Genomic DNA, 54,106 nt, shown 5'->3' with positions numbered 1-54,106 from the left:
AATTCGACATTTTCCTGTGCCGTCTCGACATAGTCCAGCACCACCTCGAACCGCGCGCGAAAGGCGTCGATCACCTCGTTGACCAGCACCTCGGGCGCGCTGGCCCCGGCGGTCACCCCAACCGCGCGCGCACCCTGAATCGCGCGCCAGTCGATCTGATCGGCGCGCATCACCAGCTGCGAATAGGCGCAGCCTGCGGCCCGGCCGACCTCGACCAGACGCTTGGAATTGCTGGAATTGGGCGCTCCGATCACAAGCAGAGCGTCGATCTTGGGTGCCACCGCCTTGACGGCGGCCTGCCGATTGGTGGTGGCATAGCAGATGTCTTCCTTGGCCGGCCCGACAATCCCCGGAAACCGCGCCTGCAAGGCGGCCACGATGGCGGCCGTGTCATCGACCGACAGGGTGGTCTGGGTGATAAAGGCCAGCCGCGCCGGATCGCGCGGTGCGATCGCGGCCACATCCTCGACCGTCTCGACCAGAATCACCTCACCCGCCGGCAACTGTCCCATCGTGCCCAGCACCTCGGGATGGCCCTCATGACCGATCATCACCATCTGCAAGCCGGCGGCATGGTGGCGTTCAGCCTCGACATGAACCTTGCTGACCAGCGGGCATGTGGCGTCGACAAAAACCATCTCGCGCCGCCGCGCCTCGGCGGGCACGGCTTTGGGCACGCCATGGGCGGAAAAGATCACCGGCCGGTCATCGGGGCATTCGTCCAGTTCCTCGACGAAAACCGCACCCTTTTCGCGCAGGCTGTCCACGACATATTTGTTATGCACAATCTCGTGACGCACAAAGACCGGCGCGCCCCATTTCTGAATCGCCATCTCGACGATCTTGATGGCCCGGTCCACACCGGCACAAAAGCCGCGCGGCGCGGCCAGATACAGAGTCAACGGGGGCTTCGCATGTTCCATGGACAAGGCCCTAGCGCGGCTTGCGGGGAAAATCCAGTGGACCCGAAACCCGGTTCAGGCGTTGCCCCCGCAACCGGAAGGAGAAACCCCGTGAAACATGCCCTGTGCACCGCCGCCGCCCTGCTTGCCGCCAGCACAGCCCTTGCCGACCCCTGGCCGCAAGAGGCCCCGAATACCAGCTACCAACCCGCCTTCCCCGAACAGACCCGCGCCCCGGCGATGCAAAGCGACATCACGCTGAAGGTCGAGCCGGTGATCGAAGGGCTGGAAAACCCCTGGGCCCTGGCCTTTCTGCCCGACGGATCGGCCCTGATCACGGAACGGCCCGGCCGGCTGAGCCTGTGGAAAGACGGCACCGTCACCCCGGTCACCGGCATCCCCGAGGTCTTTGCCGAAGGTCAGGGCGGGCTGCTGGATGTGGCCGTCTCGCCTGATTTCGCCCGCTCGCGCACGATCTTTCTCAGCTATGCCGAACCGCGCGAGGGCGGCAACGGCACGGCGGTCGCGCGGATGCAACTGGCCGAAGACGGTGCCTCGGTTCAGGATGTCGCGGTGCTGTTTAGCCAGCAGCCCACCTATGACGGCGCGTTGCATTTCGGCGGCCGCATCGTGCCCGATCCGAATGGCGGGCTGTTCATCACCCTGGGCGAACGGTCCGACGTGCCGATCCGCGACAGCGCGCAATCGCTGGACAATCACCTGGGCAAGCTGATCCGCATCAGCCGCCTGCCGGGCACCCCGCTGGAAAACCCATTGGCCGGGCAGGATGGCGCCCTGCCCGAAATCTATGCGCTTGGCCTGCGCAACGTTCAGGCCGCCACGCTGGATGCCGACGGGCAGCTTTGGACGGTCGAGCACGGGCCGCGCGGCGGGGATGAGCTGAACCGCATCGAGCCTGGCAAGAACTATGGCTGGCCGGTGATTTCCTATGGCATCAACTATAATGGCACCCCGGTGAACGAGGGCATCACCAGCCGCGACGGCATGGAACAGCCGGTCTATTACTGGGATCCGGTCATCGCGCCCTCGGGGGCGCTGTTCTATGACGGACCGCTGTTTGCCGACTGGCAGGGCGATCTGCTGATCGGCGCGATGAACCCGCCGGGGCTGGTGCGCCTGACCCTGACAGATGGAAAGGTCACGGGCGAAGAGCGGCTCGATCCCGGCATCGGGCGCATTCGCGACGTGCAGCAGGCCGAGGACGGCTCGATCTGGGTGGTCACGGATGAGGGCGATGGCGGCCTGTATCGGCTGACGCCCGAAGGCTAGGACGGCACGGCGGCCGCGGCGGCGGCGGCGGTTTCCATCACCGCCGCCACGATCGCCTCGGGCGCGTCCTCTTGCATCAGATGGCCGCAACCGGGCACCTCGATCAGCGCCCGGTCCGAGATCAGCCCGGCCAGACGCCGGCCCTGATCAAGCGGCAACCAGGCGTCCTGCTGCCCCCACATCACCTGAACGGGAAAATCGGGCACCCGCAGCAACGGTTCGATCTCGTCCGTCCAGCACCTGTCCATCTGCGCGATCTGGCGATAGAACGCCGCCTGCCCCGGATCGCCCAGCCATGGCGCCATATAGGTGGCCAGTGCTTCGTCACCCAGTCCATTATGGGCAGCACCTTGCAGATAGGCGGCCAGCAGCGCGCGATGGGCATAGTCAGGCAGACCGGCAAAGGCCGGTTCATGGTCGCGGACATGGCGGACAAAGGGCGATCCCCAGGGCGCCAGCGCCACGGCGTCAAAGATGGTCAGCGAGGCAAAGCCCAGCCCGTCCAGCAGATGCGCGCGCAACGCCGTCGCCCCGCCGAAATCATGGGCAAGGACATGCGCCCGATCCAGCGCCCAATGCCGCCACAGCGCGGCCATCACCCGGTTCTGCACCCCAAGCGAGACATCCCCCACCCCCCGGTCCGAGGCGCCATATCCCAGCAGGTCGAAATAATGCACCCGAAAGCGCCGCGCCAGCCAGGGCGCGATGCGCCGCCAGACCTGCGCCGAAAACGGCGTGCCATGAACCAGAACCAGTGGCGGCCCCTCGCCCATCACGCCCCAGGCAACAGCGCGCCGCTGAAAGGAAAAGCTGTGGTCCAATATCAGCGTCATGATTTGCCTATATTGCGATTTAGCAATTTAGCTATATTATAGGCGATATGACGGATCGAACAACCCAATTCCGCGCCTTTTCCAGCGAAGCCCGGCTGACGATCCTGGGGTGGCTGGCCGATCCCCGGTCACGCTTTGGCGGTCAGGAATCGGCCGATCCGGTGGAAACCGGCGTCTGTATCAGCCTGATCGCGCAGGCCATGGGCGTGGCCCAGCCCACGGCCAGCCGTCATGTCGACATGCTGCGCCAGGCGGGTTTTGTCAGCCTGACACGGTCGCGTGGCTGGACCTATGCAAAACGGGACGAGGCCGTCATCGCCGATTTCATGACCTGGCTGGCGCAGCGGGTCGGCCCGCAGCGCCCCGGCCCGACGGCGGAAATCAGATCTGAGTCACCTCGCGAGGCGGACGGCCGATCACCTCGCGCAGGTCGTCAAGTTCGATGAAGTTATCGGCCTGGCGGCGCAGGTCATCGGCGATCATCGGCGGGTGGCTGCGCATCGTGGAAACCACGGTTACCCGCACGCCCATGCGCTGCAAGGCCTCGACCAGCGGGCGAAAATCGCCGTCGCCCGAAAACAGCACGATATGATCCAGCCGCGGCGCAAGCTCCATCGCGTCGACGGTCAGCTCGATATCCATGTTGCCCTTGATCTTCCGACGGCCAAGCGTGTCGGTATATTCCTTGGCAGGCTTCGTCACCAAGGCATAGCCATTATAGTTCAGCCAGTCGATCAATGGCCGAATGGGCGAATATTCCTCGCCCTCAAGCAGCGCCGTATAATAATAGGCGCGCACCAGCTTGCCCCGCCGCTGGAATTCCTGCCTGAGCAGTTTGTAGTCGATATCGAATTCCAGCGACCGGGCCGCTGCATGCAGATTGGCGCCGTCAATGAACAGGGCCAACCTGTCATCCTTGTAAAACATCTGTCATTGCCTTCCGAAATGAAGCCATTCAATTCAGTCCCGATCGGGGCGTGAGGGCACCCTGAACGGGAAATGAGATCAACCGGGGCGGAAGGTGAACGAGATGAAACAGATGATCGACTACCTTGTTGCACTTGGCGGCAACTTGCCCTCAGCCCTTGGCGACCCGACAGCAACGCTGCGGGCCGCGGTGACAATCTTGCACTCTGATCAGGATATTACAATCACCGGGTTAAGTGGTTTTTACACGACGCCAGCCTTTCCGCCGGGTTCGGGGCCGGATTTCATCAACGCGGCCGCCATCGCGCGATCGGCGCTGCCGCCCGCCGAGATGCTGGCGCGGCTGCACGGGATCGAGGCCCAGCTGGGGCGCCGGCGCAAGGGTGCGCGCTGGCAGGCGCGACCGGTCGATCTGGACCTGATCGCGGCGGGCGATCTGGTCCTGCCCGATGCGGCCATCCAGGACCAGTGGCGCGACCTGCCGCCCGACCGTCAGGCGGTGGCCGCACCCGACACTCTGATCCTGCCCCATCCGCGCATGCAGGACCGCGACTTCGTCCTGCGCCCCCTGGCCGAGATCGCACCCGGCTGGCGGCACCCGCGGATCGGGCAAAGCGTCACCGAAATGCTGGCGAAACTGGGCATTGGCGCTTGACATTCGGCCCATCCACCACCAGTTATCCGGTTTCGCAGTGAACGTCCGATTCGCAAAGCAAAGGGGTGTCATATGGCCCGCGTGACCGTCGAAGATTGTGTCGACAAGGTTCCCAACCGTTTCGATCTGGTGATGCTGGCCAGCCATCGCGCGCGCGAGATCGCCTCGGGCAGCGCGCCCACCATCGACCGCGACAATGACAAGAACCCCGTCGTTGCCCTGCGCGAGATCGCCGATGAAACCCAGCCCGTCGACGAGCTGCGCGAACGAATGATCGAATCGACCCAGACCCAGATCGAGGTCGACGAGCCCGAAGAGGACGCGATGGCCCTGCTGCTGGGTGCCGAGGTCGACCGCCCGCGCCCCGTCGACGAGGAAAGCGAAGAGCGCATGCTGCGTATGATGCTGGAAGCCAACGAGCGCGGCTGACGGCAGGAAAAGCGGGGTCTTCGGCAATCTATGATCGACGTCGAAGACCTTATTGCGCTGGTCAAGAATTATAACCCGCGCAGCAATTCCGATCTGATCCGCGACGCCTATGAATATGGCATGCGGATGCATGAGGGCCAGTTCCGCCATTCCGGCGAGTCCTATTTCACCCATCCCGTCGCCGTCGCCGCCATCCTGACCGAGATGCGGCTGGACGATGCCACGATCATCACCGCATTGCTGCATGACACGATCGAGGATACCCGCTCGACCTGGGGTGATATTTCGCGACTGTTCGGCAAGGAAATCGCCGATCTCGTCGATGGCGTCACCAAGCTGACCAACCTGCAACTGTCCGGTGCGCAGTCCAAGCAGGCAGAGAATTTTCGCAAGCTTTTCATGGCCATGTCGCGCGATCTTCGCGTGATACTTGTCAAGCTTGCGGACCGTCTGCACAATATGCGCACGATCAAGTCCATGCGCCCGGAAAAGCAGGTTCAGAAGGCGCGCGAGACGATGGACATCTTCGCCCCGCTGGCCGGCCGCATGGGCATGCAATGGATGCGCGAGGAACTTGAGGATCTGGCCTTCAAGGTCATCAATCCCGAGGCCCGCAATTCCATCATCCGCCGCTTTCTCAGCCTGCAAAAGGAAACCGGCGATGTGATCAGCCAGATCACCGCCGATATCCGCACCGAGTTGGAAAAACAGGAGATCGAGGCCGATGTCTTTGGCCGCGCCAAGCGGCCGTTTTCGATCTGGCGCAAGATGCAGGAAAAGCAGCTGGCCTTTTCGCGGCTGTCCGACATTTACGGCTTTCGCATCATCACCCAGACCGAGATGGACTGTTATCGCGCGCTTGGGGTGATCCATCACCGCTGGCGGGCAGTGCCGGGGCGGTTCAAGGATTACATCAGCCAGCCGAAATCGAACGGCTATCGGTCGATCCACACCACCGTTTCAGGCCGCGACGGCAAGCGGGTCGAGGTGCAGATCCGCACCCGCCAGATGCACGAGGTGGCCGAGGCCGGCGTTGCCGCGCATTGGGCCTATCGCGACGGGGTGCCGACAAAGAACCCGTTTGCGGTCGATCCCGCGCATTGGATCGAAAGCCTGACTGACCGCTTTGGCGAGGAAGACCACGACGAGTTTCTTGAGCATGTGAAGCTTGAGATGTATCAGGATCAGGTCTTTTGCTTCACCCCCAAGGGCGATGTCATCCAGCTGCCGCGCGGGGCGACGCCGATTGATTTTGCCTATGCAATTCATACACGTCTGGGAAATTCCTGCGTCGGCGCCAAGGTTGACGGCATTCGTGTTCCGCTGTGGACGCGGCTGAAGAACGGCCAGTCGGTCGAGATCATCTCGGCCTCGGGGCAGCGTCCGCAGGCGACCTGGCTGGATATCGTGGTGACTGGCCGGGCCAAGGCCGCGATCCGCAAATCGCTGCGCGAGGAAGATCGCGACCGCTTTGTCCGTCTGGGGCGTGAACTGGCGCGTGTGGCCTTTGAACATGTCGGGCGGCGGGTCACCGACAAGGCGCTGCGCACGGCCGCCAAGCAGATGAGCCTGAACGGGGCCGAGGAATTGCTGGCCCGGATCGGCAGCGCCGAGGTGTCCGCCCATGATGTTCTGGCCGCGCTTTATCCCGAACTGGCCGACAAGCACGAAGACATCGACCCCAACCGCCCCATCGCCGGGCTGGAGGCCGACACATCCTTTACCCGCGCCCCCTGCTGCAACCCGCTGCCGGGCGAGCGGATCGTGGGCATCACCTATCGCGGCAAGGGTGTGGTGATCCATGCCATCGACTGCCCCGTCCTGGCCGAGTTCGAGGACAGCCCGCAGCGTTGGGTGGACCTGCATTGGCATGAGGGGCGGCATCCGGCGGCCTATTCGACGGTGCTGTCGCTGACCATCCGCCATGATGCCGGTGTGCTGGGGCGGATTTGCACCTTGATCGGGGTGCAGGGCGCGAATATCTCGGATCTGGAATTCATCGACCGGAAACCGGATTTTTACAGATTGCGGGTAAATGTCGAATTGCGTGACCGGGAACATCTGCACAACCTGCTGACGGCGCTGGAAGCTGAAAGTGACGTGGCGCAGGTTCAGCGGGTGCGCGATCCGGTTCTGAAACCCTAGGCGCGGCAGGCGCGTTGCCTGACCACCTGCCCCGCCAGTTACGACCCCGCAGTTACGACCAGTGAGCCTGTCTTGTTCAAACGCCGCAAACCGCGCAGCTATGGCCAGATCGCCAGCGACATGATCTATCCGCGCGGCGGCTGGCGCCGGGCAAGTACCTATGTCCTGTACCGGCTGCGCCGCCTTCCCGATCAGCCGCACCGCATCGCCCGCGGGGTGGCGGCCGGGATCGGTGTCTCGTTCACGCCGCTGTTCGGGTTCCACTTCGTCTCGGCCGGCGCGATGGCCTGGCTGATCGGCGGCAATGTGCTGGCGGCGCTGCTGGCGACCTTTGCGATCAATCCGGTGACGGTGCCTTTCGTCGCCGTCCTGGCGCTGACCACGGGGCGGCTGATCCTGGGCCAGCATGGCGATCTGGGGCCGCAGATGATTTTTGGCGAATTTGCCCGCGCCAGTGAAGAGTTGTGGAACAACCTGCTTGCCCCCTTTGGCCCGCGCGAGGCGCGTTGGGGGCATCTGGCGGACTTCTTCGATCAGATTTTCCTGCCCTACATGATCGGAGGCGTCATCTGGGGCACGATCTTCGGCGTCATCTGCCATTATCTGACGGTGCCGCTGATCCGCGCCTATCACAAGCGCCGCAGCAAGAAGATGGAAGAACGGATCGCCCGTCTGCGCGAGATACAGGCGCAGCAAGGGGGCGCTGCCCCCCATCCCCTTTCAGGGGATTCCCCCCGAGATATTTGATCACGGCTGATCGGGTCAGTAGCCCTTCTGGCGGTCGACCAGATGCAAGGCGGGCTGGCCCGTCATGACACGGCGCAGGTTCTGGGCGACCAGCGTTGCTGCGGTTTCGGGCCGGGTCTCGGCCGCGATATGGGGGGTGACCGTGATGCCGGGATGCGACCAGAACGGGTGATCGGATGGCAGGGGCTCGGTGCGGAAGACATCCAGCACCGCATGGGCTATATGGCCGCTGTCCAGTGCCGCGATCAGCGCCTGATCGTCGATCAGCGTGCCTCGACCGGGATTGATGATCCAGGCACGCTCAGGCAGCAGAGCCAGGTTTTCAGCGTTCATCAGATTGCGCGTGCCATCGGTGTCGGGCAGCAGCGAGATCAGGATTTCGGCACGGGCAAGCGCCTGTGGCAGCGCGTTGCCCGACAGGATGGGGATGCCGTCGGGGCCGCGGCCCGAGGGGCTGTAGCCGGCGACGTCAAAGCCGATCCCAGCCAGCATCTGCGTGACCGCGCTGCCCAGCACGCCCATGCCAAGGACGGTAATGCGCCGATCGCGGGCCAAGGGCGGCGTATCGCCGTTGCGCCAGATACCGTCCTGAGCATAGCGGTCCATGCCCAGATGCGCGCGCATCGCCCAGCCCGTGCAGAACTCGGCCATGCCTTCGGACAGGCCCGGATCGACCATCCGCGCCAGCGGTTGCGTCAGCGTCTGGTTGATCACGATACGCTCGACCCCGGCCCACAGGCTTTGGACCAGCCGCGCATTGCGATAGGGCGACAGATCCTCGATCTCGCCGCCCGGCGCATAGATGATCGCGTCAAAGCTGGCCGGATCGCCGCTGCGGGTCAGTTCGGCCTCGGGGCAGGCCCTGGCGATGGCCTGCGACCAGTGTGACCACAAGGTATCGGGGGCGGCAAACAGCACTTTCATCGGGTCACCTTGGGCGGTGGACATGGGCCGACTGCACCATGCCGAAGGCCATCAGAAGGATCATCATCGCCGTGCCGCCGTAACTGACCAGCGGCAAAGGCACGCCGACCACCGGCATCAGCCCCATCACCATGCCCATATTGACGGCGAAATACAGAAAGAACGCCCCAGCCACCCCGATTGTCAGCAGGCTGGCAAATCGGTCCCGGTTGGTCAGCGCCGAATACAGGCAGAAGCCGATGATCAGCGCGTAAAGCACCAGCAGCGAAAAGGCGCCGACAAAGCCGAATTCCTCGGCCAGGACGGTAAAGATGAAATCGGTGTGTTTTTCGGGCAGGAAGTTCAGCCGCGACTGCGTGCCCTGCATATAGCCGCGCCCCGACCAGCCGCCCGAGCCAAGCGCGATCTGCGCCTGCGTGATGTTATAGCCGGCCCCCAGAGGATCGGTGGTGGGATCAAGAAACGTGTCGATGCGGCGATACTGATAGTCCTTCAGCAGCTGCCATTCGGTGCCCCGGCTTTCCAGCACCGCAAAGACCAACCCGCCCACGACCGCGATGACAGCGGCAAAATACCACAGCGAGACGCCCGCTGCGAACATAACGATCCCGCCACCGGCGACCAGCATGATCGCGGTTCCCAGGTCGGGCTGGGTCAGCACCAGGAAGGTGGGCAACAGGATCAGCACCGCTGGCACGACAACCCATTGAATGCGAGAGGTTTTTTCGATGTCGAGCCAGTCGTAATAAGCCGCCAGGATCAGAACCAGCGCGAATTTCATCAACTCGGACGGTTGCAGGCGGATCGGCCCGATCTCGATCCAGCGCTGCGCGCCCATGCCGATATCGCCAAAGAACTCGACCGCGACCAGCAGCAGCAGGCAGATAACATAGGAAAAGACCGAAATGCCGCGCCAGAACCAGATCGGCACGAAGGCCAGGGCGATCATCGCGACCATGCCGACGGCGAACCGCTCCATCTGTGGGCGGGCCCATTCATCTGGGTCGCCGCCGGCCACGGAATACAGCATCAGAAAACCGGCCGAGGCCACGGCCGCCAGCAGAAAGACCAGCGGCCAGTTCAGATACAGGATCTTGCGGATGCCTGTGGGGGTCTGTGCGACCTTGTAATCCAGATAAGACATCGCCCGCCCTATGCCCGAGAGCTGCCCGGCGACGGCTTGGCATCGGGGCGATACAGCGTCATTGCGTCATGCCGGGCCTGCATCGCGGCGCGTTCACCGTCGGGGATGGCCGATAGCGGCGGCAACCCGCCTGCCAATGCGAACAGCAGGATGTCGCGGGCGATGGGCGCCGCCACGGCAGAGCCGCCGCCGCCATGTTCCACCACCAATGACACCGCATAACGCGGCTTCTCATAGGGGGCATAGCAGACGAACAGCGCGTGATCGCGCCGGTTCCAGGGCAATTGATCGTTGCGCATGACGCCTCGGGCGCGTTCGGCGGCGGTGATGTTGCGCACCTGGCTGGTGCCGGTCTTGCCGGCCATGTGCCATTCCGGCGTGATGATCCGCGAGCGCATGGCAGTGCCGCGATTGCTGTTCATCACTGCCTCCATCCCGCGCCGGGCCAGCGCCAGATGCGCCTCGGCCAGGCCCAGATCCTCGGCCTCGGCGATGGGTTGGGGAACGCCGTCGATGGCGCGGATCAGACGCGGCTTAACGTTGCGGCCGGTGGCCACCCGCGCGGTCATCACCGCCAGCTGCAAGGGCGAGGCCAGCACATAGCCCTGCCCGATCGACGAGTTCAGGCTGTCGCCGACGCGCCATTCCTGATCATAGCGCGCACGTTTCCACGCGCGATCGGGCGCGATGCCTTCGGCCACCGCCGACATCGGCAGATCGTGGCGCACGCCGATGCCCAGCTTGCGGGCCATCGCGGCGATGCGGTCGATGCCGACGCGCTGTGCCAGTTCGTAATAGAAAACGTCGCAGCTTTGTTCCAGGCTGGCCACCACGCCCACATGGCCATGCCCGCCACGACGCCAGCAGTGGAACTTGCGCGTGCCAAGTTCCAAAAAACCGGAGCAGTAATAGCCGGAACTGCCGTTGATGACGCCCGCATCCAGCCCCGCCAGAAGCGTGACCATCTTGAAGGTCGAGCCGGGCGGATAGACGCCCTGCACCGTCTTGTCGGCCAACGGCCGGTGATCATGTTCCATCAGCGCCCGATATTCGGGACCAGAGATGCCGCGCACGAATTTGTTGGGGTCGAAAACCGGCGAGGATGAGATCGCAAGGATATCGCCGGTCTGCACGTCCATGACCACGGCGGCGGCGCTTTCCTCGCCAAGGCGTTGGGCGGCATAGTTCTGCAATTGCGCGTCGATGGTCAGCTGCACCGTGGCGCCCTGCTGCCCCTCTTGCCGGCCCAGTTCGCGCATCTCGCGGCCGGCGCTGTTGACCTCGACCCGGCGACTGCCTGCCTTGCCACGCAGAACATCTTCCATCTTGGTTTCGATGCCGACCTTGCCCAGCTGAAATTCGGGCAGCATCAGCACCGGATCAGGGTTTTCGATCTTGGACAGGTCATAGTCGGAAACCGGGCCGACATAGCCCATCACATGCGACAGATCGCCGGCGCGGGGATAGATGCGTGACAGCCCCGCCTCGGGCGTGACGCCGGGCAGCGAGGGCGCATTGACGGCGATGGACGAAAACTGTTCCCAGCTGAGCCGGTCTGCCAGGACGATGGGGGTGATGGCGCTGCGCTTGCCGAACTCGGTCAGCAATTCCTCGATCCGCTCGGGCGTCATCGGGATCAGCCGCGACAGGCGGCGCAGCACGGTCGCCACGTCGCCGCCCGCATCTTCGCGGGTCAGTGTAACGCGGTAATTCTGTTCGTTGCCCGCCACGATCAGCCCGTTACGGTCGTGGATCAGCCCGCGCGCCGGCGGGATCAGCCGGATTTTGATCGAGTTGCCATCGCTGAGCAGCCGGTATTCATCGGCATGGTCCAGCTGCATGCTGCGCAGCCGCAGCCCCAGCGTGGCGACAACGGCCAGCTGGATGCCACCCAGCATCAGCCCGCGCCGGCCGATCAGCTTGTAGCTTTCCAGAATTTCCGCAGGTGATTTGCGCATTCGGTCGGACCCCGGCCCCTATCTGTATCTTATCATATCGGCCTCGGCCGGGGTGACCCGACGCAGGCCGATCAGCCAACGCGCGACGCCAACCACCGGCGGATAGGCGGCGATCGTCGCGATATACTGCAAGATCACCTGCCCCAAGGCCGGAACCGGCAGCAGAAACAGAACCTGCACGACCCGATAGCCCAGCATCATCAGCCCGATCAGCAGCGCCACGCGCAGCCATTCAACCATGAAAGGCTGGTCGCGCCAACGGACCTCACGCAGGCGTGCGGCCTCGGACCCGGTCAGCACGAACGCCGCCCACAACCCGATGGGGCGATACAGCATGATGTCTTCCAGCAGGTAAAGCACCCCGATCAGCGGCGCGGGCAGACGGTCGGGCCGGCGCAGCACCCAGGCGAATGTCAGGCAAAGCCCAAGATCAGGGCCGGGCCAGCCGGTAAAGCCGCTGTTCAGCGGCAGGATGCGCAGAAACAGGATGCCCATAAAGCAGGCCGTGAACAGGGCCGAGCTGACAAGCACCTCGCGCGTGGGGGCATCAACCATCCGCCGCGGCCCCGATGGTGCCCAGGGTCGCATCGGCATCGGCCGGGCTGTCGGGCATGACCGGGCCGATGAAGCCGGCATCCCCCGCCGGGATCAGCGCGCCCTCGTCGGCCAGCGCCTCGGCCGGGTGCGAGCGAAGCACGCGCAAAAATTCCAGCCGGTCATAATCGGCGGCCATACGCAGGCGCAGCCGGCCGTCATTGCCCTCGACCACCTGGCCCACCAGCAACCCCGAGGGGAAAACCCCGCCATCGCCCGAGGTCACCACCCGGTCACTGGGGCGGACATTCTCGATCCCTTCAAGGAAATCCAGAACCGGCAGCGGGGTGTTGTCGCCGGTCAGCAACGCCCGCCGCCCCGAGGGCTGAATCGTCACCGGCACGCGCGAGGATGGGTCGGTCAGCAGCACCACCCGGCTGGTCTGGCGCCCGACACCGGAAATCCGTCCTACCAGGCCCAGCCCGTCCATCGTGGCCCAGCCATCGACGATGCCGTCGCGCTGCCCCACATTCAGCAGCACCGACTGGCGAAAGGCGGTGCCGCTATCGGCCATCACCACACCGGATACCGATGTCAGCGCCGGGTCGATGCGGACATTGTTCTGCGACAGCAGCTTTGCATTTTCCTGTTCCAGCTGCACGGCGGCCTCTTTCCAGGCCGACATTTTCTGCAACTCGCGGCGAAGTTCCTGATTCTGCTCGTAAAGACGCGCATAGGACTGAAACCCCGCAATCATCTGAGTGACCTTGGTGACCGGCGCCAGCGCCCATTCGAAGCTGGGAACGAAACGGTCGATCATCTGCGTGCGCATGCGTTCGGCACGCGGGCTGTCAATGCGCCAGAACAGGAACATCGCAATCAACAACAGCGCCAGCAACGCGATCAGCACGCGCCGGACAGGTGTGGCAAAGTCATATCCCTTGCGCGCCATTCAGGGCCTCCGCGCGGGCGTATCAGCTGTCGTAGTCTATCACGTGACGCAGCTGCTTTTCATATTCCAGCGCCTTGCCGGTGCCCAGGGCCACGCAGCTCATCGGCTGGTCGGCAAGGCTGATCGACAGGCCGGTCTGCTCGCGCAGCGCCAGATCCAGCTCGCCCAGCATGGCGCCGCCGCCGGTCAGGATCACGCCGCGATCGACGATATCGGCGGCCAGATCGGGGGGCGTGGCTTCCAGCGCGACCATCACGGCCTCGCAAATGGCCTGAACCGGTTCGGCCAGCGCCTCGGCGACCATGGCCTGACTGATCTCGATTTCCTTGGGGATGCCGTTCAACAGATCGCGACCACGCACCATCAGCGTGGCGCCGCGCCCGTCATCGGGCATGCGGGCGGTGCCGATGCTGGTCTTGATGCGTTCAGCGGTCGAGTCACCGATCAGCAGGTTCTGGTTGCGGCGCAGGTGGTTGATGATCGCCTCGTCCATGCGGTCGCCGCCGATGCGGACGGACCGGGCATAAACCACATCGCCAAGCGACAGAACCGCAACCTCGGTGGTGCCGCCGCCGATATCGACGACCATGCTGCCGGTGGGCTCGGTGATGGGCATGCCAGCACCAATGGCCGCCGCGATGGGTTCCGCGATCAGCCCTGCCTTGCGGGCACCAGCCGACAGAACCGACTGGCGGATCGCGCGCTTTTCAACCGGCGTTGCACCATGGGGCACGCAAACGATGATCTTCGGCTTCGAGAAGGTGGTGCGTTTGAACACCTTCTTGATGAAATGCTTGATCATTTCCTCGGCGCTGTCGAAATCGGCAATGACGCCTTCGCGCATGGGGCGGATGGCCTCGATGCTGCCCGGCGTGCGGCCCAGCATCAGTTTCGCATCCTCGCCCACGGCAAGAACCTGCTTCTTGCCATCCTTGACGTGATAGGCGACGACCGAGGGCTCATTCAGGATGATGCCCTTGCCCTTGACATAGATCAGCGTGTTCGCCGTCCCCAGATCAATCGCGATGTCGGTCGAAAACAGCCCGCCGAATGCCATGCCCGTATCCTTTCGCGCCGGTTGACCCGGCCTCTGCCTCGTTTGCAACGCTCGAAGGCCGGGAATCGACCCCCGGCCCAAGATTGGCCACATATAAAAGGCGATGGCCGCCGGCGAAAGCCCCGTTTCGGGGGACGGAACCGGCATTGGCGGGTTTCACGCGCCGTCACTGGCCCGCCACCCGCCAGGACCGGCCAGATCAGTGCGAATACATGCTGATCTGTTTGGAATCGCCGTCTTTGCCGACCTGTTCGCGCCGCACGATCAGGTGGTTCAGCGCGCCCACATAGGCCTTGACCGAGGCAAGGATCGTATCGGTATCGGCGGACTGGCCGTTGACGATGCGACCGTCTTCCTCCATCCGCACGCTGACAGTGGCCTGGGCATCGGTGCCCTCGGTCACGGCATGAACCTGATACAGCTGCAAACGCGCCTGATGCGGGAAGATCTGCTTCACGGCGTTGAAACAGGCATCGACCGGGCCGTCGCCGGTGGCGTGAACAGTCTTTTCCTCGCCATCCACCACCATGGTCAGATCGGCCGATTGGCCGTCGCTGCCACAGATCACGCGCAGATGCTTGACCTGAAGATGATCCTCGCCGGTATTGGCGCTGCTGTCCTGCATCAGCGCGACCAGATCCTCGTCAAAGACTTCTTTCTTGCGGTCGGCAAGCGACTTGAAGCGGACGAACACGTCCTTCAGCTGGTTGTCACCGACCTCATAGCCCAGATCCTTCAGCTTGGCGCGCAGCGCGGCGCGGCCCGAATGCTTGCCCATGGCGATATTGGCCTCGTTCAGGCCAATGTCGGCGGGCTTCATGATTTCGAATGTCTCGACGTTTTTCAGCACGCCATCCTGATGGATGCCGCTTTCATGCAGAAAGGCGTTCTTGCCCACCACCGCCTTGTTCGGCTGCACCACGAAACCCGACACCGCCGAGACACGACGCGACAGGCCCATGATCTTGGTCGTGTCGATGCGGGTCTTGAAGGGCATGATGTCGTTGCGGACGCGCAGCGCCATCACAACTTCCTCCAGCGCGGTATTGCCGGCGCGTTCGCCCAGCCCGTTGATGGTGCACTCGATCTGACGCGCACCACCCTCGACTGCGGCAAGGCTGTTGGCCGTCGCCATGCCCAGATCATTGTGGCAATGGGTCGAGAAGGTGATGGTATCGGCACCCGGCACCCGTTCCAGCAGCATGCGGATCAGATCGGCGCTTTCGCGGGGCGCGGTGTAACCCACCGTATCGGGGATGTTGATCGTGGAGGCGCCGCATTTGATGGCGATTTCAACGACACGGCACAGATAATCATGTTCGGTCCGCGTGGCATCCATGGGCGACCATTGCACATCGTCGCACAGGTTGCGGGCATGGGTCACGGTCTGCTCGATCCGTTCGGCCATCTGGTCCATGTCCAGATTGGGAATGGCCCGATGCAGCGGCGAGGTGCCGATGAAGGTATGAATGCGCGGCTGGCGGGCATGTTTCACCGCCTCCCAGCAGCGGTCGATATCGGGGAATTGCGCGCGGGCAAGGCCGCAGATGACGCTGTTTCTGGCGTTCTTTGCGATCTCGGACACCGCAGCGAAATCGCCCTCGGACGCGATGGGAAAGCCGGCCTCGATGATGTCCACGCCCATTTCGTCCAGCATGGCCGCGATTTCCAGCTTTTCGGCATGGGACATGGTCGCGCCGGGCGATTGCTCGCCATCGCGCAGGGTGGTGTCGAAGATCTTGACGTAATTCGGATCGGTCATTGCTGTGCTTCCTTGGCTTTCAGCGGGCTGTTCGGGGATGGGCCGGGCGCTTGACCTGCTAGAGCGGCGGCCCGGCAGGACCCGCTCAGCGCAGCGTAAGCAGCAGCAGACCGCGGAGGTGCACGGCCAAAGGCGCGCGGGAATGCGCGTTGGGGGCCGAGGCGATGTGTCGCGTCCGTGTCATGACGCGAACTATGGCCGCAGCGGGCCGGATTGAAAAGCGAAAAATCGCGCCATGCCGCCATAGGCCGGGTGCGAGCCGGCATTCGCCCGGCTGTCACAAACGGTCGGCGATGACGGTCAATGCGGGCCGAACCGAACCAAAGCTGGGCAATTCACTAAGTCGTGTTACAGTAAGATTGTTACGATACATTCACATAAGGCCGGATTCCAACCGGGCGGAGCAACGAAAGAGGGAAAAAATGACCGAGAAAATCGTCGTCGGCTATGACGGCAGCGACAGCGCGAAACGGGCGCTTGGTTTTGCCGCCGAACGGGCAAAGGCCATCAACGCCACGCTGGTCGTGGCGCATGTGCTGGAATGGTCGCCTTACTCTTTTCTGACGCCAACCGAGGTGGAAGAACGCCACAAGCGCCGCACGGAAGAATTGCAGCGCGCGGAACAGGCGCTGCTGGCACCGGCAGTCGCGGCGCTTGATACCGGCGGGCTGACGGTCCAGACCGTGCTGAAATACGGCCATATCGCCGAAACCCTTTGCAAGATCGCCACCGATAACGATGCCGCACAGCTGGTCATCGGTCGTCAGGGTCATTCGAACATGGCCTCGCGCCTGTTCGGATCGGTCGCGGGCACATTGGCGCAAGTGGCGCCCTGCCCCGTCACCATCGTGCCCTGAGCCCAGCAGCAGAAAGGACGACTGACATGACACGGAACGACATTCGAAAGACCACCCTGCCCGCAGTGGCGACTTCTGTGGTTGCGGCGCTGATGATGGCGCGTTCGGCCGGCGCATCGACGCTGGACGAGACGATCAACACGGTATTCGCCAATTCGACCGGCTGGTTCGTCAGCCTGATCTTCTCGAACTTCCCCGGCACAAGCTTTCCCTGGATCGTGGCCTGGCTGGTGGTGGCGGCGACCGTCTTCACCATCTATTTCGGCTTTATCCAGTTCCGCGCCTTTCCCCATTCCATCGCGCTGGTCCGGGGCGATTACTCGGATCCAAATGACGCGGGCGAGGTCAGCCATTTCCAGGCGCTGGCCACGGCGCTGTCGGGCACGGTCGGTCTGGGCAATATCGCGGGCGTCGCCGTTGCCGTCAGCGTGGGCGGGCCGGGTGCGACCTTCTGGATGATCCTCGCCGGCCTTCTGGGCATGGCGTCGAAATTCACCGAATGCACCCTGGGCGTGAAATACCGCAATGAATATGCCGATGGCACCGTCTCGGGCGGGCCGATGTATTACATGACCAAGGGCTTTGCCGAGCGCGGGCTGAAGGGCGGCAAGATCCTGGCCGTGCTGTTCGCCATCTTCTGCATCCTCGGTTCGCTTGGCGGCGGGAACATGTTCCAGTCGAACCAGGCCCATGCGCAGCTGGCCAATGTGTTCGGAGACTATCCGGGCTGGATCACCGGGCTGGTCTTTGCCGGCGTCGTCTTTGCGGTCATCATCGGCGGGCTGAAATCCATCGCCCGCGTGACCGAAAAAGTCGTGCCCTTCATGGGCATCCTTTACTGCGGCACGGCGCTGGTCATCATCCTGATGAATTATGACATGATCGGCACCGCCTTCGGCCAGATCTTCCGTGGCGCATTCACCTGGGATGGCGCCGTCGGCGGGGCCATCGGGGCGCTGATCCAGGGTTTCCGCCGCGCGGCCTTTTCGAACGAGGCCGGCGTTGGCTCGGCAGCCATCGCCCATTCCGCCGTGCGCACCAAGGAACCCATCACCGAGGGCTTTGTCTCGTTGCTGGAACCCTTTATCGACACGGTGGTCATCTGCACCATGACCGCCCTGGTGATCATCATCACCGGCCAGCTGGTCACCGATCCCAATACCGGGATGTTCATCCTGAACGAGGCCGGCACGCAGGTGAAAACCCTCGACGGCAGTTCCGGCGTGGCGCTGACCTCGGCCGCGTTCAGCAGCGCCTTTGGCTGGTTCCGCTATGTCCTGGCCATCGCGGTGATCATGTTCGCCTTCTCGACCATGATCTCGTGGAGCTATTACGGCCTGAAAGCCTGGACCTTCCTGTTCGGCGAGGGGCAGACGAAAGAGATCATCTTCAAGGTCATCTTCTGCATCTTCACCTGGATCGGCGCGGCGGCCAGTCTTGGGCCGGTCATCGACTTTTCGGATGCCGCGATCTTTGCCATGGCGGTGGTCAATATCATCGCGCTGTACCTGCTGATGCCGGTCGTCAAGCGCGAGATGAACAGCTACCTCTCGCGGTTGAAATCGGGCGAGATCCGAAAGTTCGCCTGATCGGGCGGCCCGCCCCGGCCTGACCGGGGCCGCCAACCGATCGACATCCGACCCGGCCGCATCGCCTTGCGGCCGGGTTTTTCCGTTCCGGTTCCGCGCTTTGCGCCGGATCCAGAACCAATTACCCGGCAATGGTATTTCCGCGCGCATTCGGCGGAAAGCTGTGGCAAGGTTGAAATCCGTGAAGTCGTTCAACTGGTGGGGGAGTCAATGGCTGCTGACCGCAAATTCGTCTATGACGACATGCGCATTCCGTTCATCCTGATCGTCATCTGTTTCGCGGCCTGGGGCATTGCCGCGAACATGACCGATCCGCTGGTCAAGGTGTTTTCCAAGATCTTCTCGATGAGCACGCTTCAGGCGTCCTTCGTGCAATTCGCGTATTACGGCGCCTATTTCTGCCTGGCGCTGCCCGCGGCCTTCATCAATCGCCGCTATTCCTACAAGACGGGCGTGCTGGTCGGCCTGGGATGCGCCATCGGTGGGGCCTTCCTGTTCTACCCTGCCGCGCAATCCATGACCTTTGGCTTTTTCCTGCTGGCGCTGTTCACGCTGGCGGGCGGGTTGTCGATCCTTGAGACATCGGCCAACCCATTTATCATCGCCATGGGCCCCGAGGAAAACGCCACCCGGCGGCTGAACTTTGCCCAGGCTTTCAACCCGGTCGGCACGAATATCGGCGTCTTTCTGGCCGCCACGCTGATCCTGCCGCGCCTGAACCCCGCCACGCCCGACCAGCGGGCCGCGATGCCACCCGAAACGCTGCGTGCCATCCAGTCCGAGGAACTGGCGGCCGTGATGACCCCCTATGTCGGATTTGCCTTCGTGCTGCTGGCGATCTGGGCGGCAATCTTCTTTACCCGGATGCCGACCGAACGCGAAGCCAGCGCCAGCGGCCCGCGCGAGGTGCATTTCGGCGCCACTCTGGGTCGGCTGCTGGCCAATCGGCACTATACGTTCGGCGTGGTGGCGCAATTTTTCAACGTGGCGGCGCAAACCTGCGTCTGGACCTTCACCATCCAATACGTGATCGAGGCCATCGGCGGCGACGAGGCCGGTGCTGGCTGGTATCTGCAAGCCAGTCTGCTGGTGTTTCTGGTCTCGCGCTTTGTCATGGTCTGGCTGATGGGCTTTGTCCGGCCTGCGGCGCTGCTGGCGCTGATGGCGCTCAGCGGGACGGCGTTGTGCTTCTATGCCATGGCCAATCCGGGCATGTCAGGGGTCTGGGCCATTGTCATGATCTCGGCCAGCCTGTCGCTGATGTTCCCGACGATCTATGGCATCGCCCTGCACGGGCTTGGCGAAGATACCAAATTCGGCGCGGCGGGTCTGGTCATGGCGATCCTGGGCGGGGCGCTGATGCCGCTGGTTCATGGCGCGGTCATGGATGCGCGCGGCGCGGCGTTTTCCTATATCGTGCCGGCCATCTGCTTTCTGGTGGTCGCAGCCTATGGCGTCTTTGACCTGCGATCCGGGCTGCGCGGGCATGCGCACGCCGCATAACCAGGCTTGCACCGCGCGCAAACCGGGTTTTCGCCCGGAACCCTTGCGTTTCTGCGGTGCAGCATCAATCTTTGACTCACAGCCACAAGGCTGACAGGAGAAGACTGATGCTTGGATATTTCGCAATCTATGGCGGGCGTTTCACCAACCGGCTGCGCGGCAGCCAAACCCGCCGCAGCTGGTGGATGGGCCAGTTGCCCCATGAAATCGCCGCGCTGAACGCGCGCTGACGATGCAGCATCCGCCCGCGCCGACCATTGCGCGGGCCGGTGCAGATCACAACCAGCTTTCGGGGCTAAGCTGCCTTTCGCGTCCGGCCCGTCCCATGCGCGCAAGAACCGGGGGCGAGACAAAGCGGCGCCCCGCCCAGTTCTGGACGGTTTCGCGAAACTCTTGCCGTTCCGTCTGATCCGCAAACAGCCGTGCCGGCCAGGGATGGGCGTCAAGCGGCGACAGCCAGAAGTAAAAGGCACGGTCATCCTCTTCCAGCGCATGAATCCCCTGCCAATTCACGCTCAGCGTCTGACCACCGGCCGAGAAATGCACCCCGTTGCGGTTGACCGTGGCCGAGATCACGCTGTCGATCACGCCCAAACGCCTGAGCCGCCGGCCCAGATGGCCGCGCAGCACCCAGCGCAACGGTCGCAGCAGCAAGGCCCCGGCCAGCACGAACCCCGCCACCGTTGCCGCGCCGAGCAGCAGAAAACGGCCCGTCTGCCCTGCCTGAAAACTCGGGAAATGAAGCCACAAAGCCAGGAACAACCCGATGGCCCCCGCCACCCACAGCGCCGGCGCCGCCGGCAGAAGCTGGGGCGAGCGGAAGGCCACCGACAGGTGATCGTCCAGATTCAGCGCAAATTCCCGGCGAAAATCGCGTTCGCGCGCCGATTGCGCCACCAGCGGCACCCGGCCGGGCTGATGCTCTGGCCCGCTCATGCGCAGGCGATCTGCCGCGATGACGTCACTCTGTCCAATGAACCGCGGTCAGGTCATTGGCCTGGGTCGGCGCGTTTTCCCACAGCCCCTCGATCCGGGCATCGGCCACGCCAGTCTTGGCCAGTTGGAACAGGAAGGCGTTGACTTGGTCGTCTGCGATCATGTCCTGCGCCTGTTTCAGCAGGTCGCTGCGCTCTGCCGGGTCGATGGCGGCCTTCAGCCGGTCCATCAGCGCGACGAATTCGGGCCGGGCATAGTGGAAATAGTAATCGGGCCGGGCATAGATATCTATGTCCATCGGCTCGGTATGGCTGATGATGGTCAGATCGAAATCACCGCCCTTGAACACCGTTTCCAGCCATTGCGCCCATTCCATATTGGTGATTTGCGTCTTGATCCCGACTGCCGCCAGTTGCGCCGCCACGATCTCGCCGCCGCGCCGGGCATAGGGCGGCGGCGGCAGGGCCAGCCGCAGGGTCAGGTCGCTGACGCCGGCCTCGGCCAGCAGCGCCTTTGCCGCCTCTGGGTCATAGGCGGATTTGCCGGTCTCATCCACGTAATCGGGGTGGTGGGGTGCGAAATGGCTGCCGATGGGCGTGCCAAAGCCGAACATCGCGCCGTCGATCAGATCCTGCCGGTTGATCGCATGGGCGATGGCCTGACGCACCCTGACGTCGCTTAGCTGCGGCAGGGCATTGTTCATCGCCAGGATGGTTTCGCCTTCGGTCGTGCCGACGATCACCTTGAAACGCGGATCGGCCTGCAACTGGGCCAGCGTTTCCGGCGCAGGATAGTTCGGAAAGGCATCCACATCGCCAGCCATCATCGCGGCAAAGGCAGCGGTCGGGTCGGCGATGATGCGGAATGTCGCGGTTTTCAGCGCCGGCCTGGCGCCCCAATAGCCGTCAAAGGCGCTCAGCACGATCCGGTCGCCCTGAACCCATTCCGCGAATTGGAAAGGGCCGGTGCCCACGGGTTTGGTGGCCAGATCGGCCGCGCTGGCCGGGTCGACCATGACCGCATCGCCCCAGGCCATCTTGAAGGGGAAATTCCCATCCGGCGCGTTCAGCGTCACACGCACGGTCTGGGGATCGACGGCCTGAACGCTGTCGATGCCCTCGAACAGGACCTTCTGCGCATTCACCGAATCCGCCGCCCGCGCGCGATCCAGCGAAAAGACCACATCCTCGGCGGTGAAATCGGCGCCATCGTGGAACTTCACCCCCGGATTCAGGTGAAAGACATAGACCTTGCCGTCCTGTTCCACATCCCAACTGGCCGCCAGCGCCGGCAGCACGCTGCCATCGGGGCCAAAGCGGGTCAGCCCCTCGAACAGATTGGCGTAAACAACCTCGTCGATGGCGGCCGCAGCGCCGCCGGTCGGGTCAAGGTTTGGCGGCTCCAGCACCATGCCCAAGGTGATCGCATCGGGCGGCGCGGCCAGGGCCATTCCCGTCGTCAGCGCCACGACCGCCGCCGAATTTTCAAGCCGCTTGACGATAGTGCCGAACATGATGCGCCCCCGGTTCCGGTTTTCAGCGATCTTTGGCCGCGCCCGCAGTCTCGTTCAAGCCCTTTCGGGGATCAACTGCTGCACCGCCCCCGCGACCAGCAGCCAGACCGATGTGATCACCAGACCCCAGACCGCCCAGCTTGACGGATGGAAATCCACCGCGATCGCCCACAGGCCGAACAGCATCCAGGCCACGGCCATGGGCAGTGAAATCGCCCGCCAGCGTTCGGTGCGAACCGGGTGGATGAATTTGATATTGGTGAACATCGCCGCGGCCAACGTGATCACGACGAAGGCGATGATGGTCCAATGCGGCTTTATCGCGAACAGAACCAGCACCACCATGTTCCAGCACGCCGGAAAGCCCGCGAATGAATTATCCCTTGTTTTCATGCGCGTATCGGCAAAATATATCACGCTGCCGTAAACGATGACAAAGCTGAGGAACCACCCCGTCCAGCCCGAAAGCAGCCCCGACTTGAACAGCGCAAAGGCGGGAATGAACACATAGGTCAGGTAGTCGATGATGAGATCCATCATCACCCCGTCATAGCTGGGCCAATGGGTCTTGACGTCAAAGCGCCGCGCAAGCGGGCCGTCGATGCCATCGACCACAAAGGCGACCAGCAACCACAGGAACATTTCCGACCAGTCCCCCTCGACCGCGGCAAGAACCGCGAGCATCGAGAAAATGACGCCGGTGGCGGTCAGCAGATGGACGGAAAGGGCCTTGGTGCGTGCGGTCATCCGCGTCTTTTCGCAGGTTGCAGCGGGGCTGGCAACCGATCAGCGCAGGATCGGCGGGCCTTTCGGACGTGCCGGGCGGGTGGCAGGCCTATCCTGCGGGGCCAGATCAAAGCGCAGCGCCGATTCCGGCGGCGGCGCGTCCGAAAAACTGACATCCACGCCGCCCGGCTGCTCGGGCAGGAAGGCCAGCGTCTCGGCCAGGGCCTTGGCGATGGCGGGCTGGTCCTCGGCCGGGGCCCCCGCGACCAGCAGCAGATGGCTGTCGGGTCCTGCGGCACCGCCTGCCACGCCAGCAAGCGCCGCGCCCGAGATCAGCCCGCGCAGATCAGCCAGCCGTTCCGCCAGCGGACCGGCCAGTGCCGCCAGGGTCGCGGCCGCAGGTGCCCGCAGGGCCAGCCGCGCCATTTCGGCCTGCGGCGCGGCATCCAGCGCGTGGCGCAGCCAGCCCAGCAGGTCGGCATCCAGCAGCATCTCGGACGGGTGGCCCGGATTGATCAGCAGCCCCGCCCCCGCATCGGCCATCAGCCCCGCCAGCACGCGACCCGGCATCGCCGCATAGGGCGTCGGCGCGTTCAGAAAATCGGCCAATCGTTCATCGGTATCGCAGGCCAGAGCCACCTGACCGCCCTCCAACGGGAACATGCGCAATTCGATGTCATCACCGACAGGCTCGGCCGTCAGCGCGACGCTTAGCCGGGTATCGGCCAGCCTGGACAGGATCCGCGCCCGCGCCGGCGGCTCGGCCTGGTGAAAAGGCGTGGTGGCAAGATCATCCAGCGCGGTCATGGCAGCGTCCCCTGTGGCGTGGCGCAATCGGGGTAATGCGCAACGAGGCAAAGGGCAAGCCGGTCAGCCGCCCCCCGCCGCGCCACCCGATGCGGCCAGTTCGGCAGCCACCGCGCCCCGCAATTCGGGTAGAAGCTGGTCCTGGAACCAGGGATTGCGCTTCAGCCAGCCGGTATTGCGCCAGCTTGGATGCGGCAGAGGAAAGACCCCCGGCCCATGGGCCCGCCAATCCGCCACCGTTGCGGTCACACCGCCAGCCGCCGCTGCGCCCAGATGCCAGCGATGGGCATGCCCGCCCACCAGCAGCGTCAGCCGCGGCTTCAGCAGCGCCATCACCCGGTCGCGCCAGGTAGCGGCACACAGCGGGGGCGGCGGCAGATCGGCACCCTTGGCGTCATAGCCCGGAAAGCAGAAGGCCATGGGCACGATGGCGACCCGGTCGCGGTCATAGAATGTCGCCTCGTCCACGCCCATCCATTCGCGCAGCCGCTCGCCCGAACGGTCCGTGAAGGGCCGGCCGCTTTCATGCACGCGCAGCCCCGGCGCCTGCCCGACAATCAGCAGCCGGGCCTGCGGCCGGAACCAGACCACCGGGCGCGGCGCATGGGCCGTTCTGGTGGCGGCGAACCTTGTGGCGCATAGCCGGCAGTCCGCGATTTCCTTCACAAGATCATTCATGTCAGCGGGCTATATATTCGATCTTTCGGCAATTTCAGTGCCGCAAAGTAACGATTTCTAAGCAACTGCGGGTCAAAACTGGACAGCGAGGGGGCACAGACCTATGTTCCGGCAAGCTGCCGCCGGGCGATAGGCGTGAACGGCCCCCTTAACGGGATTCAAGGACGGAACGGACACTCTCGCCAATGCTCGAATTTAACAATGTTTCCAAGTCCTTCTGGACAGGCAAGCAGCGCAAGGTGATCCTTGACCGCGCCTCGTTCCGGGTCGAGCTTGGCAATTCGCTTGGCATCCTGGCGCCCAATGGCACGGGCAAGACCACGCTGGTCAACATGATGTGCGGGTTGGAAAAACCGGATGAGGGCGATATCCGCAGCGACTGCCGCATCTCTTTTCCGCTTGGTTTCATGGGCGGGGTGGTGGCCCGGCACTCGGCCAACGAAAATGCCCGCTATATCGCGCGAATCTATGGGCTGGACCCCGACTATGTCGAGGCATTCTGCCGCTGGCTGACCGATATCGGCGAATATTTCGACATGCCGCTTGGCACTTATTCGGCCGGCATGCGCCAGCGTTTCACCTTTTCGCTACTGCTGGCGCTGGAGTTTGACATCTATCTGATCGACGAGGGCATGCCCCAGACCACCGATGCCGAATTCAACCGAAAGGCAGGCTCGGTCCTGCATGACCGGCTGCGCAACGCCACGGTAATCGTCGTGTCGCACCAGCCCAGCACCATCGAAAAATTCTGCCGCTCGGCGGCAATCATGCGTGACGGCAAACTGTATATGTTCGAAACACTTGACGAGGCGAGGCAGTATTATGACTACACCGCCTAAGGCCAGCCGCTTTCACCTGGACCGGATCGGGCCTGCGCGCGACGCCACTCCGCCGACGGATGCAACGCAGGCCGAGGCGCTGTCGGGGCAGACTGGCGCCCCGCCGCCGGGCGATGCCGCGGGGCCGTTCACCCCGACCGGCATTCATGTGACGGTGCGGAAAAAGGGCGACCCCGCCCCGGATCAGACGATTTCGGACCAGTCCGGGGACGATGTCACCGATGACCGCCGGCCTTCGGCCGAATCGTTGATGCAGACCGGCCCGACCGATGATGGCTTTGGCGACCGGCGTTTTCCCACGGCCGGGCCGCCCCCCGCCGGATCAGGCGCAGCCAGGGATGACGACAGTGCCGACGATCAGCCTGCCGTCCTGACCCCGGTTGAAGCGGATGATGATCTGGAAGCGAAGCTGGCGCTGATCCGGGCCGAGAACCTGACAGACCGGCAATTGCGCATCGCCCGCCGCATTGCCGCGCTGCACCAGATCGAGGTGTCATCCGATCACGAGGCCGTTCTGCGCCTGCGTGAACGCGGGATCGACCCCTCGCACCGCACCGCCGTCAGCCGCATTCTCTCGGCCGAAGGCGCGCGGGCGCAGGCGGCCCCGGCGAAGAACGTCCCCTCTGTCCTGCCGCGCGGCAAGGCCAAGCTGCCCGCGGCACCCAGGGCCACGCCGCCCGCCGTGCCGACGCCCCCATCCAAGCCGGCGCTGCCCTCGCGCGAGGAGATGACTGAGGAAAAGCGCGCCGCCGAAATCTATCGGATCCAGCAGGACATCGCGCGCCGCCGCCGCCGCAGGCTGGCCATGGTGTTCGTGCGGCTGGCCTTCTTCGTCTTTCTGCCGACCTTTATCGCCGGCTGGTATTATTTCAACATCGCCACCCCACTTTACGCCACCAAGTCGCAATTCCAGATCCAGCAGGCCAGCCCCGCCGGATCGGGCGAACTGGGCGGGCTGTTCTCGGGCACGCAGATGGCCACCAACCCCGATTCCGTCGCGGTGCAAAGCTACCTGACCTCGCGCGATGCGATGCTGCGGCTGGACCAGGATCTGGGTTTCAAGCGCGCCTTCCAGGACCCCGCGATGGATCCGGTTCAGCGGCTCGCCGCCGATGCCACGAACGAGGCCGCCTATAAGGTTTATCAGAAATCGGTGAAGATCGGCTATGACCCGACCGAGGGGATGATCAACATGGAGGTGATCGCCCCCGACCCGCAGCTTAGCCAGGATTTCTCGCTGGCGCTGATCGACTATGCCGAAGGCCAGGTCGACCAGATGACAGCGCGGCTTCGCGAAGATCAGATGAAGGGCGCGATGGAATCCTATCAGGATGCCGAGACCAAGGTGGTCGAGGCACAGCGCCGGGTGCAGGAATTGCAGCAGGACCTGGGGGTTCTCGACCCGGTTGCCGAGGGTGGCGTGGTCATGCAGCAGATCGCCCAGCTGGAAATTCAGCTGAACACCAAGCAGCTTGAACTGGGCACGCTGATGGCCAATCCGCGCCCGCAGCAAAGCCGCGTCGACACGCTGAACGGCGAGATTGCTCGCATTGAAGAAATGATCGCACAGACCCGCCTGCAACTGACGCAGGGCAACGCGACGCGGGCCTCGCTGGCGTCGATCTCGGGCGAGTTGCGCATCGCCGAGGGCGATCTGGCCACCCGCCAGGAATTGCTGGCCCAATCGGCGGCGCAACTGGAAACCGCGCGGATCGAGGCGAACAAGCAGGTGCGCTATCTGTCGATGTCCGTAGCCCCGATCCCACCCGACGAGGCCACCTATCCCAAGGCGTTCCAGAACACGCTGGTCGCGTTTCTGATCTTTTCGGGGATCTATCTCATGCTGTCGCTGACAGCCTCTATTCTTCGCGAACAGGTGTCATCATGATGAAAACCGTTTCGGTCGGCGACCTGAAGGTCGGCAATAACCAGCCTTTGACCGTCATTGCGGGACCGTGCCAGCTTGAAACGCTGGACCATGCCCTGATGATCGCGGAAACCATGGCCGAAGCCTGTGCCAAAGTCGGCGCCAGCTACGTTTTCAAGGCCAGCTATGACAAGGCAAACCGGACCTCTCTGAAGGGCCAGCGCGGGATCGGCATCGACGAGGGATTGCAGATTCTGGCGACGGTGCGCGACCGGATCGGCAGCCCGGTGCTGACGGATGTGCATGACATCGAACAGGCCCGCGCGGCGGCGCAGGCGGTCGACATCATCCAGATCCCGGCCTTCCTCAGCCGCCAGACCGACCTGTTGCTGGCGGCTGGCGAATCGGGTGCGGTGGTCAATATCAAGAAGGGGCAGTTTCTTGCCCCCTGGGACATGCCCAATGTGGCCGACAAGGTCGCCTCGACCGGCAATGACAGGATTCTGCTGACCGAACGCGGATCCAGCTTTGGCTATAACACGCTGGTCACCGACATGCGTTCGCTTCCGATCATGGCCCGAACCGGCTATCCGATCATCATGGATGCAACGCATTCGGTGCAGCAGCCGGGCGGCCAGGGCGGCAGTTCGGGCGGGCAGCGCGAATTTGCCCCGGTCATGGCGCGCGCGGCCGTTTCCCTCGGCATCGCCGGCGTCTTCATCGAAACCCATCAGGATCCCGACAACGCGCCCTCGGATGGGCCCAACATGGTCCGGCTGGATCAGATGCCGGCCCTTGTCCGTTCGTTGATGGCCTTCGACGCATTGGCCAAGGCCGATCCGCTGCGCCCCTGACCGGCCAACCGCGTCAGGCCAGGCGGCGGCCTTGACCTGGTGCGTCGCCTTGCGGGGCCACGGGGTTTCACCCCTGCCCCGGTGCCGCGTCGTCCCCAGGTCCGGCGCGCCCCAATGCCTGTCCGGCGGCATGGGCCGAGGCCCAGGCCCATTGAAAATTATACCCGCCAAGCCAACCCGTCACATCGACGCATTCGCCAATGAAGAACAGGCCCGGCACGTCACGGGCCTGAAGGCTGCGGGCGTCCAGATCACGGGTATCGACCCCGCCCAACGTCACCTCGGCAGTGCGATAGCCCTCGGAGCCGACGGGTCGCAGATGCCAGCTGTTGATCCGCGCGCCGATCCTGTCCAGCACCGGATTTGGCTGATCGGCCAGCCGGGCATCAGACAGCGCAAGTTCAACGGCGATGGCCTGCGCCAATCGCTCGGGCAGCAGACGCGACAGCGCCGTTGCCACGGCGACGCGCCCCGCCCGGCCGCGCTGTGCCTTCAGTTCGGCGGCAACATCAGTTCCCGGTGCCAGGTTGACGGCCAGCGCCTCGCCCGGCTTCCAGAAGCTTGAGATTTGCAGGATCACCGGCCCCGACAGCCCCCGATGCGTGAACAGCAATGCATCGCGAAACCGGCCGCCGCCATGACCGATTTCGGCCTCGACCGACAGGCCCGCCAGTGGCCGGCACAGATCCAGATCCTGCTGCGCAAAGGTCAGCGGCACCAGCCCCGGCCGCGGCTCGACGATCCGCAGGCCAAAGTCGCGTGCGATATCATAGGCGATCCCGGTGGCACCCATTTTCGGGATCGACCTGCCCCCCGTTGCGACGACCACCTGAGCAGCGTACAGTTGCCCGTCCGATGTGGTGACCGCGAAGCCGCCGCGTCCGTCACGCCTTACACCGGTCACCGCGGTCTGCAAGCGCAGTTCGGCACCCTTCATCCGGTCCAGCAGCATCTGGGTGATCTGCGTGGCCTTTTCGTCGCAGAACAACTGCCCCAGGGTCTTTTCGTGCCAGGCTATGCCAGCCCTGTCGACCATGGCGACAAAATCCCCCGGCGAAAAACCGGCCAGCGCCGAGGCACAGAATCGCGGATTTTCCGATAGGAACCTGTCACGCGCCGTGGCCAGATTGGTAAAGTTGCAGCGCCCACCGCCCGAGATACGAATCTTCTCGCCTGGCCGCGCCGCATGTTCCAGCACCACGGTCCGCAATCCCTGCTGAACCGCCTCGCCCGCGCAGAACAGCCCGGCTGCTCCGCCCCCCAGAATGATCACATCCGCATACGTCATACCGGGCGCATAGCGATCGCCGGAAAGTTGGGCAAGCGCCCGATTTTCGACTTGCAGCCCTCGTCCCGCTTGGATAGACACCGCCCACAGTTGGGGCGTGGCCAAGTGGTAAGGCATCGGTTTTTGGTACCGTGTACCGTAGGTTCGAATCCTACCGCCCCAGCCAAAATCATCGAATGACGAACGAAACCAATGGCTTGATCCGCCACTGATCGGCCTTGCGCGACAGAACCTGCCCGGCGCAGGCCAGACTGCGACACCGCCCGGTCTGAGTCTGCGGTCGAGACGCTTATTCGTCAGATGCCTTTCACATGGCTTCGGCCGCCACCGTCGCGGCAGGTCTAGGCGCCGTGGTAAAGACCGAACGGAACGGGATGAAACGCAGATGGCGCGGCCGCGCCAAAGGCAATGGCCGGGGCGACAGCGATCAGGCCACAGGGTCAGGTTCGATGGCACCGGCGATATTCCGGGCGGGGGCGGATAGTCCTGACGCGAAAGGAAAGCTCAGCGCTTTTTCATCGCCTCAAGCAATGCCGCCCCAAGCCCGCCGGGCGTCTCTGGTTTCCCGCTTTGGGGTGCCTTTCCCTTCGGCTTGTCAGCCGCACGCATCGGCCGTCCTTGACCGGCGGGGGCCTTGCCGTCGGATGCACCGCCATCCTTGCGCATGGTCAGCCCAATGCGTTTGCGCGGAATATCCACCTCGGTCACGCGGACCTGAACGACATCGCCGGCCTTGACCACCTCATGCGGATCCTTGACGAAGCGATCGGCCAGTTGGCTGACATGGACCAGCCCGTCCTGATGCACGCCGATATCGACAAAGGCACCGAAGGCGGCGACATTGGTGACCGTGCCTTCCAACCGCATGCCGGGTTTCAGGTCCTTGATATCTTCGACGCCATCGGAAAACCGCGCTGTCTTGAATTCGGGCCGGGGGTCGCGGCCGGGCTTTTCCAACTCGCGAAAGATGTCGCGCACCGTGGGAAGGCCAAAGGCGCCGGTCACGAAATCCTCGGCGCGCAGGTTCTTCAGCGCCCCCGCCGTGCCAACGATCTGACGGATATCGCGCCCGCAGGCGGCGACGATCCGGCGCGCGACGTCATAGGCCTCGGGGTGGACGGCGGAAGCGTCCAGCGGCTCGGCCCCGTCGCCGATGCGCAGGAAGCCCGCGCATTGTTCGAACGCCTTGGGGCCAAGACCCGCGACCTTCAGCAGCGTCTTGCGCGTCGGGAAAGAACCGTGCTGTTCACGGTAAAGCACGATGGATTCGGCCAGCGACGGGCCAAGCCCCGCGACCTGCGCCAGCAGCGGGGCCGAGGCGGTGTTCAGATCAACGCCAACCGCGTTCACCGCATCCTCGACCACCGCATCCAGCGCGCGGGACAGGCTGCGTTGGTCGACATCATGCTGATATTGCCCAACGCCAATGGATTGCGGGGTGATCTTCACCAGTTCGGCCAGCGGATCCTGCAATCGCCGCGCAATCGACACCGCGCCGCGCAACGAGACATCCAGACCCGGAAACTCTCGTGCCGCCAGTTCCGAGGCGGAATAGACCGAGGCACCGGCCTCGGACACCACCACGCGGTTTGGCGCCTTTACCTGCGGGGGCAGCAGCCGCAACGTGTCACCGACCAGCTTTTCCGTCTCGCGGCTGGCCGTGCCATTGCCGATTGCGACCAGTTCGACGCCATGGCGTGCGATCAGCTGGATCAGCGTCGCCTCGGCCCCGCGCAGATCCATTCTGGGTTGGAACGGATAGATCGTCGCGGTTTCCAGAAGCTTGCCGGTCTTGTCTATCACCGCGCATTTCACCCCGGTGCGGATCCCCGGATCCAGCCCCAAGGTTGCCTTGGCACCAGCCGGCGCCGCCAGAAGCAGATCCTTGAGGTTGCGCGAAAAGACCGTGATGGCGGCTTCATGGGCGCGCTGGCGCAATTCACCCAGCAGGTCGATATAAAGCGTCAGCGAGAATTTGACCCGCCAAGCCCATTCCGCCGCCGCGCGCAGCCAGCGATCGCCAGGCGCATCGCCAGCAGTGCCAAGCGATGCAGCGATCGTGGCGATGGCCTGCGGCACGCCGGTCTCGGCATCGGGCGCGACCTCGATGGTGACGATTTCCTCTTTTGCGGCGCGCAGGATGGCCAGCGCACGATGCGAAGGGATATCGGCCCATTTCTCGCGCTGGTCGAAATAGTCGGCGAATTTTGCGCCGGCTTCCTGCTTGCCGGCGATGACCTTCGAGAGAACGAAAGCCTCGCGCCGCATGAAGTCGCGCAGCTTGCCCAGAAGCTCGGCCTGTTCGGAAAGCTCTTCGGTCAGGATGTCGCGCGCGCCGGTCAGCGCGTCCTTCACCGTTGGCACGGCCTCGGTCAGATAGGTTTCGGCATGGGTTTCGGGCGGGGTCGTGCGGTTTGTCATGATGGCGCGCAACAGCGGCTCAAGACCGTTTTCCCGCGCGATCATGGCCTTCGTGCGCCGCTTGGGCTTGAAGGGCAGATAGATGTCTTCCAGCCCCGCCTTGGTCTCGGCCTGGGCGATCGACCGGGCCAGATCGTCGGTCAGCTTGCCCTGTTCGCGAATGGATTTCAGGATCGTCTCGCGCCGCGCCTCAAGATCGCGCAGATAGACCAGCCGCTCGGCCAGGGTCCGAAGCTGCGTGTCATCCAGCCCGCCGGTGACCTCTTTGCGATAGCGCGCGACGAAAGGCACCGTCGCGCCTTCGTCCAACAGCGCCGCAGCAGCAACCACCTGCGCCGGGCTGGCGGCAATTTCCTGGGCGATGATTCCGGCGATCTGGGCGGCGGTCTGGGTCACGGCGGGCTCTCCATGTAACGGAAGGTCGTGATAGCCACACAGCGCCGAGGCAGCAACAGCGAGTCTTGGTGGCCGATACCCGCAGGCGCAAACCACGCGCCGCGCGTGCGTGGTGTTGTGGTGTTTTTGCCCCGCCCGTGGGACGGGTCGCTGACCGGCATGGCAGGCAGATCGGCAGGCCAGGCCCGCGCATAATTGGCGGATCGCCAATCCAGCCCGCGGCGCAACGCCGCTGCTGTCGCGCGTCAATGGTCTGGCCATCTGATCGGGCGGGCATCAGTGGCCGATCACTGATCGCCCGCCGCTTCGGCCTGCCGATGTCGCCTTTCCAGCCGCCGGCTCAGACCGTCAGCATGGTCTTGATCGCGCGGCGTTCATCCATGGCCAGATAGCCCTCGGCCACCTGCTCGATCGGCAGGATCAGGTCAAAGACCTTGCCGGGCTGGATGCGCCCCTGCAAGACACGGTCCATCAGGTCGGGCAGGAAACGCCGCACCGGGGCCGGTCCGCCCAGCATGCGCTGCTGCTTGAAGAACAGCTGCTGGCCGTCGAAACTGACGCCGTGGGGCACCCCGACATAGCCGATGCTGCCACCCGGCCGGCAGATCCCCATGGCCTGTTCCATGGATTCCCCCATGCCAACGGCCTCGATCACCGATTCCGCGCCAACGCCATCGGTCAGATCCATGATCCGGGCAATGCCCTCTGCCCCGCGCTCGGCCACGATGTCGGTGGCGCCAAATTCGCGGGCCAGCGCCTGACGGCTGGCATGGCGGCTCATCGCGATGATGCGGCCCGCGCCCATCTGGTTGGCGGCCATCACCCCCATCAGCCCGACCGCCCCGTCGCCCACGACGACGACCGTGCCGCCCGGACGCACGCCGGCGGCGACCGCGCCATACCAGCCGGTCCCCAGCACGTCGGACACCGCCAGCATATGCGGGATCATCTCGGCATCGGGCATGTGATCGGTCGCCACCAGCGTGCCATCGGCAAGCGGCACACGGGCAAAGGGGGCCTGGGCGCCCGACATGAACTCGCGCTGTGCGCAGGACGACTGAAAGCCGAACTGGCAATGCGGGCAGGTATTGTCCGACAGGCAGAAGCTGCCAACGACGAACTGGCCGGGACGGATGTTGCGGACCTCGGATCCGACCTCGATCACGACACCGCAGTATTCATGGCCCATATGCATCGGCTCGCCCTGCGCCTGGATACCGCGATAGGGCCACAGGTCCGATCCGCAGATGCAGGTCGCGGAAAGCTGGATGATGGCGTCGGTGGGTTTCAGGATGCCGGGATCCTCGACCCGTTCAAAGCGGATATCGCCGGGGCCGTGCAAAACGGTTGCATACATGGGACATGTCCTTTCGGGTCAATGGATCAATTCGATGCGCAGGGGATAGGTGCCCCGCACCAGCAGAGGCGCGACGGGGCCTTCGATCCGGCCAAGCCGGATCAGGTCGCCGCGATAGCGATAGTCGTCGTGGAAGAAGGCGAGATTGCCCCAGCCCCGGAAATAGCACAGATCGCCCGGCGCTTCGTCATCGTAATCGGCCAGCCCGCCCTCATCCAGCCTGCGCGGCAGATGCGCCAGCTTCTCGTTGGTCGAGAAATCCTCGATGCTCAGATCCAGCGGCAGAAGCGAGGCCAGGTCGCGCGCCGTCGGATTGTCGAACAGGCGATAGGTGAAATCCTGATCGGCAAAGGTGCAACGGATGCGCATTGGCGTTTCCCTGTCTTGGGCAAGCAGCCTGCGGGGTGCGATCACGCCGGTCAGGGCGGTCAGGGCGGTCGTAAGGACCGCCCGGCGATTGATCAGGCCGGTCATCGTGCGGGCCTCAGCAAATGCTGGCCATTGCCGATCAGGGCGATGGCGGCCGCAGCCAGGGCCACGCTGCCAAGGAAGGTCGCGCTGATCGAAATACCGTCCAGCAGCAGCCCGCCGATCACCGCACCCAAGAGGATCGAGACCTGGATCGCGGCAACCATCAGGCTGCCGGCGGCCTCGGCCGCGTCACCCGCGTTCTGCGACATCCAGGTCATCCAGATCACCGACATGGCGGTGTTCATCGCGCCCCAGACCATCAGCAACGCGCCCACGGCAAGAACCGAAATGCCCACCGCCAGCAACAGCAGCGTGGCCCCACCCATGACCAGCGCCGGCAGCATCAGCAGCGGCGCGATACGATTGCCCAGAAACCGCCCCGCCCCCCAGGTGCCGACAAAGCCCGCCAGCCCCAGCAGTAGCAGCAGAACCGACAGCACGGACACATCGACGCCCGTGACCTGTTCCAGAAACGGCCGCAGATAGGTGAACATGGTAAAGGCCGAACCCCAGCTGAGCATCGCGGCCAGCAGGCCACGGGCGAAATAGGGCCGCCGCAAGACCTCGATCAGCGCGCCAAGGTTTTGGCGACCGCGTGCCGGCAGCGAGGGCAGCGCGATGACATGCCAGACCAGATTGGCGGCGACGATCGGGGTCAGCAGCCAGAAAACCTCGCGCCAGCCCAGCATCCCGCCCAGATAGCTGCCCATCGGGGCGGCAAAGGCGGCGGCGATCGCCTGCCCGCCGAACATCAGCGACAGGGCGCGGGGCACATCGCGTTCCGGCACCAACCGCATGATCACCGCAGTGGCCAGCGCCCAGAAGCCCCCCACGCAGATGCCCAGAGCCGCCCGCGCGATCATCAGCACCGTGAAATTCGGCGCCATGGCGACCAGCACCAGCGACGAAAGCAGCAGCGCCGTCAGCGCGACCAGCACCCATTTGCGGTTCAGCCGGCCCGCCACCGTCGTGATCATCACACTGGCCAGCACCGCGAACAGCCCGCTGATGGAAATCGCCTGCCCGGTCTGGCCTTCCGTTGCCCCCAGCCCCTGCGCCATCGGCGTCAGCAGGCTGACCGGCATGAATTCGGACGCGATCAGCACGGCCACGCACAGGGTCATGGACAGAACCGCGCCCCAGGCCGCACCGGGGCTGACCTCGATATTCACATAGGTCGCATCGCTCATCGTCATCTCCTCGGTCAGTCGTCAGGCGACAGAGATACCGGAACTGGCGCGATCAGATTAGACAGGCAAACCGGCATGGACTAATCGACCGGGTCGATTAATATGACCCGACATGCCGGACCGGATCGCCCATGCCCCGCACCGATTTCAACGACCTGATGTGGTTCCGCGTCGTGGCGGAAGAACAGAATTTCACCCGCGCGGCGGCCAGGCTGGGCGTGGCGCAATCGACGCTGAGCCATACGATCAAGCGGCTGGAAACCCGCATGGGCATCCGCCTGCTGACCCGCACGACCCGCAATGTCGCCCCGACCGAGGCCGGCGCCCGCCTGCTGGCGACCGTCGCCCCCAGGCTGACCGAGATCGAGGACCAGATCGCGACACTGATGGAATACCGCGACAAGCCCTCGGGTCAGGTCCGGTTGACGCTGTCGGATCACGCCCTGGAGACGGTGGTCTGGCCGAAACTGCGCCCGGTGCTGGCGGCCTATCCCGATATTCAGGTGGAATTCAGCATCGACAACGGCTTTCGCAACATTGTCGAAGAGGGGTTCGACGCCGGTGTGCGTCTGGGTGAAAGCGTGGAAAAGGACATGATCGCCCTGCGCATCGGTCCCGATTGGCGGTTGGTGGCTGTCGCCTCGCCCGATTATTTCGCGGCCCATGGGCTGCCCCTGCATCCACGGGATCTGCCCCGGCATAATTGCATCACCCTGCGCCAGAACACGCGCGGCGGCATCTATGCGTGGGAGTTCGAGAAGGATGGGCAGGAACTGGTCGTTCGCGTCCAGGGGCAGCTGACCTTCAACAACACCTATGCCATGATCGACGCGGCGCGGGCGGGGCTGGGCATTGCGTTTGTCCCCAACAGCATGGCCGACGCTCTGATCGCATCGGGCGATCTGATCCTGGCGCTGGACGACTGGTCCCCCTTCTTCGACGGCTATTTCCTGTATTACCCCAGCCGTCGGCAGAACCGTCCCGCCTTTCGCGTCATCATCGACGCCCTGCGCCGCACCGAGCGCTAACCTGCCCCAAGGCGGCGCAGCACCACGCGCGACCATCACTGGCAGCGTGATCTAGGCCCGTCCGGCCTGCTGATCCCTGTCCCGGCGCAGCAGATAGATATCCATGATCCAGCCATGCGCCGCACGCGCCGCCGCACGGGTCGCGACGATACGCGGCGCGGCATCGGGCAGCGGACCATGATCCAGCAACTCCTCGGCCATGCCCAGATAGGCGCCCCACCAGATCTGCACGCCTTCAGGCCGCAGCGTCTGAAACGAAGATTCGCCGTCCAGCATGACCACGATGGTATCGGCCGCCTCTGGCCAGCCATGATCGCGCAGCTGCCGGCCCGTGGTGATCTGGACCGGCGCGCCAATCCGGTTCAGCGGAATGGCATGGGCCGCGCACAGCGCCTGGATCGCCGTGATGCCGGGAATGACGCGGGTGGTCAGCGGCAGCTCAAGCCGGCCTGCGATGCGCAGCGTGCTGTCATAAAGCGAGGGGTCGCCCCAGACCAGCAAGGCGACCTTTCCCGACAGCAAGGGCAGTTCGGCCGCGATCCTGTCCTGCCAGATCGCGGCGATCCGGTCATGCCAGCGGTTGACCCGGTGGTGATAGTCGGGATCGCCGGGATCGCGCTGCGGCATGTCGAACAGGGCCACGCGGGTCGAGGCCCCCAGATAACGGTCACAGATTGCGCGGCGCAGGCCCGCCAGATCGTCCTTGTCCGCGCCCTTATGCGGGATCAGGATCAGATCGGCCGCGCGCATTGCCGCGACCGCCTGCAAGGTCAGGTGATCGGGATTTCCGGTCCCGATCCCGATCAGTGTCAGTTCTATCATCTTGCCGGGCTTTACCCGCAGGCTCAGGCAAACAGGCGCTGCGTCACCAGCCCGCTGCTCTGCAAGCCGCCGCGCAGGGCCTTCGCGCCCGCCAGGACGGCCAGATCGACCAGCGGTTCGATCAGGATGACCATCATATAGACGACGCCAAAGCTGAGAATGCCCTGCACCCCGGCCAGCCCCTCGCCATAGATCGCCCAGAAGGCAACCCAAGCAACCACGCCGCCCTGAAACGCCGTCGACAGCGCCAGCGCCTGCAGATAGCTGAGGTCGACATAGGCCGTGCCCGGCGCGATGATCCGCTGTGCCAGCGCCTGCACGGCAAACAGCGGCACCAGCAGCGTGGTGACGTTCATGCCGTATTGCGGCAGATCGAAGGGCGCGAAGAACAGCCCCTGGATCAGCAGGCCAAGCGCCAGCCCAAAGGCCGCAGGCGCCGCGCCAAGGATCAGAAACAGGGTCGAGCCGAGAATGAAATGCACCTCGGACACGCCGACCGGGAAATGCGGCAGGACCTGGAAAAAGATGAAGGTCCCAACCGTGGCCATGGCCGTGCGTGCAACCAGCGACAGTGCCCCGCGCTCGACGAGCGACTGCAACGCCAGTTTCAGCGTCCACACCCCCGCGCCGGCGGCGGTGACATAGCTTAGCGCGATTTTCGCGCCGGTGACGATTCCGGGTTCGATATGCATCATGCTCTCCTTTTGCCGTCATCCCCGACGGCGGTTGGTTATGGTCTGGCGGCCGGTCTCCTGGCTCGCGGGTCAAAGCGTGGCTTCTGCCTTCCCGAACCTTTGGGGTTCAGTGGCCTTGTCGAAGCACGCTCTCCGCTGACAGTCGCGGGGGCGGCTGGGGTTGCGGGCGGATGCCCATCCCCATTCCCGATTAAGCCCAACGCCAAGGCGTTTTGCGGGCACCGATCAGACGGTCATCTAGACGCCATCTGGCGGGCCGGGTCAAGCACCCGCATGATCGCCCGCGCCCCCGACCCGCGCGATCAGGTGAAAGAACGTGCCCGTCACCACGCCGCCGCCCGGCATCATGCGGAAAGACCCGGTCTCGGGCACTTTTGCCCCATTGGCATCGCTTACATCAGCCAAGGGCGCATCGGGCTGGGCCAGGATCGAGGCATAGTGAAACTCGTGCCCGCGCAGCCCCTGCCCCACCCCCAGCCCTGGCATCCGCGCCAGCAATTCGGCCCGGCGATAACCCAGATGCATCCGCCGCTTGTGATAGCTGGTTTCGACCCCAAGCAGCCCGGCCATCCGGTGCCGGATGCCATCCGCATCGACCAGGCCCGCCCCAAGCGCCATATAGCCACCGCATTCGCCATGCACCGGCCGCGTCTCGGCAAAGCGCGCAAGCCCGGTGCGAAACCCTTCGGCGGCGGCGATGCGCCCCGCATGCAGCTCGGGATAGCCGCCAGGCAGCCAGCAGGCATCGGCGCTGTCATCGGGCGCCTGATCGTCCAGCGGCGAAAATGGCAGAATCGTCGCCCCTTGCCGCCGCCATTCAGCGATCAGATGCGGATAGACAAAGCTGAAGGCCGCATCACGCGCCAGGGCGATCCGCTGGCCGGGGGGCGGCACCGGACGATGGGGCGCCGCGTCTGGCAGGGTGCGCGCCGCAGCGGCGGCAATGATCGCGTCCAGATCGCAATGCCCACCGATCAGCCGGGCGGCATCGGCCAGGATGCGCGCCATCTCGGCGGTTTCCTCGGCCTGAACCAATCCCAGATGCCGCTCGGGCAGTTCGACATTGCCTTGCCGGGGCAAGGCGCCCATCACGGCGATGCCGGCCTCGGCCATGCCCTCGCGGATCAGCGCCTCATGCCGGGGCGAGGCGACGCGGTTCAGCACCACCCCCGCAAAGGGCAGGTCGGGGCGCAGCGTCGCGAACCCCCGCGCCACCGCCGCCGCCGATTGCGCCTGACCCGAGACATCCAGCATCAGCACCACCGGCCAGCCCATCATCGTGGCGATTTCCGCGCTTGATCCGATGCCCGCCTCGCCCGGCCTGGCCACCCCGTCGAACAGCCCCATCGAGCCTTCCGCCAGCACCAGATCGGCATCGCCCCCAAGCGCCGCATGGCCCGCGATCTGACCCGCAGGCATCGCCCATGTGTCCAGATTGAACGAGGCCCGCCCCGAGGCTGCCAGATGAAAGGCCGGGTCAATATAATCCGGCCCCGATTTGAACGGCTGCACCTTCAGGCCGCGTTCGCGCAAAGCCGCCAGCAGTCCCAGCATCAAGATAGTCTTGCCGGTGCCCGAAGCGGGGGCAGAAATCATCAGGCCCCGTGTCAATTGGGGAAGAGTCATTCGGGGAACCTCGGGTTGTCGCCAGTCGGGCGATAGCGGCGGTCATAATCGCCCGCATAAAGGCGGCTGTCGTCGAAATCCTCGGCAGCGAGTGCCGGGCCGACAAGGATCAGCGCGGTGCGGTCGATGCCCTGCGCCTCGGTCTGGATCGCCGCGAGGGTCGAGCGGATGACGCGCTGATCCGGCCATGTGGCCCGCCAGACCACGGCGACCGGGCAATCGGCGCCGTAATGCGGGGTCAGGTCAGTGACCACGCGGTCAAGCGCATGGATCGACAGGTGGATGGCCAGCGTCGCGCCGGTCGCGGCGAAGGCCGTCAGCGCCTCGCCCTCGGGCATGGGCGAGGCGCGGCCCGAGGTCCGGGTCAGCACCACCGATTGCGCCACGCCGGGAAGGGTCAGTTCCGTCTGCAACGCCGCAGCGGCAGCGGCGAAAGAGGGCACGCCGGGAACCACGTTGATCGGGATATTCAGCGCGCGCAGGCGGCGAAGCTGCTCGCCCATGGCCGACCAGACTGACAGATCGCCCGAATGCAGCCGCGCCACATCCTGCCCCGCGGCATGGGCGGTGGCGATCTCGGCTATGATCTGGTCAAGGCTCAGCGGCGCGGTGTTCACGATCCGCGCGCCGGGTGGGCAATGGGACAGCAGCGCCTGCGGCACCAGCGACCCGGCGTAAAGGCAGACCGGGCAAGCCGCGATCAGGTCGCGCCCGCGCAGGGTGATCAGATCGGCGGCACCCGGTCCGGCGCCGATGAAATGGACGGTCATGGGGTCTCCTCGCGGATGGCGATGGCGATGGTGGCGCGCCCGCAAGGGCTGGCGATGCGATTGAGGATCAGCCGCGCGCCGGGGCCGCAGGCTGCAAGGGCTGCGGCCTCGGCCACCGATCCGGTGCCGTGCAGCGACTGGATGCGCGGGGATTGCGTGGGCGTGTCGATGCCGGCGATGGCGACGATGCGCAGCGGGCGGTTCAGCGCGGTGATTTCGGCGGCGCGGGGGGCAATGGTGGCGACGGCGTCGACCGGCCCGGCCAAAGCCTCGGCCTGCGCCAGCATTTCGGTCAGCACCGTCACCGGCGCACCCGCGCGGCAACCGATCCCCGCCACCTTCACAGCACCGCCCGCCATTGCGTGATCGGCCGCGCCGGTTGCCAGCAGCGCGAGGGACCAAGGGGCGCTGCCTCGGCGATCTCGATCCGCATCAGGCCGCCACCATGGCGGGCGTGCAGGGAGGCCAGCAGGGCTTCGGTCTCGATGGTGACGGCATTGGCGACCAGCCTCGTGCCTTGCGGCAGGCGGTTGGTCAGCCAGTCGAACAGCGCCGCGCTGGCGCCTCCGCCGATGAAAACCGCATCGGGTTGGGGCAGGCCCTCCAGCACCTCGGGCGCGGGGCCGGGTTGCAGGCGCAGGCGGCCCGACAGGCCGAAGGCCGCGATATTCGCGGCGATGGTCTGCTGACGATCGGGGCGCGGCTCGATGGTGACGGCATGGCCGCCCGCCAGCGCCCATTCGACGGCGATAGAGCCTGAGCCACCGCCGATATCCCAAAGCATTTCCCCCCGGCGCGGGGCCAGAGCGGCCAGAGTGATCGCGCGGATGGGCGATTTGGTGATCTGGCCGTCATGGGTGAAATCGGCTTCTGGCCGCCCTGGAACGGCGGAAAGGCCCGCGCCGCGCGGCAGGTCCGCGCCGTCCAGTGCGACGGCCACAGGGGCCTCGATGCCGGTCAGATCAAAGGCGCTGGCGGTCGTCCAGCGCAGGCGTTCACGCGGGCCGCCCAAAGCCTCCATCACCGCGATGCGCGTGGCTACCATGCCTTGCGCCACCAGCCAATCGGCCAGCTCAGCCGGTGCTGCGCCATCGCGCAGTGTGGCGATGATCCGGCATCCCCGCGCCAGATGCGGGCGCAGCCGGGCAAAGGGCGCGGCATGCAGGCCCAGACAGGTCACATCCTGCAAGCGCCAGCCCAGCCTGCTGGCTGCCAGCGCAGGCACCCCCGGCGCAGGGAAACTACGCCATTCGCCGGGCTGAAGATGCGGCACCAGACTGCCGCCCGCACCGAACCAGAACGGATCGCCCGAGGCCAGCACCGCCACCCGCCGCCCCCGCAGCGCCAGCACCGGCGCCGGATCGAAGGGCACCGGCCATTCCCGCCCGCGCGCGCCGGCCTCGGCCAGCGCCAGATGGCGCGGCCCGCCAAAGATCACCTCGGCCCCGGTCAGCGCATCGCGGCTTGCATCCGACAGGCCCGCAAGGCCATCTTCGCCGATACCGATGATTGTCAGCCAGGGTTCAGCCATGCCTCGCATCCTTCTTCTCGGCGGCACGACCGAGGCCAGCCGCATGGCCAGCCTGCTGGCCGATGCGCGCATGGATGCGGTGTTTTCCTATGCCGGACGCACGGCTGCGCCGGTTTCCCAGCCCCTGCCGACCCGCGTGGGCGGCTTTGGCGGCGCCGAGGGGCTGGCCGATTACCTTCGCGACCAGCGGATCAGCCATGTGATCGACGCCACCCACCCTTTCGCCGCCCAGATCAGCCGCAATGCCATCACCGCCACGCAGGCGGCGGGCGTGCCGCTGCTGGTGCTGGAGCGCCCGGCATGGCAGCCCGAACCCGGCGACAACTGGACCCGCTGCGCCGATATTCCCGCCGCTGCCCGCGCCTTGCCCGAAACGCCTGCCCATGTCTTTCTGGCCATCGGCAAGCAGAACCTTGGCGCCTTTGCCGGCCTGGCGCATCGCTGGCTGCTGCGCCTTGTCGATCCGCCCGAGGGTGCGCTGCCCCTGCCCAATGCCCATGCCATCATCGCCCGAGGCCCCTTCACCGCCGACGCCGATCAGGCCCTGATGAACGCCCATGCCATCACCCATCTGGTCGCCAAGAACGCAGGCGGCGCGGGCGGCGAGGCCAAGCTGATCGCCGCCCGCCGCCTGCGCCTGCCGGTGATCCTGATCGACAGGCCCGCATTGCCCGAACGCATGACGGTCGCCGATCCGCAACAGGCGCTGGACTGGCTGCATCAGACCGCTCCCGCCCGGCGCGGCGTATAGACCCAGTTTCCCACCCGCCGCGTCTGCGAATTGCCGATCAGCACGACGGTGCGCATATCGGCCATCTCGGGGGTGGCTTCGGCCAAAGTGACTGTGCGGATCGCCTCATCAGCGGTCGAGACCGCGCGGGCGAAGATCACCAGCCGCTCGGGGCCGCATTCTTCGCGCAAGATCTGCAACACACGCGCAAAGCCACGGGGGCGGCTGGCCGAGCGCGGGTTATAGAAGGCCATGGCGAAATCGGCGCGGGCGGCAAGGCGCAACCGCTGCTCGATCACCTCGAAGGGCTTGAGGTTATCCGACAGGTTGATGGCGCAGAAATCATGGCCCAAGGGGGCACCGGCACGGGCGGCGGCGGCCAGCATGGCGGTGATGCCGGGCAGGATGCGGATATCGGGATGCTGGCCGGGGCGAGCCTCAAGCGCCTCGAACAGGGCCGAGGCCATGGCAAAAACCCCCGGATCGCCGGATGAGACCACGACCACCCGCCGCCCATCCGCCGCCATGTCCAGCGCAGCATGGGCGCGATCAAGCTCGACCCGGTTATCCGAGGGGTGCAGCACCAGCCCCGGACGCGGCGCGATGCGGGCGACATAGGGGATATAGCCGACGATATCGGTGGCCTCGGACAGGGCCGCGCTGACCTCGGGCGTGACCAAGGTATCAGCGCCCGGCCCAAGACCTGCGACCGTGACCCAGCCTGTCATTCCGCCGCCTCGGACAGCGCGACAGGGCGGCGGCCCTGACCGTGGACCATGACAATGGCGAAATAGGGGCAATCCTCGTCGCCAACCTCGGCCAGCCTTGCGATGCGCTGGCCGGGCATGGTGCCACGCTCGATCAGCCATGCGGCGTCAAGGCGACCAGCCGCAGCCAAAGCCCGGCGAATCTTGGGCAGGTTGCGCCCGGTCTTCATCACCACCAGCGCATCGGCGCCCTGCATGTGGCGGGTCAGATCGTCCTCGGGTAGCGTGCCCATCAGCACGGTCAGCACGTCATCGCCCCAGGTGATCGGCTGGCCCGAGGCGTTCCAGCAGCCCGCCATGCCGGGAATGCCGGGGATCACCTCGACCGCGGCCTGTCCGCGCAGGCGGATATAGAGATGCATGAACGAGCCATAGAAGAACGGGTCGCCCTCGCACAGCACCACCACATCGGTCTGGCGCGCAAGCGTGGCCAGACGCGCGGCCCAATCGTCATAGAAGCGCGCGAGAAGATCGTTATAGGCCGGGCTGTCAAAAGGAATTTCCGTCGTGACCGGGTATTCCATCGGATATTCGGTCACGCCATCGGCCAGCATGCCGCCCACGATCCGCCGCGCCTGCCCCTGACGGCCCGCCTTGCGGAAAAAGGCCACATGCCGCGCGCCCCTTATCGCCCGGTCGGCGCGGACCGAGATCAGGTCGGGATCGCCGGGGCCAAGCCCCGCGCAGATGATCTTGCCCATGTCCTATTCCTTCCGGCTGGCCAGCGCATTGACGGCGGCGACGGTGATGGCTGATCCCCCAAGCCGCCCCTGAACGATCAGCGAGGGAACCGGCGCGGCCATCATCAGCGCATCCTTGGATTCCGCCGCGCCGACGAAACCCACCGGGCAGCCGATGATCGCGGCAGGGCGGGGGCAGGCCGGGTCCTCCAGCATGTTCAGCAGGTGAAACAGCGCGGTCGGGGCATTGCCTATGGCGACCACCGCACCGGCCAGATGCGGGCGCCACAGCTCCAACGCGGCGGCGGATCGGGTATTGCCCATTTCGCGCGCGAGACCCGGAATGCGCGGGTCGTGAAGGGTGCAGATGACGGCGTTATCCGCAGGCAGGCGCGGGCGGGTGATGCCTTCGCTGACCATCCGCGCATCGCAGAGGATCGGGGCGCCGGCCACCAGCGCCGCCCGAGCCGCCGTGGCCATGCCGGGGGTGAAGCGCACGTCACGCTCCAGCCCGACCAGACCGGCTGCATGGATCATGCGCACGACAACGGGTTCCTCGTCGGGGTTGAAACGGGCCAGATCGGCCTCGGCGCGGATGGTGGCGAAGGACTGGCGATAGATCGCGGCGCCGTCCTTTTCGTAATCATAGGGCATTACAGAACCTCTGGCAGGCGGGCGGCGGGCAGGCCGCGAAGCTGGGGAATGTCATGGGCGCGGCCGCCCCGGATCAGGTCGAAACCTTGGGATGTGGCGGTCAGGGTGACGGTCGCCGGATGCGGCCAGCCGCAGCCCTTGGCGCAGCCCGAGACATGCAGGACCGCGCCCTTTGGCACCTGTGCGGCAAGGCTGCGCGCAAGGGGCCGGGTCGCCGCATGGGCCTGCGGGCAGCCGGGCGCGCCAGTGCAGGCGCGCAGGCGCAGGCGCGGATCGGCGGGGTCGAGGATCAGGCCGGGCAGGTCGGGGGCGGCATGCAGCCCCTCGATCAGCAGCATCCGCCATGGCGTCAGGCGGATCGGGCCGAGGGCGGCCAGCGCGGTCAGGGTCGCGGCACCGGCCTGACCGAATTCCAGCGCCACCAGCATACCTTGCGGCACCGGGCCGGGGCCGGGGATCGGCGCGGCGACGGCGGGGGACAGCGAGGCGGGCGGCGTGGTGCCACGGGCGATCAGCGCCGCCATGCGGCCCCGGCCATCGGTGACGCCACGGGACAGGAACCACGCGGCGAGGTCCAGCGCGCAGGCCATATCGGTCAGCGGCTGGCCCGTCGCCATGCCATCGGCGCGCAGCAGCAGGTGGCCATCGGCGGCGCGTTCGATGCGGATATCGGCGGGGGTCTGGGTCAGGACCGGGGCGGGGCCGGTATCGACGGCAAAGCCGAATTTCGCGGGCAGGGTCAGGGTGCTGACGGCAAGGGCGGCTTCCAGCGTGGTGGCAAGCCGGTCGGTTTCGATGTCGGCGAAGGGGGTGACGATGATATTGCGGCGGGTTTCGGTCGCGATGTCAGCGTCGATCAGATCGAGCCGCCGCAGGTCGGTGATCAGCGGCGCATGGGTCGCTGGCGTCACCCCGCGCAATTGCAGATTGGCGCGGCCCGTCAGGTCGATCAGACCGTTGCCATGATGCTCTGCCGCCTGCGCGATCCCTGCCGCCTGCGCCATGCTCAGCCGTCCGCCGCGCGGGCGCACCCGCACCACCCAGCCATCGCCTGACTCCATCGGCTGCAGCGCGCCGGGGCACCATCCCTTGACCACGCTCATGCCTCGCCCCCCAGGCTTGCCGCGATCGAGTTGCGGCGGGTGGACCACAGCCCCGACTCGGCCAGACGGCGGAACAGATCGCGCATGGCGGCCAGGGCGGCGGGGTTCGCGTCAGCCATGAAAGCGACGATCTTGGGGCGGCCAAGCGTGGCATCGTGATAAAGGTCGAACAGATGCGGCGGCACCACCTGCGCCAGATGGGCGAAGGCCGCCAGATGATCCAGCGTCGCCGCGATTTCCGCCGCGCCGCGATAGCCGTGGTTCGCCATGGCATCGGCCCAACGCGGATCAGCGGCGCGGGCGCGCAGGGTGCGGGCGATTTCCTCGGTCAGGGTCCGGGCACGGGGGCGGTCGGGCTGGGTCGCGTCGAGGTGATAAAGCGCGGGCGCCTCGGCCCCGATCCGGGCCATGGCGGCGGCGAAACCGGCCTCATGCGCGGCATAGTCGCCGGCCAGCAGCAGATCGCTTTCGGGCAGGTCTTGGGCATGGACGAAACTGTCGGCGCGGGCCAACCGAGCCTCCAACGCCGCGCGATCCGGCTGCACGGCCCCGTCGCGCCCGATGGCCCAGCCAGAGGCATTCAGCCAGGCCTCGCCCGCCTGCCGCCGCGAGGTCTCGGTAAAGGTCTGGGCGGCGATGCCCATGCCCAGCCCGTATTGCCCCGGCTCGGGTCCGAAAACGCGGGGGCTGCGGGTCACATAGGGGTTGTCGGCGGGGTCTTCCTCGCGCGCGGCAAGGGCCTCGGCCCCGGTCTCGAACAGCTGCGCCAGCACCGGGAATATGTCGCGGAACAGGCCGGAAACGCGCAGGGTCACGTCGATGCGTGGGCGGTTCAGCAGCGGCAGCGGGACCACCTCGACCCCCGAGACGCGGCCCGAGCCGGCATCCCAGATCGGTTTCAGCCCCGCCAGATGCAGGGCCATGGCAAATTCCTCGCCCGCCGTGCGCATGGTGGCGCTGCCCCACAGATCGACGACCAGCCCGCGCGGCCAGTCGCCGTGATCCTGAAGGTGGCGGCGCAGCAGTTCCTCGGCCAGTTTCACGCCTTGGGCATGGGCGGCAGGCGTCGGCACGGCGCGGGGATCGACGCTGAAAAGGTTGCGGCCCGTGGGCAGCACATCGCCGCGCCCCCGCGCCGGTGAACCCGAGGGGCCGGGGGTGACGAACCGCCCGGCCAGTGCCGTCAGCAGGCCCTCGGCCTCCTGCGCCCCGCAGGCACCCGCGCCAAAGACATGCAGCCCCTCGCCGAACTGGCTTTCCTTGATATCGCAGACGAAGCGGTCGATGCGGGTGATCGCCTCGGCGGCTGATGCCTCGCGCGGAATGCCCAGATCAGCCTCGACCCCCGCGCCCTGCGCCTCGTCGCGGATGGCGGCGATCAGGCGGTCGCGGCGGGCGGGATCAAGCCCGTCAGCGGTGGAGTATTCATCCAGCAGGCGTTCCAGATGCGCCATGTTCGTGGGCGTCGCGGCCTGCGTCATCGGCGGCGGCAGGTGGCCAAGCGTCACCGCGCCGATGCGGCGCTTGGCCTGCGCGGCCTCGCCGGGATCGTTGACGATGAAGGGATAGATGACGGGCAAGGCGCCAGTCAGTGCCTGAGGCCAGCAGGTGCCCGACAGCGCCACGGATTTGCCCGGCAGCCATTCCAGCGTGCCATGCGCGCCCATATGGATCAGCGCGTGCAGGCGCTGCGTGCGGAGCCACAGGTAGAAGGCGACATAGGCATGACGCGGCACGCGGGTCAGGTCGTGATAGATATCGGCGCGGTCGGTGTGATGGCTGCGTTCGGGTTGCAGGGCCAGCAACAGATTGCCGCGCCGGATGGCGGCAAAGCGGAAGCTGCCGCCCTTCACGACAGGTTCGGTTTCGGGGGCACCCCATGCGAGGATCAGGTCTTCGCGAAGGCGCGCAGGCAGGGTCTGCAACGCGGCCAGATACTCGGCCAGCGGCCAGTCGATGCGCTCCGTCACCAGCGCGGCGGCGTCGGGACCGGGCGGCACGTCATAGCCCTGATCCGCCAGCATCCGCGCCACCGCATCGCCCGAGGCCGGCGCGTCGAGGCCGACCGCATGGGCCATTTGCCACTCGCGCCCCGGATAGGTCGATAGGACCAGCGCCACCTGACGTTCCGCCGTGGGCGTGGTGGCCAGCCGGTGCCAGGCGGCGACGCGGGCGGTGATGGCAAGGGTGCAGTCGGGATCGGCGCGATGGGCGAAGCGGCTGAATTGCAGGGCCGGATCGCGCGGTTCGGGGGATTTGAAGCTGGCAACCCCGGCGAAGATGCGGCCATCAACCTCGGGCAGAACCACATGCATGGCGAGGTCAGACGGGGACAGCCCACGTTCGGACCCCGCCCATTCGCGGCGGCGATTGGTGGATAGTGCGACCTGAAAGACCGGGCAGCCGTAGCGGTCAAAGGGCGTCTGGCCGATGTCAGAGCGGACCGAGAAGCCGGTGGCATTGACGATGGCGGCGGGGGGCTGGGGCAGCGCGCCCGCCAGCCAATCGGCGAAACCGGCGGCCTTCAGCGAGGGCGCAAATACGCCGCAAGCGGCCATCCCCTGCGCCCGCAGGGCATGGATCAGCGCGTCGACGGGGCCGGTATCGGCGGCGGTCAGATAGCTGCGATAGAAGCTGACCAGCGCCAGCGGGCCGGGCGGCGGGGCGTCGATCACGCCCGCCTCGGGATCATAGAACCCCCAATCCGGCAGCGCGGCCTGCCCCGGAACCGGCGCCGCAGGCAGACCCGTCACCTGCGCCATCAGCGCCAGCGCGGCCTGCGCCGCCACCGCCCCGCCGCTGTCGCAAAGCGCCGCCAGTTCGCGCAAGAGGGCCACCGGCAGGGTGGAAACCTGATCCAGCCGTTCATCGACGCGCCCATCGCCCGGCAATACCGCAAGCGCGATCCCCCTGCGCCGCGCGAGATCCTGAATCGAGGCCAGACCATAGGGCCAATAGGCCTCGCCCCCGATCAGGCGGATCAGGATGGCTTTCGCGCCCGCCAGCGTGGTCTCAAGGTAATTGTCGACCGAGACCGGATGGCGCAGCGCCACCAGATTGCACAGCCGCAGCGTGGGCAGGCCGCCCGCCGCCCGCCGCCAACCCGCCGCGAAAGCGCCAAGGTCGCTGTCGGAAAACGACAGCACCACCAGATCCGCGGGCGTCTGGCCGGGATCATAGGGTGTGTCGGTCTCGTCCAGACCGTGACTTTCGCGGAAGATCAGATGCATCAGGCGGGCACGCTGTCGGTCAGCACGGCGCGGATGGCGCCCGCGTCGATATCGTCATGCTCGGCGATGACCACCAGTTGCGAGATGCGCGGCTGGCTGCCCCATGGCCGGTCATATTGATGCCGCACCCGCGCGCCCACGGCCTGAACCAGCAGGCGCATGGGCTTGCCCGCGACGGCGACATAGCCCTTGACCCGCAGGATGTTCTGTTCGCGGGCCAGCCGCTCGATGGCGGTGACCAGCGTGGCGGGGCTGTCAATCTCGGGCAGGTCGATGACGACGGTGTCGAAATCCTCGTGCTCGTGATCGTCCGCGCCGTCGTGATGGCTGGGGCGGGCGTCCAGATCATCCTCGGCCGCCGCGCCAAGGCCAAGGATCACGCGCGGATCGACCGCGCCTTCGGTCACGGGCAGGATCGGCAGGGGGCGCGGGGCCTCGGCCTCGATCGCGGCGCGGGCGGCGTCCAGCGCGGCCTGGTCGACCAGATCGGCCTTGGTCAGCAGCACCACATCGGCGCAGGCGATCTGATCCTCGAACACCTCGGACAGCGGCGTTTCGTGGTCGAGGCTGTCATCTGCCTCGCGCTGCGCCTGAACGGCGGCCTCGTCCGGGGCGAAACGGCCTGCCGCCACGGCCTCGGCATCGGCCAGCGCGATCACCCCGTCGACGGTGATGCGCGAACGGATCGCGGGCCAGTCGAACGCCTTGAGCAAGGGCTTGGGCAGGGCCAGACCCGAGGTCTCGATCAGGATATGATCGGGTTTGCGGGGCATGGCCATCAGCCGTTCCAGCGTCGGGATGAAGTCATCGGCGACCGTGCAGCAGATGCAGCCGTTCGAGAGTTCGAGGATATTTTCCGCCGGGCAGCTTTCATCGGCGCAGCTTTTCAGGATCTCGCCATCCACGCCCACGGTGCCGAATTCATTGACCAGAACCGCCAGCCGCTTGCCCTGCGGATTGGCCATCAGATGCCGGATCAGCGTGGTTTTCCCCGAGCCCAGAAAGCCGGTGATGACGGTGACGGGGATTTTCGTGAGATCGGTCATGGATCACTCCTGCGGGATGCTGAATGGCGGGATGCGGGCAAGGCTTTGCTTGCGGAAAATGGTGGGGCGCTCGCGCCAGGGAACCAGCCCGTCAGGGGCGGCGGCATAGGCGGCGGCGCCGGTCAGGATGTCGGCGGCATCATCGGGGCCAAGGCGGCCATAGACATAGGACCACTTGCCCGGCGCGGATAAGGCGACGGAACAGCCCTGCGAACAGGCCGACAGGCATTCGACCGGGCGCAGTTCCACACCTTCGGGCAGATCACCGCCCGCCAGCGCGTCATGCAACAGCGCACCCGGACGCGGCTCGGCGGCCTCGCCCGAGACCCCGCGGCAGGTGGTGCAGACATGCAAGATCGCGCGCATCGCGGCCCTTCCCTGATGGCTTTCGGGGTCAGGGGCCAGACGGACAAGAGGGGGCAACGCAGCCGACATCTTGCCTGCCGGTCGCGGATCACCCCGTCCGCCCGTAAACATCATGCGCTGGCAGGTCTCCCGGCTTGCGGATCAAACGGTCGGCCCACCTTCCCGGCATTTGCCAGTGGCATCGGGCGACCTCTCCGGTCACGGTCGCGGGGGCGGCTGCTTCGGGGTCTTTCGGCCCTTTTGCATTCCCTCTTCGCCTGCCATGGGACAGGAACCAGCGCGCCCTCACCTGAGGCAGCCACCCCCCGCTTGTCAAGCGGAAGCGACAGGCGCCGGGGGAATATCGCGCGGGCATTGGCGCAAGGCGCCGTTCCGCCCCCTGCCCTTCCCGCCCCGGCCTTGATCATGGCGGCGTTTGCGACCATCGTGACCGGCAGAAACCGCAGGGACAAGTCTGGGATGAAGGCAACAGGGCAGGACCACCCGCAAGATCGGCTGCGCGCCGTGCTGGCCCGGCATGACCGGCTGGTGCTTGCGGTCAGTGGCGGGGTCGACAGCATGACGCTGGCCCATGCAGCCCATTGCCTGCCGCCAGTGGGCGACGGGGTGACGGTCTGCCATGCCGTCTCGCCCGCCGTCCCGGCCGAGGCCACAGCCCGCGTGCGCGACCACGCCCGGCGTCACGGCTGGCATCTGCTTGTGCTGGAGGCCGGGGAATTCGCCGATCCCGACTATCTGCGCAACCCGGTCAATCGCTGTTATTTCTGCAAGTCCAACCTGTATGACCGGATTGCCGCATCGGTGCCCGGCACCATCGCGTCAGGCGCCAATCTGGACGATCTGGGTGACTATCGGCCCGGCCTTCAGGCCGCCAGCGAGCGCCGCGTTTGCCATCCCTTTGTCGAGGCCGGCATGACCAAGGCCGATATCCGCGCCATGGCCCGCCAGTTCGGGCTGGACGATATTGCCGAACTGCCCGCCCAGCCCTGCCTTGCCAGCCGGATCGAGACCGGGCTGACCGTCACGCCCGAGGATCTGGGCTTTGTCGAACAGGTCGAGCGGGCGCTGACGCAGATGGCGCCCGGAAAAACGCTGCGCTGTCGGGTGGTTGCGCGGGGGATCAGGCTGGAACTGTCCGAGGCGCTGATCGCCGATGCCGCACTTTACCAGCGGCTTGCAACCACGGCCCAACAGCTTTGCGACAATGCCGGCCGGTCGCTGCTGTCGATCGTCCCCTATCGTCGCGGATCGGCCTTCCTGCATGGCTGACCCCTCTGCCCCTGCCCCCGGCCCTGCCGGCCCCCCGGACCCCGCCATTCGCATGGACTGGCAGCGCAGGGCCCGCACCGGCATCCCCGAGGCGGTGTTTTGCGAAGGCAAGACCCCCGACCATATCCGCGCCATCCTGACGCAGGCCCGCGACCGGCAGGCACGACTGTTCCTGACCCGGCTGACCGCCCCCGCCCATGACGCGCTGGCGGGCGATTTCGCGCTGGATTACTGCCCGCTGTCACGCACCGCCGTGTTCGGCGGCTGGCCGCAGGCGGAACTGCGCAGCGATCAGGTCGCGCTGGTATCGGCCGGCACCTCGGATATGCCCGTAGTGGAAGAGGCGCGCCGCGCACTGGCCTTTCACGGCATCGCGGCGCCGGTCTTTGCCGATATCGGCGTGGCCGGCCTGTGGCGGCTGATGGATGCGGCCGAGGAACTGGCGCGGTTCCGCGTCCTGATCGCCGTGGCAGGGATGGAGGGCGCGCTGTTTTCCGCACTGGCCGGGCTGGTGCCGGGGGTGGTGATCGCGGTGCCCTCGCCGGTGGGCTATGGCGTTTCGGCCGGGGGACAGGCGGCACTGACGGCGGCGCTGGCCAGCTGTGCGCCGGGGGTGCTGGCAGTCAATATCGGCAATGGCTTTGGTGCGGCGGCGGCGGCCTGTAAAATCATCGGCTGATATGCGCGGCGGGTCAGCCTGCCCTTGCCCCATTCGCACCCCGGCGGGCGGCCATGCTGTCGCGCAACAGGGCCAGATCATCCTGATCAAGCCGCGCCCGCGCAAAAGGCAGCACAACGGCATTCTCGATCATGACATGCCGCCTGAGCAGCGCCGAGAAACGCTGGATCAGAGCTGCCTCATCGGGACTGGCGGCTCGCTGTGCGGCATGCAGCGACGTGAACATCGCCAGCATGTCGGGGATCATGTCGGACAGGGCCTGATGCTCGGCCTCGACCCTGTCCAGCGTCGGCTCGATCTCGTCCTCGGGCAGACAGCGGGCCAGCAGCAGATCGTGCAGGTCGACATCCTCATCGACGATCAGCAGGGCCAGTTCCCGGTCGAGAAAACCGACCAGCGCCGCCACGACCTGCGGATCGGGACTGTCGCTGGCCGCGACCTGTTCCATCGCGATGCAGACGGCGCGCATGTGGATGTGATCGACCTTGATGAATTCCAGCGGGTCCGCAAGCAGCCGCAGATCTGTCGGGGCCAGATCGTCAAGGGCGGTCCTTTCGTTGGCACGCTGGATTGTCACCTGCTACCTCCTCGTCAGGCAGGCCCCAAATCTGCGCCGTTGATCCGTGCTTCGTCAACCAGTTGCGCAACAAATTGACGCGCAGCCCGCGCCCAGGCCAGCTTCTCGATCGCGTCGGCCAGCCGGTCACGGACCGTTTCATAGGGTAGCACCCTGCCCCTCGCCAGACCGTCCATGCGGATGACATGCCAGCCATGCCGGGTCAGAACCGGCTCGGGGGTGATCTGCCTCTCAGCCAGAGCACGCAAGGCGGATTCGAACTCGGGCACGGTGTCGCCGGGACCAAGCTGCCCAAGCGCCCCCCCCGCCGATTTCGATCCGCAATCGGACGCCGTGGCCGCCAGCCGGGCAAACCCCGCCGGATCGGCCAGCGCCTGGCGCGTCAGATCCAGCGCGCGCGCCTGTGCGGCCGCGCTTGCCGCATCGTCGCGCGGATCGCAGGCGCACAGGATATGCGAAACCTCCCACAGAGGCGGGGCGCGGAACCGGTCGGGATCGCGCGCCCATTCGGCGCGGATCTCGTCCTCGGAGGGGCGCGTGACCGTGACGGCCGCTTCCAGCAGGGCGCGAATCCGCGCCTCGTCATCGGTTTCGTGGCGGCCCGGCGCCAGTTGCGCGGGATCGGCGATGATGCCGCGCCGGTCGGCCTCTTGCAGCAGCAGGGTGCGGATCGCCATGGCATTGGCGGCCTTGCGCCAGGCGATGCCGGGCTTGCCTTTGGGCGCGGGGTGGTGCTGGGTTTCGGCCGCCACCAGCGCCTGCGGGACCGCCTGACCGTTCACCACCAGATCGGGAAACAGCGGATGATGGGCCATCGCGCTATTTCCCCTGCCGGGCCGAGCGGTCGGCCAGCGGTTCCTGCCGACGCGAGCGCACCACCTGATAACCCGGCCGCCACAGATAGCGGATCGGGGCCGAGATCATGTGGACCAGCCGCGTGAACGGAAAGACCAGGATGATCGTCAGCCCCAGAAAGATGTGC

At 65.8% G+C, this 54,106-nt stretch carries 53 protein-coding genes, 1 tRNA gene and 2 riboswitches (2 of these 56 only partly in view); of the genes, 18 read left to right on the top strand and 36 right to left on the bottom strand.

The annotated features are described in order from the left end of the window. Positions 1–923: the 5' portion of a 4-hydroxy-3-methylbut-2-enyl diphosphate reductase gene (gene ispH, locus FNJ84_RS10860; protein ID WP_143793153.1), read on the bottom strand. It extends 34 nt beyond the left edge of the window; only the first 923 of its 957 coding nucleotides appear in the window; it begins with the start codon at positions 921–923; its stop codon lies off the left edge, out of view. Positions 924–1,013: 90 nt separating this feature from the next. Here ispH and FNJ84_RS10855 point away from each other — a divergent pair, with 90 nt between their 5' ends. Then, positions 1,014–2,192, top strand: coding sequence for a PQQ-dependent sugar dehydrogenase (locus FNJ84_RS10855; RefSeq protein WP_255471169.1), 1,179 nt, complete (start codon positions 1,014–1,016; stop codon positions 2,190–2,192). On the opposite strand, the gene FNJ84_RS10850 is transcribed toward FNJ84_RS10855, so the two are convergent. Further along, on the bottom strand, positions 2,189–3,025 hold the full coding sequence (locus FNJ84_RS10850; RefSeq protein WP_143793151.1) for an alpha/beta fold hydrolase: 837 nt from the start codon (positions 3,023–3,025) through the stop codon (positions 2,189–2,191). The genes FNJ84_RS10855 and FNJ84_RS10850 overlap by 4 nt on opposite strands. A gap of 47 nt (positions 3,026–3,072) precedes the next feature. Here FNJ84_RS10850 and FNJ84_RS10845 point away from each other — a divergent pair, with 47 nt between their 5' ends. Beyond that, positions 3,073–3,471 carry a helix-turn-helix transcriptional regulator gene (locus FNJ84_RS10845; RefSeq protein ID WP_143793150.1) on the top strand — a complete coding sequence of 133 codons (399 nt, stop codon included), beginning with the start codon at positions 3,073–3,075 and terminating at the stop codon, positions 3,469–3,471. Here the strand turns inward: FNJ84_RS10845 and FNJ84_RS10840 are convergent. Continuing rightward, positions 3,407–3,952 carry an NYN domain-containing protein gene (locus FNJ84_RS10840; protein WP_143793149.1) on the bottom strand — a complete coding sequence of 182 codons (546 nt, stop codon included), beginning with the start codon at positions 3,950–3,952 and terminating at the stop codon, positions 3,407–3,409. The two genes, FNJ84_RS10845 and FNJ84_RS10840, sit on opposite strands and share 65 nt — an antisense overlap. A 103-nt stretch (positions 3,953–4,055) precedes the next feature. On the opposite strand from FNJ84_RS10840, the gene folK reads away from it, so the two are divergent. The 4 genes from folK (at position 4,056) to FNJ84_RS10820 (ending at position 7,928) form a co-directional block, all read left to right on the top strand. Then, positions 4,056–4,607 carry a 2-amino-4-hydroxy-6-hydroxymethyldihydropteridine diphosphokinase gene (folK, locus tag FNJ84_RS10835; protein ID WP_255471168.1) on the top strand — a complete coding sequence of 184 codons (552 nt, stop codon included), beginning with the start codon at positions 4,056–4,058 and terminating at the stop codon, positions 4,605–4,607. Between the two features lie 72 nt (positions 4,608–4,679). Further along, entirely contained in the window at positions 4,680–5,036 is a 357-nt protein-coding gene (rpoZ, locus tag FNJ84_RS10830) for a DNA-directed RNA polymerase subunit omega (protein WP_143793148.1), read from the top strand. A gap of 30 nt (positions 5,037–5,066) precedes the next feature. Continuing rightward, entirely contained in the window at positions 5,067–7,181 is a 2,115-nt protein-coding gene (locus tag FNJ84_RS10825) for a bifunctional (p)ppGpp synthetase/guanosine-3',5'-bis(diphosphate) 3'-pyrophosphohydrolase (protein WP_143793147.1), read from the top strand. 72 nt (positions 7,182–7,253) lie between these two features. Further along, a complete protein-coding gene (locus tag FNJ84_RS10820; RefSeq protein ID WP_143793146.1) occupies positions 7,254–7,928 on the top strand; it encodes a DUF2062 domain-containing protein in 675 nt (224 codons plus the stop codon). 15 nt (positions 7,929–7,943) lie between these two features. Here FNJ84_RS10820 and FNJ84_RS10815 read toward each other — a convergent pair whose 3' ends face one another. From FNJ84_RS10815 to FNJ84_RS10785, 7 genes are all read right to left on the bottom strand, one after another. Then, positions 7,944–8,852: a glyoxylate/hydroxypyruvate reductase A gene (locus FNJ84_RS10815; protein ID WP_143793145.1), complete on the bottom strand. Its 909-nt coding sequence runs from the start codon at positions 8,850–8,852 to the stop codon at positions 7,944–7,946. A 4-nt stretch (positions 8,853–8,856) separates the two neighbouring features. Beyond that, entirely contained in the window at positions 8,857–9,996 is a 1,140-nt protein-coding gene (gene rodA / locus FNJ84_RS10810) for a rod shape-determining protein RodA (RefSeq protein WP_143793144.1), read from the bottom strand. Positions 9,997–10,004: 8 nt separating this feature from the next. Then, complete coding sequence (gene mrdA, locus FNJ84_RS10805; protein ID WP_143793143.1) at positions 10,005–11,954, bottom strand: penicillin-binding protein 2; 1,950 nt, start codon at positions 11,952–11,954, stop codon at positions 10,005–10,007. Positions 11,955–11,972: 18 nt separating this feature from the next. Then, a complete protein-coding gene (locus FNJ84_RS10800; RefSeq protein ID WP_143793142.1) occupies positions 11,973–12,509 on the bottom strand; it encodes a rod shape-determining protein MreD in 537 nt (178 codons plus the stop codon). Continuing rightward, positions 12,502–13,440 (bottom strand): rod shape-determining protein MreC, encoded by a 939-nt coding sequence (gene mreC / locus FNJ84_RS10795; protein ID WP_143793141.1) that lies wholly within the window; start codon positions 13,438–13,440, stop codon positions 12,502–12,504. The genes FNJ84_RS10800 and mreC overlap by 8 nt, the downstream gene beginning before the upstream one ends. A gap of 22 nt (positions 13,441–13,462) precedes the next feature. Then, the gene (locus FNJ84_RS10790; RefSeq protein ID WP_143793140.1) at positions 13,463–14,497 is read right to left on the bottom strand and encodes a rod shape-determining protein; all 1,035 of its coding nucleotides are present in this window, start codon (positions 14,495–14,497) and stop codon (positions 13,463–13,465) included. Positions 14,498–14,696: 199 nt separating this feature from the next. After that, positions 14,697–16,259, bottom strand: a complete 1,563-nt coding sequence (locus FNJ84_RS10785; RefSeq protein WP_143793139.1) for a 2-isopropylmalate synthase — start codon at positions 16,257–16,259, stop codon at positions 14,697–14,699. A 422-nt stretch (positions 16,260–16,681) separates the two neighbouring features. Between FNJ84_RS10785 and FNJ84_RS10780 the strand changes: the two genes are divergently transcribed. From FNJ84_RS10780 to FNJ84_RS22360, 4 genes are all read left to right on the top strand, one after another. Further along, positions 16,682–17,116 carry a universal stress protein gene (locus FNJ84_RS10780; protein WP_143793138.1) on the top strand — a complete coding sequence of 145 codons (435 nt, stop codon included), beginning with the start codon at positions 16,682–16,684 and terminating at the stop codon, positions 17,114–17,116. Positions 17,117–17,208: 92 nt separating this feature from the next. Next, positions 17,209–18,705 carry a sodium:alanine symporter family protein gene (locus FNJ84_RS10775; protein ID WP_143793494.1) on the top strand — a complete coding sequence of 499 codons (1,497 nt, stop codon included), beginning with the start codon at positions 17,209–17,211 and terminating at the stop codon, positions 18,703–18,705. A 210-nt stretch (positions 18,706–18,915) separates the two neighbouring features. After that, the gene (gene fucP / locus FNJ84_RS10770; protein WP_143793137.1) at positions 18,916–20,208 is read left to right on the top strand and encodes an L-fucose:H+ symporter permease; all 1,293 of its coding nucleotides are present in this window, start codon (positions 18,916–18,918) and stop codon (positions 20,206–20,208) included. A 107-nt stretch (positions 20,209–20,315) separates the two neighbouring features. Continuing rightward, complete coding sequence (locus tag FNJ84_RS22360) at positions 20,316–20,438, top strand: hypothetical protein (protein ID WP_255471167.1); 123 nt, start codon at positions 20,316–20,318, stop codon at positions 20,436–20,438. Between the two features lie 46 nt (positions 20,439–20,484). Here the strand turns inward: FNJ84_RS22360 and FNJ84_RS10765 are convergent, their stop codons facing one another. The 5 genes from FNJ84_RS10765 to FNJ84_RS10745 form a co-directional block, all read right to left on the bottom strand. After that, the gene (locus tag FNJ84_RS10765; protein WP_143793136.1) at positions 20,485–21,144 is read right to left on the bottom strand and encodes a YcxB family protein; all 660 of its coding nucleotides are present in this window, start codon (positions 21,142–21,144) and stop codon (positions 20,485–20,487) included. A 25-nt stretch (positions 21,145–21,169) separates the two neighbouring features. Next, the gene (locus FNJ84_RS10760; protein WP_143793135.1) at positions 21,170–22,657 is read right to left on the bottom strand and encodes an ABC transporter substrate-binding protein; all 1,488 of its coding nucleotides are present in this window, start codon (positions 22,655–22,657) and stop codon (positions 21,170–21,172) included. 54 nt (positions 22,658–22,711) lie between these two features. After that, the gene (locus FNJ84_RS10755; protein WP_143793134.1) at positions 22,712–23,404 is read right to left on the bottom strand and encodes a phosphatidylcholine/phosphatidylserine synthase; all 693 of its coding nucleotides are present in this window, start codon (positions 23,402–23,404) and stop codon (positions 22,712–22,714) included. A gap of 39 nt (positions 23,405–23,443) precedes the next feature. Next, positions 23,444–24,190, bottom strand: coding sequence for an SseB family protein (locus tag FNJ84_RS10750; RefSeq protein WP_143793133.1), 747 nt, complete (start codon positions 24,188–24,190; stop codon positions 23,444–23,446). A gap of 63 nt (positions 24,191–24,253) precedes the next feature. After that, positions 24,254–24,868 carry a uracil-DNA glycosylase family protein gene (locus FNJ84_RS10745; RefSeq protein WP_143793132.1) on the bottom strand — a complete coding sequence of 205 codons (615 nt, stop codon included), beginning with the start codon at positions 24,866–24,868 and terminating at the stop codon, positions 24,254–24,256. A 185-nt stretch (positions 24,869–25,053) separates the two neighbouring features. Here FNJ84_RS10745 and FNJ84_RS10740 point away from each other — a divergent pair, with 185 nt between their 5' ends. Genes FNJ84_RS10740 through kdsA form a run of 3 tightly spaced genes read left to right on the top strand, consistent with a single transcriptional unit; the run spans position 25,054 to position 28,428 of the window. Continuing rightward, a complete protein-coding gene (locus FNJ84_RS10740; protein WP_143793131.1) occupies positions 25,054–25,707 on the top strand; it encodes an ABC transporter ATP-binding protein in 654 nt (217 codons plus the stop codon). After that, positions 25,691–27,595 (top strand): capsule biosynthesis protein, encoded by a 1,905-nt coding sequence (locus FNJ84_RS10735; protein ID WP_143793130.1) that lies wholly within the window; start codon positions 25,691–25,693, stop codon positions 27,593–27,595. The genes FNJ84_RS10740 and FNJ84_RS10735 overlap by 17 nt, the downstream gene beginning before the upstream one ends. Then, positions 27,595–28,428 (top strand): 3-deoxy-8-phosphooctulonate synthase, encoded by an 834-nt coding sequence (gene kdsA, locus FNJ84_RS10730; protein ID WP_143793493.1) that lies wholly within the window; start codon positions 27,595–27,597, stop codon positions 28,426–28,428. Before FNJ84_RS10735 ends, kdsA begins: the two co-directional genes overlap by 1 nt. 67 nt (positions 28,429–28,495) lie before the next feature. Here kdsA and FNJ84_RS10725 read toward each other — a convergent pair whose 3' ends face one another. After that, a complete protein-coding gene (locus FNJ84_RS10725; RefSeq protein ID WP_143793129.1) occupies positions 28,496–29,716 on the bottom strand; it encodes an NAD(P)/FAD-dependent oxidoreductase in 1,221 nt (406 codons plus the stop codon). A gap of 91 nt (positions 29,717–29,807) precedes the next feature. Here FNJ84_RS10725 and FNJ84_RS10720 point away from each other — a divergent pair. Beyond that, positions 29,808–29,882: transfer RNA gene (locus tag FNJ84_RS10720), tRNA-Gln, on the top strand. Positions 29,883–30,220: 338 nt separating this feature from the next. Here FNJ84_RS10720 and FNJ84_RS10715 read toward each other — a convergent pair. The 4 genes from FNJ84_RS10715 to FNJ84_RS10700 form a co-directional block, all read right to left on the bottom strand. After that, the gene (locus FNJ84_RS10715; RefSeq protein WP_143793128.1) at positions 30,221–32,533 is read right to left on the bottom strand and encodes a Tex family protein; all 2,313 of its coding nucleotides are present in this window, start codon (positions 32,531–32,533) and stop codon (positions 30,221–30,223) included. 340 nt (positions 32,534–32,873) lie between these two features. Beyond that, a complete protein-coding gene (locus FNJ84_RS10710) occupies positions 32,874–33,890 on the bottom strand; it encodes a zinc-dependent alcohol dehydrogenase family protein (protein ID WP_143793127.1) in 1,017 nt (338 codons plus the stop codon). An 18-nt stretch (positions 33,891–33,908) separates the two neighbouring features. Next, entirely contained in the window at positions 33,909–34,364 is a 456-nt protein-coding gene (locus tag FNJ84_RS10705) for a cyclophilin-like fold protein (RefSeq protein ID WP_255471166.1), read from the bottom strand. Beyond that, on the bottom strand, positions 34,361–35,551 hold the full coding sequence (locus FNJ84_RS10700; RefSeq protein WP_143793126.1) for an MFS transporter: 1,191 nt from the start codon (positions 35,549–35,551) through the stop codon (positions 34,361–34,363). Before FNJ84_RS10700 ends, FNJ84_RS10705 begins: the two co-directional genes overlap by 4 nt. 131 nt (positions 35,552–35,682) lie before the next feature. Here FNJ84_RS10700 and FNJ84_RS10695 point away from each other — a divergent pair, with 131 nt between their 5' ends. Continuing rightward, complete coding sequence (locus tag FNJ84_RS10695) at positions 35,683–36,579, top strand: LysR family transcriptional regulator (RefSeq protein WP_143793125.1); 897 nt, start codon at positions 35,683–35,685, stop codon at positions 36,577–36,579. A gap of 51 nt (positions 36,580–36,630) precedes the next feature. Here FNJ84_RS10695 and cobF read toward each other — a convergent pair whose 3' ends face one another. The 6 genes from cobF to cbiE all read right to left on the bottom strand — a co-directional run bounded on the left by cobF (position 36,631) and on the right by cbiE (position 42,023). Further along, the gene (gene cobF / locus FNJ84_RS10690) at positions 36,631–37,401 is read right to left on the bottom strand and encodes a precorrin-6A synthase (deacetylating) (RefSeq protein ID WP_143793124.1); all 771 of its coding nucleotides are present in this window, start codon (positions 37,399–37,401) and stop codon (positions 36,631–36,633) included. 23 nt (positions 37,402–37,424) lie between these two features. After that, entirely contained in the window at positions 37,425–38,093 is a 669-nt protein-coding gene (locus tag FNJ84_RS10685) for an energy-coupling factor ABC transporter permease (RefSeq protein WP_143793491.1), read from the bottom strand. Between the two features lie 32 nt (positions 38,094–38,125). Next, a riboswitch (cobalamin riboswitch) is annotated at positions 38,126–38,337 on the bottom strand. Between the two features lie 20 nt (positions 38,338–38,357). Further along, complete coding sequence (locus tag FNJ84_RS10680; RefSeq protein WP_143793123.1) at positions 38,358–39,722, bottom strand: cobyrinate a,c-diamide synthase; 1,365 nt, start codon at positions 39,720–39,722, stop codon at positions 38,358–38,360. Next, a complete protein-coding gene (cobM, locus tag FNJ84_RS10675) occupies positions 39,719–40,492 on the bottom strand; it encodes a precorrin-4 C(11)-methyltransferase (protein WP_143793122.1) in 774 nt (257 codons plus the stop codon). Before cobM ends, FNJ84_RS10680 begins: the two co-directional genes overlap by 4 nt. Beyond that, complete coding sequence (locus FNJ84_RS10670) at positions 40,489–40,851, bottom strand: cobalamin biosynthesis protein (protein WP_143793121.1); 363 nt, start codon at positions 40,849–40,851, stop codon at positions 40,489–40,491. Before FNJ84_RS10670 ends, cobM begins: the two co-directional genes overlap by 4 nt. Beyond that, the gene (gene cbiE / locus FNJ84_RS10665; RefSeq protein WP_143793120.1) at positions 40,833–42,023 is read right to left on the bottom strand and encodes a precorrin-6y C5,15-methyltransferase (decarboxylating) subunit CbiE; all 1,191 of its coding nucleotides are present in this window, start codon (positions 42,021–42,023) and stop codon (positions 40,833–40,835) included. The genes FNJ84_RS10670 and cbiE overlap by 19 nt, the downstream gene beginning before the upstream one ends. Between cbiE and FNJ84_RS10660 the strand changes: the two genes are divergently transcribed. Beyond that, a complete protein-coding gene (locus FNJ84_RS10660; protein WP_143793119.1) occupies positions 42,022–42,774 on the top strand; it encodes a cobalt-precorrin-6A reductase in 753 nt (250 codons plus the stop codon). The two genes, cbiE and FNJ84_RS10660, sit on opposite strands and share 2 nt — an antisense overlap. On the opposite strand, the gene cobJ is transcribed toward FNJ84_RS10660, so the two are convergent. The 7 genes from cobJ to FNJ84_RS10625 are packed head-to-tail and all read right to left on the bottom strand — an operon-like array spanning position 42,744 to position 50,599. Then, a complete protein-coding gene (gene cobJ / locus FNJ84_RS10655) occupies positions 42,744–43,481 on the bottom strand; it encodes a precorrin-3B C(17)-methyltransferase (RefSeq protein ID WP_143793118.1) in 738 nt (245 codons plus the stop codon). The two genes, FNJ84_RS10660 and cobJ, sit on opposite strands and share 31 nt — an antisense overlap. Then, positions 43,478–44,221 (bottom strand): precorrin-2 C(20)-methyltransferase, encoded by a 744-nt coding sequence (locus tag FNJ84_RS10650; protein ID WP_143793117.1) that lies wholly within the window; start codon positions 44,219–44,221, stop codon positions 43,478–43,480. Before FNJ84_RS10650 ends, cobJ begins: the two co-directional genes overlap by 4 nt. A 3-nt stretch (positions 44,222–44,224) precedes the next feature. Beyond that, positions 44,225–44,854: a precorrin-8X methylmutase gene (locus FNJ84_RS10645; RefSeq protein ID WP_143793116.1), complete on the bottom strand. Its 630-nt coding sequence runs from the start codon at positions 44,852–44,854 to the stop codon at positions 44,225–44,227. Beyond that, on the bottom strand, positions 44,854–45,957 hold the full coding sequence (cobG, locus tag FNJ84_RS10640; RefSeq protein ID WP_143793115.1) for a precorrin-3B synthase: 1,104 nt from the start codon (positions 45,955–45,957) through the stop codon (positions 44,854–44,856). Before cobG ends, FNJ84_RS10645 begins: the two co-directional genes overlap by 1 nt. Continuing rightward, positions 45,954–49,187, bottom strand: a complete 3,234-nt coding sequence (gene cobN / locus FNJ84_RS10635; RefSeq protein ID WP_143793114.1) for a cobaltochelatase subunit CobN — start codon at positions 49,185–49,187, stop codon at positions 45,954–45,956. Before cobN ends, cobG begins: the two co-directional genes overlap by 4 nt. Next, positions 49,187–50,233: a cobalamin biosynthesis protein CobW gene (cobW, locus tag FNJ84_RS10630; RefSeq protein WP_143793113.1), complete on the bottom strand. Its 1,047-nt coding sequence runs from the start codon at positions 50,231–50,233 to the stop codon at positions 49,187–49,189. The genes cobN and cobW overlap by 1 nt, the downstream gene beginning before the upstream one ends. Positions 50,234–50,236: 3 nt before the next feature. Continuing rightward, on the bottom strand, positions 50,237–50,599 hold the full coding sequence (locus FNJ84_RS10625) for a DUF1636 domain-containing protein (RefSeq protein WP_143793112.1): 363 nt from the start codon (positions 50,597–50,599) through the stop codon (positions 50,237–50,239). Between the two features lie 101 nt (positions 50,600–50,700). After that, positions 50,701–50,893: riboswitch (cobalamin riboswitch) on the bottom strand. Between the two features lie 111 nt (positions 50,894–51,004). On the opposite strand from FNJ84_RS10625, the gene FNJ84_RS10620 reads away from it, so the two are divergent. Further along, positions 51,005–51,868, top strand: coding sequence for an adenine nucleotide alpha hydrolase (locus FNJ84_RS10620; protein WP_255471165.1), 864 nt, complete (start codon positions 51,005–51,007; stop codon positions 51,866–51,868). Between the two features lie 52 nt (positions 51,869–51,920). Then, positions 51,921–52,547 (top strand): nickel pincer cofactor biosynthesis protein LarB, encoded by a 627-nt coding sequence (gene larB, locus FNJ84_RS10615; protein ID WP_143793111.1) that lies wholly within the window; start codon positions 51,921–51,923, stop codon positions 52,545–52,547. A 13-nt stretch (positions 52,548–52,560) separates the two neighbouring features. Here larB and FNJ84_RS10610 read toward each other — a convergent pair whose 3' ends face one another. The 3 genes in view from FNJ84_RS10610 to narI are tightly spaced (at most 14 nt apart) and all read right to left on the bottom strand, a layout consistent with a single transcriptional unit that may run on beyond the window. Further along, positions 52,561–53,124 (bottom strand): hemerythrin domain-containing protein, encoded by a 564-nt coding sequence (locus FNJ84_RS10610; protein ID WP_143793110.1) that lies wholly within the window; start codon positions 53,122–53,124, stop codon positions 52,561–52,563. Positions 53,125–53,138: 14 nt separating this feature from the next. Continuing rightward, positions 53,139–53,939 (bottom strand): peptidylprolyl isomerase, encoded by an 801-nt coding sequence (locus tag FNJ84_RS10605; RefSeq protein WP_143793109.1) that lies wholly within the window; start codon positions 53,937–53,939, stop codon positions 53,139–53,141. Positions 53,940–53,943: 4 nt separating this feature from the next. Next, on the bottom strand, positions 53,944–54,106 hold the 3' end of the coding sequence (narI, locus tag FNJ84_RS10600) for a respiratory nitrate reductase subunit gamma (RefSeq protein WP_143793108.1). 551 nt of this gene lie beyond the right edge of the window; the window shows 163 of its 714 coding nt (coding positions 552–714); its start codon lies off the right edge, out of view; the stop codon is at positions 53,944–53,946.

This window comes from Paracoccus sp. M683 (genome assembly GCF_007096355.1).
Lineage (GTDB): Bacteria > Pseudomonadota > Alphaproteobacteria > Rhodobacterales > Rhodobacteraceae > Paracoccus.
This window is presented reverse-complemented; position numbering and strand designations above follow the sequence as displayed.

What these genes read in the sequence shown, in the direction of transcription:
- FNJ84_RS10850 (WP_143793151.1), bottom strand. Translation starts at nt 3,025, where the DNA reads ATGACGCTGATATTGGACCACAGCTTTTCCTTTCAGCGGCGCGCTGTT.
- FNJ84_RS10845 (WP_143793150.1), top strand. Translation starts at nt 3,073, where the DNA reads ATGACGGATCGAACAACCCAATTCCGCGCCTTTTCCAGCGAAGCCCGG.
- FNJ84_RS10840 (WP_143793149.1), bottom strand. Translation starts at nt 3,952, where the DNA reads ATGTTTTACAAGGATGACAGGTTGGCCCTGTTCATTGACGGCGCCAAT.
- folK (WP_255471168.1), top strand. Translation starts at nt 4,056, where the DNA reads ATGAAACAGATGATCGACTACCTTGTTGCACTTGGCGGCAACTTGCCC.
- rpoZ (WP_143793148.1), top strand. Translation starts at nt 4,680, where the DNA reads ATGGCCCGCGTGACCGTCGAAGATTGTGTCGACAAGGTTCCCAACCGT.
- FNJ84_RS10825 (WP_143793147.1), top strand. Translation starts at nt 5,067, where the DNA reads ATGATCGACGTCGAAGACCTTATTGCGCTGGTCAAGAATTATAACCCG.
- FNJ84_RS10815 (WP_143793145.1), bottom strand. Translation starts at nt 8,852, where the DNA reads ATGAAAGTGCTGTTTGCCGCCCCCGATACCTTGTGGTCACACTGGTCG.
- rodA (WP_143793144.1), bottom strand. Translation starts at nt 9,996, where the DNA reads ATGTCTTATCTGGATTACAAGGTCGCACAGACCCCCACAGGCATCCGC.
- mrdA (WP_143793143.1), bottom strand. Translation starts at nt 11,954, where the DNA reads ATGCGCAAATCACCTGCGGAAATTCTGGAAAGCTACAAGCTGATCGGC.
- FNJ84_RS10800 (WP_143793142.1), bottom strand. Translation starts at nt 12,509, where the DNA reads ATGGTTGATGCCCCCACGCGCGAGGTGCTTGTCAGCTCGGCCCTGTTC.
- mreC (WP_143793141.1), bottom strand. Translation starts at nt 13,440, where the DNA reads ATGGCGCGCAAGGGATATGACTTTGCCACACCTGTCCGGCGCGTGCTG.
- FNJ84_RS10790 (WP_143793140.1), bottom strand. Translation starts at nt 14,497, where the DNA reads ATGGCATTCGGCGGGCTGTTTTCGACCGACATCGCGATTGATCTGGGG.
- FNJ84_RS10785 (WP_143793139.1), bottom strand. Translation starts at nt 16,259, where the DNA reads ATGACCGATCCGAATTACGTCAAGATCTTCGACACCACCCTGCGCGAT.
- FNJ84_RS10780 (WP_143793138.1), top strand. Translation starts at nt 16,682, where the DNA reads ATGACCGAGAAAATCGTCGTCGGCTATGACGGCAGCGACAGCGCGAAA.
- FNJ84_RS10775 (WP_143793494.1), top strand. Translation starts at nt 17,209, where the DNA reads ATGATGGCGCGTTCGGCCGGCGCATCGACGCTGGACGAGACGATCAAC.
- fucP (WP_143793137.1), top strand. Translation starts at nt 18,916, where the DNA reads ATGGCTGCTGACCGCAAATTCGTCTATGACGACATGCGCATTCCGTTC.
- FNJ84_RS22360 (WP_255471167.1), top strand. Translation starts at nt 20,316, where the DNA reads ATGCTTGGATATTTCGCAATCTATGGCGGGCGTTTCACCAACCGGCTG.
- FNJ84_RS10765 (WP_143793136.1), bottom strand. Translation starts at nt 21,144, where the DNA reads ATGAGCGGGCCAGAGCATCAGCCCGGCCGGGTGCCGCTGGTGGCGCAA.
- FNJ84_RS10760 (WP_143793135.1), bottom strand. Translation starts at nt 22,657, where the DNA reads ATGTTCGGCACTATCGTCAAGCGGCTTGAAAATTCGGCGGCGGTCGTG.
- FNJ84_RS10755 (WP_143793134.1), bottom strand. Translation starts at nt 23,404, where the DNA reads ATGACCGCACGCACCAAGGCCCTTTCCGTCCATCTGCTGACCGCCACC.
- FNJ84_RS10750 (WP_143793133.1), bottom strand. Translation starts at nt 24,190, where the DNA reads ATGACCGCGCTGGATGATCTTGCCACCACGCCTTTTCACCAGGCCGAG.
- FNJ84_RS10745 (WP_143793132.1), bottom strand. Translation starts at nt 24,868, where the DNA reads ATGAATGATCTTGTGAAGGAAATCGCGGACTGCCGGCTATGCGCCACA.
- FNJ84_RS10740 (WP_143793131.1), top strand. Translation starts at nt 25,054, where the DNA reads ATGCTCGAATTTAACAATGTTTCCAAGTCCTTCTGGACAGGCAAGCAG.
- FNJ84_RS10735 (WP_143793130.1), top strand. Translation starts at nt 25,691, where the DNA reads ATGACTACACCGCCTAAGGCCAGCCGCTTTCACCTGGACCGGATCGGG.
- kdsA (WP_143793493.1), top strand. Translation starts at nt 27,595, where the DNA reads ATGAAAACCGTTTCGGTCGGCGACCTGAAGGTCGGCAATAACCAGCCT.
- FNJ84_RS10725 (WP_143793129.1), bottom strand. Translation starts at nt 29,716, where the DNA reads ATGACGTATGCGGATGTGATCATTCTGGGGGGCGGAGCAGCCGGGCTG.
- FNJ84_RS10710 (WP_143793127.1), bottom strand. Translation starts at nt 33,890, where the DNA reads ATGTATGCAACCGTTTTGCACGGCCCCGGCGATATCCGCTTTGAACGG.
- FNJ84_RS10705 (WP_255471166.1), bottom strand. Translation starts at nt 34,364, where the DNA reads ATGACCGGCCTGATCAATCGCCGGGCGGTCCTTACGACCGCCCTGACC.
- FNJ84_RS10700 (WP_143793126.1), bottom strand. Translation starts at nt 35,551, where the DNA reads ATGAGCGATGCGACCTATGTGAATATCGAGGTCAGCCCCGGTGCGGCC.
- FNJ84_RS10695 (WP_143793125.1), top strand. Translation starts at nt 35,683, where the DNA reads ATGCCCCGCACCGATTTCAACGACCTGATGTGGTTCCGCGTCGTGGCG.
- cobF (WP_143793124.1), bottom strand. Translation starts at nt 37,401, where the DNA reads ATGATAGAACTGACACTGATCGGGATCGGGACCGGAAATCCCGATCAC.
- FNJ84_RS10685 (WP_143793491.1), bottom strand. Translation starts at nt 38,093, where the DNA reads ATGCATATCGAACCCGGAATCGTCACCGGCGCGAAAATCGCGCTAAGC.
- FNJ84_RS10680 (WP_143793123.1), bottom strand. Translation starts at nt 39,722, where the DNA reads ATGACTCTTCCCCAATTGACACGGGGCCTGATGATTTCTGCCCCCGCT.
- cobM (WP_143793122.1), bottom strand. Translation starts at nt 40,492, where the DNA reads ATGACCGTCCATTTCATCGGCGCCGGACCGGGTGCCGCCGATCTGATC.
- FNJ84_RS10670 (WP_143793121.1), bottom strand. Translation starts at nt 40,851, where the DNA reads ATGGCGGGCGGTGCTGTGAAGGTGGCGGGGATCGGTTGCCGCGCGGGT.
- FNJ84_RS10660 (WP_143793119.1), top strand. Translation starts at nt 42,022, where the DNA reads ATGCCTCGCATCCTTCTTCTCGGCGGCACGACCGAGGCCAGCCGCATG.
- cbiE (WP_143793120.1), bottom strand. Translation starts at nt 42,023, where the DNA reads ATGGCTGAACCCTGGCTGACAATCATCGGTATCGGCGAAGATGGCCTT.
- cobJ (WP_143793118.1), bottom strand. Translation starts at nt 43,481, where the DNA reads ATGACAGGCTGGGTCACGGTCGCAGGTCTTGGGCCGGGCGCTGATACC.
- FNJ84_RS10650 (WP_143793117.1), bottom strand. Translation starts at nt 44,221, where the DNA reads ATGGGCAAGATCATCTGCGCGGGGCTTGGCCCCGGCGATCCCGACCTG.
- FNJ84_RS10645 (WP_143793116.1), bottom strand. Translation starts at nt 44,854, where the DNA reads ATGCCCTATGATTACGAAAAGGACGGCGCCGCGATCTATCGCCAGTCC.
- cobG (WP_143793115.1), bottom strand. Translation starts at nt 45,957, where the DNA reads ATGAGCGTGGTCAAGGGATGGTGCCCCGGCGCGCTGCAGCCGATGGAG.
- cobN (WP_143793114.1), bottom strand. Translation starts at nt 49,187, where the DNA reads ATGCATCTGATCTTCCGCGAAAGTCACGGTCTGGACGAGACCGACACA.
- cobW (WP_143793113.1), bottom strand. Translation starts at nt 50,233, where the DNA reads ATGACCGATCTCACGAAAATCCCCGTCACCGTCATCACCGGCTTTCTG.
- FNJ84_RS10625 (WP_143793112.1), bottom strand. Translation starts at nt 50,599, where the DNA reads ATGCGCGCGATCTTGCATGTCTGCACCACCTGCCGCGGGGTCTCGGGC.
- FNJ84_RS10620 (WP_255471165.1), top strand. Translation starts at nt 51,005, where the DNA reads ATGGCGGCGTTTGCGACCATCGTGACCGGCAGAAACCGCAGGGACAAG.
- larB (WP_143793111.1), top strand. Translation starts at nt 51,921, where the DNA reads ATGGACTGGCAGCGCAGGGCCCGCACCGGCATCCCCGAGGCGGTGTTT.
- FNJ84_RS10605 (WP_143793109.1), bottom strand. Translation starts at nt 53,939, where the DNA reads ATGGCCCATCATCCGCTGTTTCCCGATCTGGTGGTGAACGGTCAGGCG.